Below are 57671 nucleotides of genomic sequence, written 5' to 3' on the forward strand. Positions count from 1 at the left end.
GGGGGGGGGGGGGGGGGGGGGGGGGGGGGGGGGGGGGGGGGGGGGGGGGGGGGGGGGGGGGGGGGGGGGGGGGGGGGGGGGGCGGCGGGGGGGGGGGGGGGGGGGGGGGGGGGGGGGGGGCCCGCGGGGGGGGGGGGGGGGCGGGCCCCCCGCGGCCGGCGTGCTGGTCGCCAACGTGCCGGCGGTCAATGCGCGTTCGGTCGCTGAATATGTGATGTTCGCGGCCCTTGCCCTGCTTCGGCGCTTCCGTTCGGTAGACCGCGACTTGCGCGCCAAGGGCTGGAATGCCGGCCGCGACCACGCCAGCCATGCCAGCGAGCTTGCCGGCAAGACCATCGGCATCATCGGCTTCGGCGCCATCGGTCAGGCGGTCGCCCATATCGCCGCGCACGGCTTCAGCCTCGACGTCGTGGCGACGACCCGCAGCATGCAGCCGGCACCCGACAGGATCGGCTTCCTGTCGATCGATGCGCTGATCGAACAGAGCGACATCATCGTGCTCTGCTGCCCGCTGACGCCGGAAACGCGCGGCCTGATCGGCCGCGAACGCATTGCCCGCATGAAGCCGGACGCGCTTTTGGTCAACATTTCGCGCGGACCGGTGATCGATGACGAGGCGCTGATCGAGGCCTTGCGCAAGGACCGCATCGGCGGCGCCGCACTCGACGTCTTTGCCACGCAGCCGCTGCCGGCAAACCATCCCTATTTCGGTTTCGACAATGTCATCGTCACCCCGCATATGGCGGGGATCACCGAGCAATCGATGATGCGCATGGGGGTGGGTGCTGCCGGCGAGACCTTGCTGGTGCTGGCCAACCGGCTGCCTGTCAATCTGCGCAATCCCGACGTGGTCGAGCATTACCGCAGACGGTTTCCTGCCGACTGACGTTTCTGCGAGCCGCCTCAATTTTCGCGGATTTGCCGTCGACCTTCGCCGACATGGTCAAGAGCGTCGTGAGAGTTCTTCTTCTGATTGCCGGTACAAGCGTGCCGCCAGCCGAGGCTCAGGCCGAAAGCAGCTACGTGCCTTGCGACAACGGCCTGCGCTGCGTGATGGCGCCCTGCCCTTCTACCAGCGCGCTCGACCTCGCCACCGGAAAGGTCGTCAAGGGTGTGTGGGTCGACATCGACGGCTTGCCGCAGCAGGACAAGGCGCTTGACCTTTCCGACAAGCTCTATGCCGGCAAGCTCGTTGTCACAGGAACAATCGAGAACCGGCCACACAGCTTCAACGGCAAGCAGCACGACGTGCCGACATTGTTCGCGACGGGCATCCTGCGCACCGCCAAGGACAGCGAACGCAAGCACTGCTCGTCGGGTTGACTATTACCGACCAAGCAGCCGCTCGATTTCAGCCGCGATGCGCAGCAGATGGTGGTCATGGCCATTGCGCGCCACCAGCATCAGCCCGGCCGGCAGCGTCATGCCGGGCATCGGTAGCGAGATCGCGCAGAGGTCGAACTGGTTGGCGACCTGGGTGTTGCGCAGCAGCAGACCTTCAGTGCGTTCACGCAGAGCCGTATCCTCGGCCATCGAAACGATAGTCGGCGCTGTCACCGGCGTGGTCGGCAGAGCCAGCACATCGACCGAACCCAACCGCTCGTCCATGGCTATGCACAGTGCCGCGCGACGACGCATTGCCCTGATATAAACCGGCGTCGGTATGGCCGCCGCCCGCGACAGCGGCCCGCTGACATGGGGATCGACCGGCATCGATGCGCCCGTCGCCAGCCAGTCGGCATGGATTTCAGCACCTTCCATGGCCGCGATCGAGCCGCGTTTGGTGGCCAGCCGCAGATCGGCAATGAGGTCGTCGATCGAAATGTCCGTGAGCCACGCGCCTGCCTGCTCGATCCCGGCAAGGCTGCGATCGAACGCGGCGGCAATCTCCGTTTCCGTGTCTTCGAAAAGCAGGCCGCGCGGAATGCCGACACGAAGCCCGGCAAGCGCTAACGGCAGGTGCAGTTGCGGCATCTGCTCGCCCGTCATCGCGGCGTCAGCCAGGGCACACGCAGCAACACTCAGCGCCAGCGGCCCGATCGAATCCAGCGTCGCAGAAAGGGGATAGGCACCAGTCAGCGGCACGCGCCGCGCCGTCGGCTTGAAACCGACGACGCCGTTCAGCGATGCCGGGATGCGCACCGAACCGCCGGTGTCGGAGCCGATGGAAATGTCGCTCGTCCCCTCGCCAACGGACACGGCGGCGCCCGACGACGAACCGCCTGGAATGCGGCTGGTGTCGGCGGCATTGCCCGGTGTGCCGTAGTGCATGTTGTCGCCGATAGCGGTGAAGGCGAATTCGGTCATGTTGGTCTTGCCGATGATGACGGCGCCGGCCTGGCGCAGACGGCTGACGACCGCAGCGTCGTGCCGACGGGGCGCGGTGTCCCTCAGCATCAGCGACCCGGCCGTGGTCGGCTCGCCGGCGACATCGAACAGATCCTTGATCGACACGATGGTGCCGTCGAGCGGCCCGAGCGATACGCCGGCCTTCTTGCGCGCATCGGTGGCCTCGGCCGCTGCGCGCGCCGCCTCGGCATAGAGTTTGGTGAACACCTTCTCGCCTGCCGCGCAACTGGCAAGACGTGACAGGATGATCTCGAGACGATCGCGGATTGATTGCATGTCGATGTCGGATTCCGTCAAGGTGGAGCGTCTTTAAGGCATATGGGCCGCTAGGTCAGCGGAAGGAATAGCCCGGACAGCGTGCCTTTGCACCTGCCAGCGATAGGAAGGGACTGATGCTGTACAAAGGCAGCTGCCACTGCGGCAAGGTTGCGTTCGAATTCAAGGCGCAGCTGACCGGCGCCGTGCGGTGCAATTGTTCGATCTGCTCGCGCAAGGGCGCGCTGTTGGCCGCCATCCCGCATGACAGCCTGACGGTGCTGGCGTGGGGCGACGATCTCGGCACCTACACATTCGGCAATCATGCAATGGCGCATCGCTTCTGCCGCACCTGCGGCATCCATCCCTTTGCCGAGGATGTCAGTCAGGGCAACGAACGCAGCGCCTACATCAACCTTAACTGCGTTGCGGATATTGATGCTGCCGGTCTGTCGATTTTCGACTTCGATGGCCGCTCGGTCTAAGCTTACCGGTAACCCGCGGCATCGGCAGGTTTGCCGGCGTCCTGTACCTCCGGAACATAGCGCCAGGCGTCCGGGCGTGAGCCGTCGAGATCGGTAAAACCATAAATCTGCGCTAACCCACCGCTGGACAGCGACTGGCCGTTCCAGCGCGCACGATCCGGATCCGCCGCAAGCGACGCGACCGCGCGGCCGACAAAGCGCGGCGTTTCGGAAATGACGAAATGCGGCACGTTGGAGGTGGCGTCGCGCCAATTGTCTTCGGTGACGCCAAACGCCTCCAGCATCATTTCGGAACGCAGCCAGCCGGGCGTCAGCGACACCGAGGTGGCGCCATGCGCAGCAAGATCTTTGGCGTGTGCCCATGCCATGCGGTTCACCGCGACCTTGGCGAGATCGTAGAACGGCGACAGCCGATAGTGATCGGCATTGTACTCGGCGGTGCCGTCAGTGACCTCGACCAGCAGCCCGCCCGGCCGCTCGATCATCAGCGGCAGCGCATGATGCGCGGTGATCAGATGCGTGTCGATGCCGAGCCGCAACAGGCGCAGGCCGTTTTCCAGATTGTGGTCCCAGACCGGCTTATTCCACTCGAACAGCTTTTCGCCGCCCCAGACATCGTTGACCAGAATGTCGAGCCGACCCTGTTCGGCCCGGATGCGCTCGACCAGACTGCGCACATCATCAGTCACCATATGATCGACTTGCACGGCAATGCCCTTGCCGCCATGCGAAGAAACCAGCTCCGCCGTCTCCTCGATGGTTTCGGGCCGGGCATAGTCGGATTGCTGGCTGCGTGTGGTGCGCCCCGTGACATAGACGGTGGCGCCGGCGGCACCGAGCTCAACCGCGATTCCCCGCCCTGCGCCACGCGTGGCGCCGGCGACCAAAGCGACTTTTCCCTGCAATGTCATGGTACGCTCCCAAACGAAACAATGATTAATCCAGCTGGCCTTCGCCGCTCACATCAGATATAAATGATCATTCGGTTATATCTGGATGTCAAGATGACTCGACCAAAAACGCAATCCGACGAGCAGGTGCTGGAAGCCGCGCTGCGATTGATTCACGATCAAGGCCCCGAGGCGCTCACCTTTGAGCGGCTGGCAAAGGCCTGCGGCCTCTCGGGCGCGACACTGGTGCAGCGCTTTGGAAACAAGGCGCAGCTGAAGCAGCGCACCTTGCTCTGTGCCTGGGGCGGTCTCGACGACAAGACCAGGATGCTGACGGCCACGGTTGCCAAAACCCCGGCAGGCGCCATCGAGCTTCTGGTGGGACTATCGCAGGGCTATGGCGGCATCGAAGCCTATGCCGAAGGCCTGCTCGTGCTGCGCGAGGATCTGCGCGACCCCGTGCTCAGGGCGCGGGGCGCCGCCTGGAAAGCGTTCCTGAGCGAGGCCCTTGCGGCTTGCTTCGCCGGAACGCCCGACACCCCGCGCGACATCGGCCTGCTGATGGCATCGCATTGGCAGGGCTCACTGCTGTGGTGGAGTTTTGACCCGACGATCGAGGTGGCCACCTATGTCGAGGAAAGCCTCAAGTGCTTCGTTGCAGCCATCACCAAGACAGCGGCCCGAAAACCGTGATGGGCCGCTGCGCAAGCTGGGAGTGGATGTAGTCTAAATTAGCTGGCGTGCCGCAAGCTCACGCCGCTGCCCTTGTCGAACAGCACCACCTTGTCCTGATTCCAGGCAAAGCGCACCGGCTGCTCGATCTGGACATCGGTTCTGGCCGGCACCGTGGCGCGCAGCGTCGTGTCGCCGACCCGCAGAGTCAGGATCTTTTCCACGCCATGGTTCTCGACATCGTGGACGCGTGCCTCGACCGGCGCACCGCTTTCAAGATACACATCCTCAGGTCGAATACCGAAGACGAGCGGGCGACCGTCGGTCGCACCGCCCGCCTTGGCACCCCCAGAGAAAGGCAGTTCGAAATTCAGCGGCGCCATCACCGCGCGGCCGTTGACCAGCTTGCCATCGATCAGGTTCATCGGCGGCGAGCCGACGAAGCTGGCCACATAGGTATCGCGCGGATTGTTATAGATCTCGTGCGGCGTGCCGGTCTGGATGATGCGGCCATGGTTGAGCACGCCCACCTTGTCGCCCATCGACATCGCCTCGATCTGGTCGTGGGTGACGAACAGGAAGGTGGCGCCAAGCTGGATCTGCAGGTTCTTCAGTTCCGTGCGCAGCGCCTCGCGCAGTTTGGCGTCGAGCGCCGACAGCGGTTCGTCCATCAGGAACACGCGCGGCTTGCGCACGATGGCGCGCCCGATCGAGACGCGCTGCATTTCGCCGCCTGAAAGGCGGTCAGTCTTGCGGTCGAGCAGATGCTCGATCCGCAGTGTCTTGGCCGCCCGCGCAACACGGTCCTTGATCTCGGCATCCGGCAGCCGACGTATCTTCGGCTTCAGGGGAAATTCGAGATTTTCGCGGACCGTATAGCGCGGATAGAGCGAATATTGCTGCAGCACGAGCGCCACGTCGCGCTCGGCCGCACCCCAGTCGGCGACGTCGACGCCGTCGATGAACACCTGACCCTCGGTCGGCTTTTCCAGACCCGCGATCATGCGCAGCGTCGTCGTCTTGCCGGCGCCGGTCTCGCCGAGCAGCACGAAGAACTCGCCATCGGCGATCTCGAGATCGAGCCCGGCCAGTGCGGTGTGGTTGCCGAAGCTCTTGGAAATATTCTTGAGCTGGATATGAGCCATCAGAGCCTCACCTCAAGCGACTTGCCGCTTGCCGTGTCGAAGAAATGTGCTTGCGTCGGATCGATCCTGGCGAAGACCTTTTCGCCCGGGCCGCCGACGAAGCCGCTCTTGGTGCGCGCGCGCAGCATCTTGGAGCCGACCTTGAGATCGACAATGTCGAACGAGCCGAGCGGCTCGACGATCTGTGTCTCGACCGGCAAGAAACCCTCCGCCGCTTCATGGCGCACCAGCACGCCTTCGGGCCGGATGCCGAGCGCCAGCTGGCCGCCGGCATGGCCGTTGAGCTTGGACAAAAGCGTGCGCGGAAATTCGAAGCCGGCGGCAGCGCCACCGACGGTGACCGAGGCCGCCGATGCGGTCTCGGCGATCGCCGCATCGGCGACGTTCATCACCGGGCTGCCGACGAACTGCGCCACGAACAGATTGGCCGGATGCGAATAGACCTCGTCGGGCGAACCGACCTGCTGCAGCACGCCCTCATGCATGATCACGATGCGGTCGGCGAGGCTCATCGCCTCGATCTGGTCGTGCGTGACATAGATGGTGGTCGAGCCCTGTTTGATGTGCAGCCGCTTGATCTCGGCCCGCATCTCTTCGCGCAGCTTGGCGTCGAGGGCGCCGATCGGCTCGTCCATCAGCATCGCCTTCGGCCGCCGCACCAGAGCCCGGCCGATGGCCACACGCTGCATGTCGCCGCCCGACAGCGCCGACGGCTTCTTGGCCAGCAGTTCCGTGATCTGCAGCGTCTTGGCGACCGAGCGCACCTCGCTATCGATCTCGGCCTTGCTCTTGCGCGTCGCGCGCAAGGGAAAAGCAATGTTCTCATAGACGCTCATATGCGGGTAGAGCGAGAACGACTGGAACACCATGGCGATGTCGCGGTCGGCGGCCTTGAGGTGTTGCACCGGCTTGCCGTCGATGAGGATGTCACCGCCGTCGATCGTCTCCAGCCCGGCAACCGCCCTCAATGTCGTCGTCTTGCCGCAACCCGACTGACCGAGCAGCACGATGAACTCGTTGTCGTCGATCTTGAGGTTGAGGTCCTTGATGACCTGGACCGCACCGAAGAATTTCTGGACGCCGCGAAGCTCAATCTGGGTCAATGCTCTGCTCCCGGATTGCGCACCTGGCCGGTACCGGCCTTCTCCGCCGGCGCGATCTTCGAGGTGATGTTGAAGCCGATCAAGCCGATCAGGATGATGGTCACGCCATAGCTGTGCAGCAGCAGGTTCCACGGCTGGCAAAGCGCGATGATGCCGAGGACCATCAGCACCTGAGACCCCGGTTCGAGATATTTCTGGTTGATGGCTCGAAAGATCATTTGCGGATCGCTCCGAAGGACATGCCGCGCAGCAAATGGTTGCGGAGCAGGAAGGTGAAGATTGCGACCGGCAGCAGGAACAGGAAGGTTCCGGCGGCGATCACCGTCCAGTCGGGCAGGCCGGCGCCGACCTGGCTGGGGATGAAGGGCGGCGCCGTCTGGGCGCGGCGGTTGGTCATGATCAGCGCGAAGGCATACTCGTTCCACGCCGTGATGAAGCAGAAAACCGCGGTCGCGGCGATGCCGGTGGCGGCCTCCGGCAGCACGATCTTGAAGAAGGCTTCCATGCGGGTGTAGCCGTCGACCAGCGCTGCCTCTTCATACTCCTTCGGGATCTCGTCCATGAACCCCTTCATCAGCCACACCGAAAAGGACAGGTTGAAGGCGGTATAAAGGATGATCAGCCCGATATGGGAATCGTTGAGGCCGACGGCCCGGTACATCAGGAACATCGGGATCGCGACCACCACCGGCGGCAGCATGCGCGTCGACAGGATGAAGAAGAGCAGATCCGCCTCCCCCTTCACCTTGAAGCGCGAGAAGCCGTAGGCGGTGAAGGTACCCATGCCGACAGCCAGCACCGTCGAGGTGATGGCGATGATCAGCGAGTTCATGAAGCGGCTCGGATAGCCGGACCATTGCACCTGGCCCTTGCCGTCGCGCACGATCTTTTCACCGCCGTCAAACACGACACGTTCCCACCAGGGTGCCGCCGCATACTCTTCCGGCGACGGCGGGTTGCGCATCTGCGAGCGCTTGGTGAACAGCTTGACGAACGGCGATATCTCGGGCTGGAACACCACCGTCGGCGGGATGGTCGTGGCAAGATTGCGCGGCTTGAACGCCGTCGAGGCGATCCAGTAGATCGGCGCCAGGAAGATGATCGTCACCAAAAGGACGGCGACGATGGCGACGCGATTGAAGCCTATTTCGGAAGAAGTGCGGACGGCGGCCATCTCAGCGCTCCTTCACCTTGTTGAGGTACTTGACGTAGATGTTGGTGATGGCCAGCACCATGATCAGCACGATGTAGGCGAGCGCGCAGGAGCGCCCGGTCTGCCATTCCTGGAACGCCATCTTGTACAGCCGGATAGAGATCAGCTCGGCCGTCGGCTGGCTGGTCAGGATATAGGCGAGGTCGAAGGTCTTGAACGCTTCCATGGTGCGGAAGATGACCGCGATCATCAGGATCGGCGCGACCAGCGGCAGCGTGATGCGGAAGAAGGTGTAGAACGGTCCGGCGCGGTCGATCGCCGCTGCTTCGTAGAGATGCTTCGGCACCGCCGAAAGGCCGGCCAGCGACAACAGCATGACGAAGGGCGACCACATCCAGATGTCGGTCAGCGCAACCGCATAGAGCGCCATCTTGGGATCGGCCAGCCACTCGAAATTGCCGAGGCCAAGCGCATAGTTGATGACCCCCCATGACGGATCATAGAGCAGTTTCCAGAACAGACCGACGACGGCCATCGACAGCATCATCGGCAGCAGCAGCAGCGTTGTGATGAGACCCTTGAGGGGAATATCCCGGTTGAGCAGCATGGCCACGCCGAAGCCGACGAGCAGCTGACCCGCGACCGAGATGATGACGTACTTCGCGGTGATGGCGAAGTTGGACCAGACATAGGGATCGTTGAGCAGATCGCGATAATTCTGCAGCCCGACGAAATTCGCCGGCGCGTTGGTCGACGCGCGGAAATCGGTGAAGGAATAGCCCAGCGAATAGATCAGTGGGAAAATATTGAAGATGATCAGGAACAGGATCGTCGGGATTATGAAGAGGTTGCGGATCGACATGTCGCTCAAGCCGCGTGCAGCGGCCCGCGAGGAAGTGTCCAGCGTGGTGATCATCGTGGTCGCCAAGACCCTGCTCCCGTTTCGGAAAAAAAGAACGGAGGAGGCACGGATGCCTCCTCCGCGAGAAAAGCTGCTTATTGGCCGCGGCCGTATTTCTTGAACGTCGCGTTCCAGTCGCCTGCGAGCGCGTCCAGCGTTTCCTTGGCGGTGCCTTCGCCGCCGATCATGTAGGGATAGACGCGCTGGTTGAGCTGCTGCAGCAGCTCGGCATATTCCGGCACCGCCCAGAAGTCCTTCACCTTGAACATGGTCTCGTAGAAGGCCTTGTTGTACGGCGTGGCGTTCTGGAATTCGTCCGACTTGAGCACGGCGGCGCTGCAGGTGTAGCCGCCGAGCGCCGCCCACTTCTTCTGGGTCTCGTCCTTGATGAACCATTCAAGGAACTTCGTCGCCTCTTCCTGCTTCTTGGAGTAGGAGACGATGGAGATGCCCTGACCGCCGAGTGCGGCGAACTGATCGCCGTTCGGGCCTGGAGGATTGGCGAAGAAGCCGGTGTTCTTGGCGTTCGGGTTCGACGCCTCGTTGATCAGCGAGGGGAAGAACGCGAAGTAGTTCATGCTCATCGCGGCCAGGTTTTCGGTGATCGCCTGGTTGTCCTCGACGAAGAACGACTTGGCCCAGCCCGGAGGCGTGAACGTGTAGAGTTCCTTGTAGGCGTCGAGTGCGGCGATTGCCTTGTCGGAGTTGATGAAACCGTCGACCTTGTAGGTCTTGTAGTCACCCAGTTCGCCGCCGAAGGAGAACAGCGCGTTTTCGAAGCCCATCGCCATCGCGTCATAGGAATTGTCGGTGTAGATGGCGATGCCGTATCGCTTCTGATCCGGCCGATAGAAGAACTCCGCGATGTCGCGCAGCGCCTTGAAATCCTTCGGCACGTCGAGATCGTAGCCGTATTTGGCCTTGAAGGCTTCCTTTTCCTTCGGGTCCTCGAACCAGTCCTTGCGATAGGACCAGCCGACAGCGTCGCCTTCGAGCGGGATCGCCCAGTACTTGCTGCTGCCGCCCGGATACTCGGCGTAATATTTCACCGTTGCCGGCGCCATCACTTCGCCAAGCTTGTGCTTGTTGAAGAAGTCGGTCAGGTCGACATAGTGGCCGCCGGTCGAGCCGGCGCCGAGCCATTGCGAGTCGCCGACGACCATATCATAGGCGTCGCCATGGGCGTTGAACTCGGTGAAAGCCTTGGTCTGGAAGTCGGACCAGGGCGTGGTTTCCACCGTGATCTTGACGCCGGTTTCCTTCTCGTACTCGTTGCCGAGTTCCTGCAGGTAGTTGGCCGGATCCCATTCCGCCCAAAAGATGGTGAGCTCCTTGTCCTGCGCGTAGACGGACGTTCCGCAGGCAAGTACTAAGCCGATACCAGCAAGCAGGCTGGTCATTGTCTTGCGCATAATGATTTCCTCCCTTGTGCGCATTCTACCTTGTCATGAGAGCCGGCGGTGAAGCCGGCCCTGGTAGTTCCTCCCGAGATCGCACCTTTCCGGTTCCAAGCCTCCTCGCTTTGCCGGAAAATGGATCGCAGCTCTCACTTTTGATCCGCTTTTTCTGTCCTGATCTGGTATTACCAATTTTGGATAGCCGTCAAGCTCTTTCTTGGATCACCACCGGACCTTGTATAACCGGATTTTTCATGTATCCGACTGTTTTCCCTGAATTTTCCTACTCGTTGATATAGGAGAGCCTTGTTTCGGCACTGCCATCCCGGTTAACATCAATAGTGGGCATCCAAATCTGGTCGAACCAGATTGGCGCTATTTCGCCAATGCCGCTGTCGGGGCCGCATCGATTTCAGCCGTCGATTCCGCCACCGCGGCGCGCACAAGGGCGCCCGCCGCCCATTGCGCGACCGACCGCATGCCGCGGCTATCGAGCCCCCATATATCCTTCAGCACGATCAGCACTTCGACGCCGAACATCATCGACAGCGCCTGCGCCAGGCGCTTGAACTCGCGCGGCGGCAGCCGGCCTTTGAGCGGTGCGATGGCATCCTTCAGCAGCTGGACGCGATGTCCGCGCGTGAATTGCGGCTCGCCGCCCAGCGTGCCCGCCTGCCGCTGCGCCCATTGGTCGAGCGACAGTTTCAGCGCTGCCTTGAAAGTTGCCTCGAAAGCTTCGATGCGCGGCATGGCGGTATCGAACAATTCGGCAACGCGGCGCCCGGCATCGGTGGACGTCGATTGCCAGGTCAGGATCGGCCCAAGCCCCTCGTCGACCACCGCCTGCACCAGGGCTGCCTGGCTGGGGAAATAGCGATAGGCGGTGGCGCGCGACACTTGCGCCGCCTCCGCGACTTCGCTGACCGACGGGGTGACGCCCGCCTGCATCAGCCGCGTCGCCGTCTTCAGCATCAGCCGTTTTGTGCGGGCACGTGGGCCGCGTTCGGCAGCCTCGTTGGCGTCGTCGCTCCCAGCGGCTTGTTGACGTGAGACTTCCATGTCAATACGATACGCGCGTCTCAAAAAAATGCAATGGGCTTTGCTTTCGGAAGACCAAGCAAAAGAGCGGCAGGCGGTCCAGCGCCGGGTCGGCGGTGACGGGAGAAACGCGATGAAACGCATCTACGTGGTGGGCACAGCCGACACCAAGGGCGAGGAACTTGCCTTCCTGGCCGATGCTATTGCGGTCACCGGCAGTTCGGTTGCCCGCGTCGACATCGGAACGCGCGGCGCCACCGTGCCGGTCGATATCCCGGCCAGCGAGGTCGCGGCGCATCATCCGGATGGAGCCAGTGGCGTGCTCGGCATCGATGATCGCGGCACGGCAGTGGCCGGGATGGGCGCCGCCTTCACCAGTTTCATTTGGTCGCGCGACGACATATCAGGCGTGATCGGCATTGGCGGCGGCGGCGGCACGTCGATCATCACTGCCGGCATGCGCGCGCTGCCGCTTGGGCTGCCCAAGATCATGGTCTCGACGCTCGCCTCCGGCGACACCGCGCCCTATGTCGACGTCTCCGACATCATCATGATGCCATCGGTCACCGATATGGCGGGACTGAACCGGCTGTCACGCGTCGTGCTGCACAACGCGGCGCAAGCGATCGCCGGCATGGCTGCCAAGCCGGCGCCGACTGCCACCGGCAAGCCGGCACTCGGGCTCACCATGTTCGGCGTCACCACGCCTTGCGTGACCGCCATCGCCGACCAGTTGCGCGCCAACTATGACTGCATGGTCTTCCACGCCACCGGAACCGGCGGCCGCTCGATGGAGAAGCTCGCAGACTCGGGCCTGCTCGCCGGCGTCATCGACATCACCACGACGGAAGTCTGCGACCTGTTGTTCGGCGGCGTGCTGCCGGCGACGGAAGACCGCTTCGGCGCTATCGCCCGCACCAAGCTGCCCTATGTAGGCTCGGTCGGCGCGCTGGACATGGTCAATTTCTGGGCGCCGCCGACCATTCCCGAGAAGTTTAGGGGCCGGCTGTTTTACGAGCACAATCCCAACGTCACGCTTATGCGCACCACGGTGGACGAATGCCGCGGTATAGGCGAGTGGATCGGCACCAGGCTCGCTCGCTGCGAGGGCCCTGTGCATTTCCTGATCCCCGAAAAAGGCGTCTCGGCACTCGACATCGAGGGCGGCGCCTTCTTCGACCCCGAAGCCGACGCCGTGCTGTTCGATGCCGTCGAGCGCACCATCAAGCCGAACGCCGCGCGCCGGGTCTCACGCCTGCCGTTGCACATCAACGATCCGGAATTTGCCAAAGCCGCAACCGCGGCCTTCCTCGACATCGCCAGATAGTGAGAGCCAACAAATGCCCGCAATACCGCGCAAGGACATATTGAAGAAGTTCAAGGCGATGATCGCCGACGGCGTGCCCATCGTTGGGGGCGGCGCCGGCACTGGCCTGTCGGCCAAGGCCGAGGAAGCCGGCGGCATCGACCTCATCATCATCTACAATTCCGGCCGCTATCGCATGGCCGGGCGCGGCTCGGCTGCGGGCCTGCTCGCCTATGGCAACGCCAACGAGATCGTCAAGGAAATGGCATACGAGGTACTGCCGGTGGTCAAGAAGACGCCGGTGCTGGCCGGTGTCAACGGCACCGATCCCTTCGTCATCATGCCGTTGCTGCTTGCCGAGCTGAAGACGATGGGCTTTTCCGGCGTGCAGAATTTCCCGACCATCGGCCTGTTCGATGGCAGCATGCGCCAGAGTTTTGAGGAAACCGGCATGGGCTTCGGGCTGGAGGTCGACATGATCGCCGAGGCGCACAAGCTCGATCTTCTGACCACGCCCTATGTCTTCAACCCCGACGAGGCGCGCGCCATGACAAAAGCCGGCGCCGACATCGTCGTTGCCCATATGGGGGTGACGACCGGCGGCTCGATCGGAGCCACGTCGGCCAAGTCGCTCGACGACTGCGTGGTCGAGATCGACGTCATCGCCAACGCGGCGCGCTCGGTGCGCAAGGATGTCATCCTGCTTTGCCATGGCGGGCCGATCTCGATGCCGGACGACGCGAGATACATTCTCGACCGCTGCAAGGGCCTGCATGGCTTTTATGGCGCGAGTTCGATGGAACGGCTGCCGGCTGAAGCCGCGATCGCCAGGCAGACGGCGGATTTCAAGGCCGTCACGCTGCACGACCAGAAGAAAAAGAAGGGATGAGATCATGACCGACAAGAGCAAGGTATTCGTATACCCGAAGGACGTGAGCGCCTTCGGCTTTGACTGGGGCAAGCTGTCGCTGACGGTCGCGCCTGAAGTGAATGGCGCTGAGCGCTTTTCCGGCGGCGTCGTCGACCTGCCCTCAGGCAAGGGCCACACCCGCCACAACCACCCCGGCGCGGAAGAAATCATCTTCGTCATCTCAGGCAATGGCGAACAAATGGTCGAGGACGAGAACGGCAATCCGGTCGTCGCCAAGGTCGGCCCCGGCTGCACCATCTATGTGCCGGAAAGCCGTTTCCATTCGACACTGAACACGGGCGATGGGCCGATGCAGCTCTTCGTGGTCTATTCGCCGGCCGGACCCGAACTGGTGCTGCGGGAGCTGCCGGATTTCAGGCTGATCCCGGCGGGGAAGTAATCGCGAAAAGCCCCCTTCATCCGGCCGCTTCGCGGCCACCTTCTCCCCGAGGGGAGAAGAGGCAGAAGCCAGCGCCGGCGCAAACTCCTCTCCCCTCGGGGAGAGGTCGGATAGCCCCGAATTGCCCTTCGCAATTCGGATGGCAATCCGGGTGAGGGGGTAGCGCCGAGCTAGGCTATCCCACCTCTATTCCACCCCCGCGCCCGATCCCCAAACATCACATATCCCGTATCCGTCACCGCCAACGTGTCCTCCAACTTGATGAACCCCCGCGTCGGGTGAAGCATGGTCGTCTCCACCGACAGCACCATGTTTGTCTCCAGCGGCTTGGCGGCATAGGTGCCTTCATAGGTCACTGGATGGTTGGTCATCAGGAACGGAGCCTCATGCGTGATCAGCCCCATGCCGTGGGCGAAGAAATCCGTGTAGGGCGCGACCTTGGAGGCCTTCAGCACGCCCTCGGCATGCGAAATCATATCGCCGCCGACGGTGCCTGCGCTCACCTTCGAGAACGCCGCCTGCTGCACTGTCTCGACCTCGGCCAACAGATCTTCCAGTTCGGCATCCGGTTCGCCCAGAATGCCCATGCGGCAGAGGTCGCCAATATGGCCGTGATAATTGCCGCCGGAATCGATCGACAGCACGTCGCCCTTTTTCCAAGCCTGCGGTGACGCCGCGCGGTTGTGGCTGGCGCCCAACGTCAGCAGGCAATATTCGAAATGCGCGCCGCGATTGGTTTCTTCGCGCCGCAGATGCTCGATGATCTCCGCCTTGGTCGTGCCTTCATGCGCCCACTGGATGGTCGCCAGCATGGAATCCGTGATTAGCTCGGAGGCAATACGCAGCTTTTCCAGCTCGGCGTCCGTCTTGATGGCGCGCATGCTCTCCAGCATGCCGGTCGCGTCGATCAGCCTGGCATCCGGCAACGCCTTGCGGATCAGCGCATAGGCGTCCGACGGCAGGAAGGCCGGCTCGATGCCGAGGCGGGCGCCGGCCTTGCCGATCTTGCTGATGTGCTCGACCGCAAGATTGGCAGCATCGAGCGTGCCCCAGCAGGCGGCATGCAGCGTCGGCGTCCAGAACGGGTTGTTCTGGTGCTCGGCGCCTTCCATGCGGTTGCCGATATAGGCGGCATGATCGGGCCCGCCCTTTTCATAGAGGACGATAGGCAGGTAACGGCTATGGCCGATCGCATCCATGGCGGCAAAGAAGATGAACCTATAGCCGCCAAGCAGATACTGCGTGTTGTGCTTGGAGGTCGCGAGCAGAACATCGATGCCGGCCTCTTCCATCAGCCGGTCGACCCTCGCCTGATCGAACGGGATATTGCTGACGGCGCTCTTGCCCGGGGCGATGCTCATCTTTCTCTCCCTGATATCAGTGGGATCGCCGGCCGTACTGCGTCCAATCCCTTGACTTCGATCAAATCTGCACCATTTCGTCCACTCTGGTCCACCAGAAACAGGTTAGATTGGTTCGGCAGGCTGTCACCAAGTCGTCATTGCTGCACATTTAGGCAATCTGGTCCTGCCAGAATATCAGAATGAAAGGGCCACCTCTAAACTGGTCCAGCGGACGAAAATTTCAAAGCCAAGCAAGGATGCGCCAATTCCGTCTCTGGCGAAACCCTTGGCAAGGGCCATAATCGCCGCGAGGATGCGGGTGCCGCCAGCGTCGAGGGGTGCGCCCATCTGGTCGCGGAGAGGACGGAGTTTGATCATGTCGGATATTTCCAGACGCACGCTGCTTGGCGGCTCAGTTTTACTGCTGGCCTCCACCGCCATGCCCACATTCAGCTGGGCGCAGACGCCGAAGAAGGGCGGCCGCCTCGTGCTTGCCGCCGATTCCGAGCCGCGCAACCTCAATCCCGCCATCGTCGCCTCCAACGGCGTCTTCTTCATCTCCAGCAAGATCGTCGAAACGCTGGCCGAAGCCTCGTTCGAAGGCAAGGACGGACTGGAACCGCGCCTTGCGCTCTCCTGGGAAGGTGCCGCCGACGGGCTGTCGGTGACCTTCAAACTGCGCGACGGCGTCAAGTGGCATGACGGCAAGCCGTTCACCTCGGCCGACGTCGCCTTCTCGGCGCTGCAGATCTGGAAGCCGCTGCAAAATCTCGGCCGCACCGTGTTCAAGGATCTGGCCAGCGTCGACACGCCTGACGATCTGACCGCCTTCTTCAAATTCGCCAAGCCAACGCCGTTCCAGCTGATCCGCAACGCGCTGCCGGCGCTGTCAAGCGTGGTGCCGAAGCACATCTACGAGGTCGGCAAGATCGAGGACAACCCGGCCAACAATGCACCCATCGGCACCGGACCGTTCAAGTTCGGCGAATACAAGGCCGGCCAGTATTACAAGCTGACCAGGAATGCGGATTACTGGGCCAAGGACGAGCCGTATCTCGACGAGATCATCTACCAGGTGCTGCCCGACCGCACGTCGGCTGCAGCGGCGCTCGAGGCCGAAGAGATCCAGCTCGCCGCCTTCTCCGCCGTGCCGCTCGCCGATCTCGACCGCATCTCCAAGGTGCCGGGCCTGAAGGTCATCTCCAAGGGCTATGAGGGGCTGACCTATCAGCTCGTCGTCGAGATCAACCATCGCCGCAAGGAACTGGCCGACGTGAAGGTCCGCCAGGCGATCGCGCATGCCATCGACAAGGACTTCGTCGTCAAGACGGTGTTCCTCGGCTATGCCGCCACCGCCACCGGCCCGGTGCCGAAGAACGATCCGCAATTCTACACTGCCGACGTGCCGATCTATCCATTCGACGTCGCCAAGGCCAACGCCTTGCTCGACGACGCGGGGTACAAGCGCGCCGATGACGGCAAGCGTTTTGCGCTGAAACTCCTGCCGGCACCCTATTTCAACGAGACGAAGCAGTTCGGCGACTATCTGCGCCAGGCGCTGGCGGCAATCGGCATCGACGCCGTGATCGTCAACAACGACTCGGCCGCGCACATCAAGGCCGTCTACACCGACCACGCCTTCGACCTCGCCGTCGGCCCGCCGGTGTTCCGCGGCGACCCGGCGATCTCGACCACCATCCTGGTGCAGAGCGGCATTCCCGACGGCGTGCCGTTCTCCAACCAGGGCGGCTACAAGAACGCCGCGCTCGACGCGCTGATCGCCAAGGCTTCGGAGACGCTGGATACGTCAGCGCGCACCGACCTCTACAAGGAATTCCAGAAACAGGTCGCGGCGGACCTGCCGCTGATCAACGTCGCCGAATGGAGCTTCATCAGCGTCGCGCGCGATACCGTGGGCAACATCGCCAACAACCCGCGATGGGCGGTGTCGAACTGGGCGGACACCTATCTGGAATCGTGACACATTTGCGCGGATGAAAGTTCGCAAAGAAATTGGTGTGAAGGCATGGCGTAGGGCCGCGTTTCGTCACACCCCCCTCTGTCCTGCCGGACATCTCCCCCGCAAGGGGGGAGATCAGCAGCTTCGCTGTCGCGTACATTCGGCATCGAAGATTGGCGAAGGCAGAGGCGACATCCAATCTCCCCCCTTGCGGGGGAGATGTCCGGCAGGACAGAGGGGGGTGCCTAGACACCGCACCTCTCCCGACTGGCGCAGCGCTATGCCTTTCCCATGACCCGCGCCCTCACCCTCATCCGCCGTCGCCTCGTCGGCAGCATCTTCGTGCTGCTGATCGTCATCATCGGCACATTCCTCCTCCTGGAAGCTGCCCCCGGTGACGCGGTCGACGCCTACATCGTCTCGACCGGCGGCGACGCCGGCATGATCGAATTGCTGCGCCATCGCTGGGGCCTCGACCAGTCCGAGCTGACACGGCTCGCGAACTATCTCTGGGCGCTGCTGCATTTCGACCTCGGCCAGTCCGTTACCTTCTCGCGGCCAATTCGCGATGTTATCCTGGAACGCCTGCCGACGACACTGCTCCTGATGGTGACCGCCACTGCGCTCTCCTTCGGTTTGGGCTCGGCGCTCGGCATCTACGCCGGCGCCAGACCCGGCAGCTTTCGCGACCGCTTCCTGTCGATCGGCTCGCTGGCGCTTTATGCCGTGCCGGGTTTCTGGCTTGGCCTGGTGCTGATCGTCGTCTTTGCCGTCGACCTGCGCTGGCTGCCGATCGGCGGCATCGAGAGCCTGGCCTCGGACAAGACCGGTTTTGACCGCGCCACCGACATCGCCGTCCACCTCGTCCTGCCGGTTTCCGCGCTCGGCTTCATCTATCTCGCGCTCTATCTGCGCATGATGCGCGCCGGCATGGCCGAGGCGTGGCGGCAGGATTTTGTGCTCGCCACCCGCGCCCGGGGGCTGTCACGCCGCCGCATCGTGCTCGCCCATGTCGCCCGCAACGCGCTCTTGCCGCTGGTCACCATGCTCGGCCTGCAATCGGCGCAGATGCTTGGCGGCAGCGTCGTCATCGAGAGCGTCTTTGCCGTGCCCGGCCTCGGCCGGCTGGCGCAGGAAGCGGTCGCCTCGCGCGACACGCCGCTGCTGCTCGGCATCATCCTCACCAGCGCCGTCCTCGTCATTGCCATCAACCTTGCAGTCGACATCGCCTACGCCTTCCTCGACCCGCGCGTCGGCGCCAGTGAGGCCAGCGCGTGAGCGCGCTGCCGCGGTTCCTGCGCCGGCCGGAAGCGGTCGCCGGCGCGATCATCCTGGCGCTTCTGTTCGCCATGGCGCTGTTTGCGTCGCTGCTCTTCCCCGGCGACCCGCAGGCCATTGCCGGACCAGCACTGCTGCCGCCGTTCCAGGACTGGTCGCTGCCGCTCGGCACCGACCGGCTCGGCCGTGACGTGCTGGCCGAACTGTTCCACGGCGCCCGCACCTCGCTGGCGGTCGGCCTGGCGGCGGCGGCGGCGGCACTCTTCGTCGGCGCGGTCGTCGGCACGCTGGCCGGCTTTGCCGGCGGCCTTGTCGACGAGGTGCTGATGCGCATCACCGATGCCTTCCAGACCGTGCCGAGTTTCCTGCTGGCGCTGGCCTTCGTCAGCGTCGTCGGTCCGTCGCTCGGCATCGTCGTCGCGGCAATAGCGCTCGGCGCCTGGACCGGGCCGGCGCGTGTGGCGCGCGCCGAAGTGCTGTCGATCCGCGAACGCGATTACGTCGCCGGCGCTCGCGTCATCGGCATGCATCCGCTTGAGATCGCTTTTCGCGAGGTGTTGCCCAACGCGTTGCCGCCGGTGCTGGCCTTGTCCTCGGTGATCGTGGCGGCCGCGATCCTCACCGAGGCAGCGCTGTCCTTCCTCGGCCTCGGCGACCCCAATCGCGTCACCTGGGGCGGCATGATCGCCGAGGGCCGCACTGTGCTGCGCACCGCACCCTTTCTGTCGATCGTTCCGGGCATTGCCCTGGTACTGACCGTGCTCGGTATCTATCTCGCCGGCGAATGCGTGGTGGAGACGACGGCGGTGCGGAGGAGCCTGTCGTGACCGCACTGGCTGAGATACGCGATCTGTCGGTGCGCTATCGGCGAGATGGCAGCGAGGTGACGGCGCTGAAGGGGGGCAGCCTGGATGTTATTGCCGGCGAGCGGCTGGCGATCATTGGCGAAAGCGGTTCGGGCAAGAGCACGCTGGCGCTGGCGGTGGCTGGACTGCTGCCGGCGAGCGCCAAGATTGAAGGGCATGTCAAGTGGCAATTTCAGGCGCCGCGATCCTTCCCACCCCCCTCTGTCCTGCCGGACATCTCCCCCGCAAGGGGGGAGATCAGCAGCTTTGCCGACGGCTTCCCTTCTGCAACGTTCGTGGTTGGCGAAGGCGAAGATGAGAGAGCAATCTCCCCCCTTGCGGGGGAGATGTCCGGCAGGACAGAGGGGGGTGTGACGGAACGCCGACCTCTCAAATTAACCGAGCCCAGCACGCTCCCCCTTCCCGGCCGCGACATTGGTTTCGTCTTCCAGGACCCCTCCGCCAGCCTCGACCCCGTCATGAACGTCGGCAAACAGATCGCCGAAGTCGCCCGCGCCCATCTCGGACTCGACTGGCCGCAAGCATACGCCAAGGCAAAGACCCTGCTCGAACGCGTCCGCCTGCCCGACCCACAAACCGCCATGCGTGCTTTCCCGCACCAGCTCTCCGGCGGCCAGAAGCAGCGCGTTGCTGTTGCCGCGGCCATTGCAGCCGGTCCGAAACTGCTGATCGCCGATGAGGCGACCAGCGCGCTGGACACCATTGTGCAAGCCGAAATCGTCAGCCTCATTCGGCAACTGGTGGCGGAGGACGGCATGACGCTGCTGTTCATCAGCCACGACATCGCGCTGGCCGCCGAACTCGCAGAGCGTATCGCTGTATTCCGGAACGCCGAACTGATCGAACTCGGCCCGACGGAGCAAATCATAAACGCCCCGCGCCATGCCTATACGCGAACGCTGCTCGACGCCCATCTCGGCCTCGACGCCGATCCGCTGCTACGACGGGCGCCGGCATGAACTTGCTCACCGTCTCCGGTCTTACCAAGCGATACCGTCGTGGCGGCAAGGCCATCGCGGCCGTCGACGGTGTCTCCTTCGCCATCGAACCCGGCGAGACGCTGGCGCTGGCCGGGCCCTCCGGCAGCGGCAAGTCGACGATCGCGCGGCTGGTGCTTAGGTTGATCGAGCCCGACGCCGGCACCGTCCAGTTCGAAGGCGATGACTTTCTGCTCTTGAAGGGTGCGGCCCTGCGCACCAAGCGCGCGCGCCTGGAAATGGTGTTCCAGGATCCGCTCGCCGCGTTCAACCCGCGCGCCACGGTGGCTCGCGTGCTTGACGATCCCTTGCGCATCCATGCCATCGCTTCCCGCGCCGAGAGGCCGGCCCGCATTGCTGCCTTGCTGGATCGCGTCGGGCTGGCAGCCGATCTCGCCCCGCGCGCCATTCACGAAATCTCCGGCGGCCAGCGCCAGCGCGTCGCCATCGCCCGCGCCATCGCAACCAAACCGTCGCTGATCGTGCTCGACGAGGCGGTGTCGGCGCTCGACGTTTCGGTCCGCGGACAGATCCTTGCGTTGCTGCTCGACCTGCAAGCCAGGGAACGGATCGCCTATCTCTTCATTTCGCATGATCTCGGCGTCGTACGGGCCATCGCCCACCGCGTCGTTCTTCTCGACGCCGGGCGGATCGCCGAGAGCGGCGACGCCCGCAACGTTATCGACGCGCCGCAGTCGGCAATCGGCAAGGCGCTGGTTGCGGCGGCGCCAAGATTGGACAGAAGCAGCAGGCAAGTACCATGACCGAACCAGAAGCCAGAGCCGAAAAACTCTCGCGCGAACTCGATTCCGCCTTCCGTAACCGCGCCGATCTCTACCGTCTGTTTCTCGACGAGCTGACCGGCGAACTCGGCGCGGAAAAGGCCGAGGCGATCATGATCCGCACCATCGAGCAGCGCGGCAAGGAGGTGGCGGCGGCCGCCTTCGTCCGTTTCGGACCTAACGACGCGCCGGCCATCGGCGAGGCATTTTTGGCCGTCAGCCCGGATGGCGGCCTGATGTATCCGACCGATGTCGAGCGCGGGCCGGACCACATCGCCTTCAAGGTGAAGCGTTGTCCGCTGAAGGACGCCTGGGTCGAGGCCGGTGTCGGTGATGAAAAACTCGCCACGCTCTGCCGCATCGCCGGCGCTTTCGACCGTGGTCTGTTCGAGGCAACGGGCGTGCGCTTCGACAATGTCACCTGGACGCCGGGCCACGGCTCCGGCTGCTGCCACATCGCGCTGACCAACCGGGATGCCGCCGAATAAGCAGTTGCTGATCAGCCGGCGGCAAACACATGCAGCTCCGTGCCCGCCTGTTCGGCAGCAGTGCGCAGGTCGGCCTTCGGTTCGCTGTCGGTGACGATATCGGCAATGTCATCGAGCCCGCAGATGCGTTCGAGACTGCTGCGGCCAAACTTGTCGTGGGTCACCACCAGCACCGTCGACAATGAACGCGATATCATCGCGCGTTTAACGGCTGCGGCGCCCGAGATCATGTCGCTCGGACCATCGGCGCTTATCCCCGATGCCCCGATAATGGCGACGTCGGCATTGTAGCGGCGCAGGAACTCGACGGTGTCTTCGCCCAACACGCTGCCTTCCCGGCTATCATAGGTCCCGGGGCAGAGCAGCACCCGAAAGGTCGGATTGGCGCCGGCCACAGAGGCCACTCCGGTGGAATTGGTGATGATGGTCAGGTCGCGCTTCAGCTGCGAAAGGTTGCGCGCCACCTCATAGGTGGTCGAACCGCCATCGATCATCACGATCTGGCCCTTCTCGACAAGGCTTGCCGCGCCGCGGCCGATGCGGGCGCGCTCCTCGACCAGGGTCAGGCCGCGCTCCGAAATCACCGGCTCTGATGTCACCAGCGAGATCGTCGCACCGCCATAGGTGCGGTTGATCAGTCCGGCATCGCCGAGTTCGATGAGATCGCGGCGGATGGTCTCGCCGGCGACGCCGATGCGCCGTGCGAGCTTGGAGATGCGTATCGACGCCGACCGGCGCACTTCCGAAAGGATAAGCGCGTGCCGCTCCTTCTTCGTCAGTCGGCCTTGGTCCATGACTATTCCATTCCCTTTGCAGCAATCAGCGCGTCGCCAAGCTCGGCAAATCCTTGCGCGCCGCGCCCGCGTGTGACGAAGGCGGGAGACGCCGGAAGCTCGCCGGCGAAGTCCAGCACATTAGCGACGCCGACGCTGTTGGGGAAGAAGCCGAACATTGGTGCATCGTTTGGACTATCGCCGACGAAGACAATGCTGTCCTTGTCGTGGTCGATATCTACGCCGAAACAGTCCCGCAAGAATAGCCGGCTTGTCGACAGTTTGTCGTATTTGCCGAACCAGCCATTGACGTGGATGGACGAGATTTTCGCCGTCGCGCCATAGCGCTGGAAGATGCCGACGATCTTCAGAACCTCGGTTTTGGGCAGCGGCGCCACGTCCTCGCAAAAATCGATCGCCAGATCGGCCTCGCGATAGGCCTGGTCGGCCGCGACCGCCGCACCCGGAACTTCGCTCAGAACGGTTTGCTCGATCTCCTTGAGGCGTGCGGCATCGGCCTGCCGTTCGGCAGCGCTCTTGGCGTAGTGGCGAACAATCCGCTTTTTGGCGTCGTCGTAGCGGAAATAGAAGGCGCCGTTCTCGCCGATCACGCCGTCCACCGGCCATTGCCGGGCGATCAGGTCGCACCAGCCGGCAGGGCGGCCGGTAACCGGCGCGACAATGAAGCCGGCCTGCTTCAGCCGCTCGAGCGCCGCATAGGCTTTTGCCGGCAACCGCCCCTTGTCGGTCAAGGTGTCGTCTATGTCGGTCAGCACGACAGCGATGTTGCGCCGGTCCGGCGCGGTGAAGTCGGTGAGCGGACGCAGCACCCGCTCAGGCTCCCGCCGCAACCGTTTCGAGCGAGGCAGCAGCGACGTCGAGCATGGTGAACCTGTCGCGGATCAGCCGCGCATTGGCGACCGCCTCGTCGTAGAAGCCAGCCGGTATGGCGACCTCTTGCGGCGTGGTCGGGGCGCCGGCGGCACGCAGTGCTGCCGCGATCTCGCGCGCCGGGCGTGCCACCCGCAGCAGCCTTTCGCGATGCGAGCGCCACTGCCTGGCCAGCATGGTGTTGACAGCGTCCGCCCGTTCGCGGTCCAGCAGCTTGGGCTTGAATGCCGCCCAGCAGGAACGTCCGAGCGTTTCGCCGAAGATTTCGATGAAGCGGTCTGGCGTATCGGCGGAGGGCGCGAGCTGCAGCTCCCGCAGCGCCAGCACGCGTTCCTGTAGCCGCGCCATCGTCAACGTCGTCACCGCTATGTGCTCGCCGTGATGCGCCTCGGGCAATCCCTGGCCCCGCATGTCGATATAGTGGGCGATGAGATGTTCGCCCTGACTGGCCGGATAGGAGCCGCCGCACAAAGTCATGCCAAGGCCCGACATGACCAGCGTGCGCACCAGCACTTCCGTCGCCTCAAGGTCGCCGGTCCCGAGTTCGCCGGCTTTGGCGATAAGCGCCTCCTCGTCCTCGGCCAGAAGCATGAACGGCGCCTCCCGGTAGGGCGTGCCGAGCAACAGGTGCGCCATCAGCCAATCGGTCTGCGCGGTCGGCCGCGCCATCGAATCGCCGAAGCCGGCAGCGATCAGCCGGTGCGGCGCTCGCGCCATGACATCGAGATCGAGGAAGACACCGACCGGCAGGCTCGCCGTCAGCGATTTCTTCAGGCCGTCCTCTGTGATTGCCGCAGACACCGAGGTGTAGCCGTTCATCGACGGCGCGGTGCCGAACACCGCATAGGGCTTTTGGGTCAGATGGGCGGCATATTTGGTGATGTCATTGATCGAGCCCGATCCGACCGCGACCAGACCGCTGGCGTCTTTCGTGCGGGCGATCACCGATCGCACGGTGTCCATGTCGGGATGCGGATGGCGCGGCAGGATGATCTTGTCGACATCGCTGGAGCCGCGCAGTGCGATCGACACTCTCTCGCCGAGCGCCAGCCTTGTGTCGGGATCCATGACAACGGCGAGCCTGCGGCCGAGCGGCAGCGGCTTGACCAGCGCATCGGCTTCATCGCCGAGACCGCGCCCTATGACGATGGTCTTCAGCGGCACCGACAGCATTCCCTGGCTATCCGGGTCAGGCAGCGTGCCGGCAATAAGGCGATCGAGCATTTGTCTGGACATAGGATGCAGTCCGGTCAGTCAGCATGAAGCGGGGTCAGGGCATCGAACAAGGTGCGATACCGGCGGTAACTTCTGTCGTAGGCGGCCTTGGCGGAAGGATCAGGGTCGATCGTCTCGATGTGGCCGGCCAGCCTTTCAGCCGCCTGCTGCACTGAGGAGGTAAGGCCGATGGCTGCGGCGGCAAGGATTGCCGCACCGATCGGCGAGGCATCGGCCGCACCCGCGATCTCGACCGGCCTGCCGCTGACATCGGCACGGATTTGCGCCCATACCCGGCTGCGCGCGCCACCGCCTGAGAGCCGGATGCGATCCGTCGCGATATCGAGATCGTCCAGCCGGTCGACCACGTCGCGCATGGCAAAGGCACAGCCCTCCAGCACGGCACGGGCACAAGCGGCTTTGCCGTGGAAGGATGTCAGGCCGTAGAAAGCGGCACGCGCTTCGGCGATCCAGCGCGGCGCCATGGCACCGGACAACGCGGGCAAGAACAGCAAATCGTCGCTGCCGGCAACCACCGTCGCCGCCAGTTCCGACATCGCCGCCGGCGAATCGAGGCCGAAGGTTGTTAGAAACCACGTCACCGCGCCGCCCGAGAGCCATCCGGGATTGGAGATGAAATAGCCGTCGCCGAGAAAGCCATGGGTCTCGACCAGGCCGCCGGGGTCGAGGCGAAGCGTGTCCGATACCGCGCCGACCACTTCGGCCGTGCCGAGATTGCAGGCGACGACACCGGGCACGACAACCCCGGCGCCTAGGGCGGCCGAAAAATCATCGCCGGTGCCGACCGCCAGCGGCGTGCCCACAGGAAGGCCGGTGAGCTCGGCGCCGGCGTGGGTCAAGGCGCCGGCGATCTCAGATGCATCGTCGATGCCAGGCAATTTATCTGCATCGATGTCGAAGGCCGCCAGCAGATCGCCGGCATAATTGTGCTCCTTCAGCCCATAGAGCATGGTCGTCGAGGCCAGCGCGTGATCGATGACGGCACGACCGCACAACGCTGCGACCACGAATGATACCGGTTGATGCCAGAGCGCCACTCGGCGCGCTTCGGGCAGGTTGCGCGCGGCCCAGCGGATTTTCGCCGCCATATGGGTGGCGTCCAGAACGAGACCGGTGCGCTCACGGATGAAGTCCGGGTCGATGCCGGCGATCTCTCCTGCCGCCCGCCGGTCCATCCAGATGATGCACGGAGCCAGCGCCTCACCATTGCGATCGACCGCGACGCAGCCGTCGAGCTGGCCGGCAATGGCAATACCCTTGATGTCGGACGGCGCAAGCCCAGCCTTGTCGAGCGCGCCGGCAATGGCCGGCTTGAGCGCCGCCAGCCACAGCGCCGGGTTCTGTTCGGCCCAGCCGGGCGCCGGGAAGGCCGGCTGGTACAACACAGCGGCCTCGCCACGCAGCCGCAATTCGTCATCGACAACGATCGCCTTTAGGCTTTGTGTGCCGAGATCGATGCCGATGACTGGCATTAGACACGCTCGCAATCCGCGAGGACATCCCGCAGTTGCGAGAGGATAGAACCTTTCGTCGGCGAATAGGAGCCATCGAAAACCGCTGTGCCAATGGTAAAAGCGTTGGCGCCGGCCAGCTTGATTGCCTTGATGCGATCGGCTGATGCCACAGCGCCGGCGACGATCAGATGCCGCGACGGACCAAGCCCGCGCCGGGCTGCGCGCACCAGTTCGGCCGGGTCGGCCTCGGTGGCGCGATAGGCGAGGATGTCGCATCCCGCACAACCCTTCTCGGCGAAGGCGCGGCAGTCGGCCTCGACATCCTCGGCCGAACCGCCGAGCTTGGTCGGATGGCCGACCGGCCGCCCGGGAAAAGGGTAGTATTCGGTGCCGCTCCCCTCCAGCAACGCCATGATCTCGTCGACCTGGGTACCACCGAGCAGGCGCTGGATGCCGAGATCCCTGGCGATGCGCGCGGAATTAAGGCAGGCCTCAGCCGTCGTCGAGACAACTTCCATGTAAGTGGTGGCGCCTGTCCGGCCAATGGCGACAGCGAGCTTGCGCAGCACATCCGGCGCGACGCCAATATCCTTGAAGCCGACATGCTTCAGGCCGACCGGCTCAATCAAATCGACCAGGTCGAGACAGTCCTCGACCGTGCGATCGTTGCGCGTCAGCATGAAGATGAAGTCCATCCGAAAGGTCCCTCGCCTGGTCGGGAAAGCCGGTTTGCTGCCGGTCTGTTAACACCTCCTAACCATTTGTTGCAAGGTGCCACATTTTGATTTGCAGTACCACACATTTTATGACAAAACGGGCGCCGGCCCGCCAGGCACGACTTCTAGGGAGAGGGAAGAATGCTCAAGCCGCTGAGACGTACCGCGTCCAGACTGCTCGTCGCAGTCGTATTTGTGTGGCCCCTGACGTGGCAAGTGACACAAGCGGCCGCGTGGGATCTGAAAGAGGCGTCGAAACCCTATAGCGGCCAGACCATCCGCATGGTCGGCGAGGCGCTGCCGCCGCTCGAAGCGCTGAAGAAGATGGCGCCGGAGTTTGAAAAACAGACCGGCATCCATGTCGAAGTCGAGATGTACGAGCACTCGGAAGCCGTCAACAAGGTGCAGCTCGATCTCAACTCGCACCGCGGCCGCTACGACGTCATCATCCAGCCGCATCGCGAACTCGGCAAGTTCGCCACCAACAACCATCTGGTCGAAATCGCCAAGATGATGGCCGACCCGGCTTTGCGCGATCCGAGCTTCGAGCCGGAGAAGCAGCTCTACCAGACCGCCTGGCACGAAATCTCCTGGTATGACGGCAAGGAGTACGGCTTCCCCTTCACAGTGCTCAACATGTTCATGTGGTATCGCTCGGACCTGCTCGCCGATCCCAAGGAGCAGGCAGGCTTCAAGGCCAAGTATGGCTACGACCTCGCTCCCGCCAAGGACTGGAAGCAATACCGCGATATCGCCGAATGGTTCTATCGCCCCGACCAGGGTTTTTACGGCACCGCCCTGCAGGGCAAGCGCCATGAGGCACTGTGGTATGAGTGGCTCAATTTCCTTTATTCCTTCGGCGGCGACGTGCTCGACGTGAAGAGCGGCTCGGCCTGCGGCCCGGTCATCGTCAACAGCCCCAAGGCCGTCGCCTCGCTCGAATATTACAAGAGCCTGCTGCAATTCTCGCCGCCGGACAGCCTCAACTATTTCTGGGATGATGTCATGGCGCTGATGCAGCAAGCCAAGGTCGCCGAGCTGATCATGTGGAACGACGCAACCTATGCCGTGTCGGTCGACACCACGGCCTCCACCGTCGTCGGCAAGGTTGGCTTCGATCTCGTGCCGCAAGGCGACGGCGGGAAGATCGGCCAGGTCGAGGGCTGGACCTATCTGATCCCGGTCTATTCGAAGAACCCACAGGCCGCCTTCCTCTTCGTCCAGTGGATGATGGGCTATGACCGCCAGCTCGAACAGCATCTCAATGGCGGCGCTTCAGGTCGGCCGGATGTCTATGCCTCGGCGGAGGTGCAGAAGCTGCCCTATGCCAAGGCTTCGATGGAGGCCAACGAGCATGCGGTGCCGAAGGCGACGCTGCCGCAATCGGCCGAGATGACCGATATACTAGTGCGCGAACTGTCATCCTACCTCGCCGGCGAAAAGGAGGCGCAGGCCGCCCTTGACACCGCCGCCACTGACATCTCGACACTGCTCGGTTCTTGCGCACCCATGACCTATCCGGCACGATAGGCCTTGAGATGTCGCGCAGAGGCTACCCGCACAAGCGGGTAGCCGTTCTTGTCCGCAGGAAACGCCCGTGACGAACCGCACTCCATCGCCGCGCGGAATGCCGCTTCTCGACCGTGGGGTGGGGCCGCTCTTGATGCTGCCGGCGACCCTGCTCGTCGTCGTCTTCCTGGTCGGCCCGTTCTCCTACATGGTCTACACCGCGCTGACCGACCTCAGCTTCGCCGACGCCAGCCATGCCGGCGCCTTCGTCGGTTTCGACAATTTCCGCAAGCTGATGCGCAACGACCCATTCTTCTGGGCATCGTTCCTGTTGACGCTGAAATTCGTCGTCATCGCCGTCGGCCTTGAGTTCCTGCTCGGCTTTGCGCTGGCCTTCCTGATCTTCCGCTTCGTCGCCAGCCAGCGGCTTCTCACCACACTGCTGCTCATCCCGATGATGATCGCGCCGGTCGCCGTCGGGCTGATCTGGCGGCTGCTGTTGCAGGGCGATTTCGGCATGCTCACCTTCTACATGCGCAAGGTCGGTCTGCTGGCGCAGAATTCGGCGGTGCTTTCGGCACCCGACCTGGTGTTTCCGACCATCGTCGCCATCGATGTCTGGCAGTGGACGCCTTTCGTCACCCTGATCATGCTCGCCGGCATGATGAGCCTGCCGCGCGCGCCGTTCGAGGCGGCAATGATGGATGGCGCCAAACCGTTCCAGATTTTCCGAGACGTCATGCTGCCGCTGCTGCGGCCGGTCATCGCGCTCGTGCTGCTGCTGCGCGGCATCGACGCCTTCAAGGAGTTCGACAAGGTTTTCCTGATGACCGGCGGCGGTCCGGGAACGCTGACAGAGCTGGTCTCGATCTACGCCTACCGCGTCAATTTCCGTAACTGGGACCTCGGCTACGGCGCCGCGGTCGCCTTCATGATCTATCTCGTCGTGCTGATCCTGTGCTCGGTCTTCTACAAGGCCGTCTACTGGTCGAGCCGCAAGCAGGCGGCGGCGTATTGAGGGCGCGGCGATGATCGATCAATCCACCAACCGCGCCTGGAAAAGCTTTGCCTGGGCGGTGTTGCTCGTCGCCGTCGTGGTGGCGCTGACGCCTTATGTCTGGATGGTGCTGGCGTCGTTCAAGAACCGCGTCGATCTTCTGTCTTCTGTGCCGAAATGGATTTTTTCGCCGACGCTTGCCAACTATCCCGCCGTCTTCATCGACAAGGGATACTGGCCGCTGGCGATCAATTCGGTGCTGATCTCGGTGTCGTCGACCATACTCTGCATCGTCATCGGCGCGCCAGCGGCCTATGGCTTTGCCCGCTCGGATTTTCCCGGCAAGGAAGACCTGTTCTTCTTCTTCCTGACCACGCGCATGGCGCCGCCGATCTCAATCGCCGTGCCGCTGTTCCTGTTCTTCACCTCGCTGGGCCTGATCGACACCATCTACGCCGTTGTGATCGCCCACACCTCCTTCAACCTGTCGCTCGTCGTCTGGATGATGCGCGGCTTCTTCGCCGAAATCCCCAGGGAGATCGACGAGGCCGCGATGATGGACGGCCGCTCGCGGCTCGGCGCATTCTTCTTCGTCGTCGCGCCGCTGGCCGCACCCGGCATCGGCGCCACAGCGGTGCTCTGCTTCATCCTGTCGTGGAACGAGTTCCTCTATGCCTTCATCCTCGTCGCTTTCGACGGGCGGCCGCTGACCGTCGGCATACCGGGGCTGGTGACGCCGCATGGCACGCTCTGGGGACAGGTCGCGGCAGTCGCGATCGTGGCAACGCTGCCGATCGTGCTTTTCACGTTCCTTGTCCAGAAACAGCTCGTCCGCGGCCTCACCTTCGGCGCGGTCAAGGGTTGAAGGGATCTTGTATGGCAATTGTTTTCGACGGCGTCACCAAGGCCTTCCCGGACGGGACGGTGGCGCTGCAGGCGCTCGATCTTGCTTTCGAGCCCGGCGAATTCCTGGTTCTGCTCGGCCCGTCCGGTTCCGGCAAGACGACAGCCTGCCGGCTGCTCGCCGGGCTGGAGCGGCCGACCGCCGGGCGCATCATGGTCGAGGGCCTCGATGTCACCGACCTGCCGCCGCGCCTGCGCGGCATGGGCATGGTGTTCCAGAACTATGCGCTCTACAGCCATAAGAGCGTCTACGAGAACATCGCCTATCCCTTGCGCATCCGAAAGATGCCGGCCGCCGAGCTTGACCGCTGCGTCCGCGCCATTGCCGAGCTGCTCGAAATCACCCGTTACCTCGACCGCCGCCCTTCGCAATTGTCGGGCGGCCAAGCGCAGCGCGTGGCTGTGGCCCGCGCACTCGTCTGGCAGCCGAGCCTCTGTCTGATGGACGAGCCGCTGTCCAATCTCGACGCCTTGTTGCGGCTCCACATGCGCACCGAGCTGAAGCGTCTGCATCGCGAGCTGAAAAAGACCTTCGTCTTCGTCACCCACGACCAGGAAGAGGCGATGACGCTGGCGACCAGGGTCGCGGTGTTGCGCGAAGGCGCACTGATCCAGTACGACGACCCGCGCGAGATCTATCGGCGGCCTGCCAATCGCTTCATCGCCGAATTCATCGGCCGTCCAGCGATGAACACGTTCGATGGCGATGTCCGCGCCGGCGTCTTCCACGCCAGCGGTTTCACTTGCCCGCTTCCGGGAAAGCCTGATGGTCCCATCGTGCTCGGCATTCGCCCGGAGCAGATCCAGCTTGTCGACGCGACTGCCGGCGACGCCATCCTGTTTGCCGTCGACGTCGTCGAACCGGTCGAGCCGGACGTGCTGATCTTCGCCAATAGCGAGGCCAACGCGCTGATCGTCAGGACTGTGAATGACGATCGCGCTTTCGATCCCGGCCAGCCGCTTTATCTACGCTTTCCGCCGGCAGCGCTGCACACATTCGATGCTGTGTCGGGAGCGCGGCTGCCGTGAGCACGCTGCTCGCTTTGGTGCCGCTGGCCGCCGCAGCCTTGGTCTGGTGGCTGTTCTACAGCTTCAACCGGTCGCGGCGCTGGTTCTCGATGGGCGAACTCATCTTCTGGGACGCCATTGCACTGGTAATCCTGCAGCTTGTCTGGCTGATCTGGTTCTGAATGCGCATTCCAGCAACGCAGATCAGTAGCCCAGCGCACAACCGTCCTTGCGCGGATCGGAGGCACCGGTGAGCGTGCCCGTTTCCCAATCGATCAGCACCAACTGGCCGCCGCCATGCGGCTCCTCGGCGATCGAAACCTGATGGCCGCGCTGACGCAGGCCGGCGATCGCCTCAGCCGGAATCCCGCGCTCGGCCAGCACGGCATTGTCCTTGTAGAACACCCGTGGCGCATCCAGTGCCTGCTGCGGGTCCATCCCGAAATCGATCATGTTGGTCAACAGATGGACATGGCCGAACGGCTGGTAGCCGCCGCCCATCACCCCGAACGGCATCACCACCTTACCCCCTCGCGTCGCCATGCCGGGCATGATGGTGTGCATCGGTCGCTTTCGCGGCGCGATACGATTTGGATGGCCTTCCGTGAGGCCAAAACTGCTGCCGCGATTCTGCAGCACGACGCCTGTCTTGGGACCGACGACGCCGCTGCCGAAGGAACCGAAGGTCGAGTTGATGAAGCTGACTGCATTGCGGTCGCGGTCGACCACGGAGATATAGACCGTGTCGCTGCGCGGAAGCTCAAGCCGCGGCAGATGCGTCATGGCGAGCGCCGGATCGATGGCGGCGCGCAGCCGCTCCGCATAGGCTGCCGACAGCAGTTGTTCGACGGGGACCTGGACGAAATCCTGGTCGCCGATGAAAGTATCGCGGTCCTGGTAGGCAAGCCGGCCGGCTTCGATCTCGAGATGCAGCCGCTGGGCACTGTTCGGCTCCAACGAACCAAGGCTGAAGCCCGAAAGCACATTCAGCATGATCAGCGCCGTCATGCCCTGATTGTTCGGTGGCATCTGATGGATATCGTAGCCGCGATAGGACGTATTCACCGACGTGACGTAGTCGCCTTGGGTCTCGGCGAAATCCTCCAATGCATGCAGCCCGCCCAGCGCGCGAAGACGTTCCACCAGATCGTCCGCGACTTCACCTTCATAAAACCCTGCACGGCCTCGGTTGGCGATGATGCGCAAGGTGTCCGCCAAGTGCGGCTGCCGATGCACATCGCCGGCTTGCGGCGCCCTTCCCTCGGGCAGGAATATGCGCGCGGCATGTTCATCGGCTGAGAGCAGGGCGACCTCGTCGGCCCAGTCGAAGGCGACGCGATCATGAACGACATAGCCTTGTTCGGCATAGCGAATGGCTGGCGCCAGCGCGGCGTCGATGCCCTTTTTTCCGTGGTCCTCGAGTAGCCGGCACCATGCATCGATGGCGCCTGGTATGGTGACGGCATGCGGTCCGGCCGCAGGCAGTTCGCTATGCCCCCGCTCCAGATACCATTCGGCGGTTGCCGCAGCGGGCGAACGCCCCGAGCCGTTGAAAGCGAGAACATCGCCCTCGCCTTTGGGACTGTAGAGCACAAAACAGTCGCCGCCGATGCCGGTCGATTGCGGCTCGACGACGCCTTGCACCGCCGCAGCGCAGACAGCGGCATCCATGGCATTGCCGCCGGAGCGCAGCATGTCGATGGCGGCCAGCGTCGCCAGCGGATGCGATGTCGCCGCCATCGCTTCGGTGGCGCGAACCGGCGAGCGGCCGGGGAACTGAAAATCACGCATGCAATCGCCTCCAATGATTCGCGCCCGCCGGCAGCAGCCTCAATGCTTGATGCGGTCGCGCATGGCGTACCACAACATCCCCAGCACATAGAGCGGACCCCGTAGCGCCGTACCGCCCGGGAACGGCATCGGCGTCAGCGTCGAGAACAGGTCCAGCCGCGAGGCGTCGCCCGTCATCGCTTCGGCCAAGAGCTTGCCCGACAGCGTTGACAGGATGACGCCCTTGCCGGAATAGCCATGCGCGAAATAGACCTCGCCATAGTGCCCGACATGCGGCAGCCGCGACGTGGTCACCGACACCAGGCCGCCCCAGGCATGATCGATGCGGCAGCCCTTCAGTTGCGGGAAGGTGGCCTCCATATGCGGCCGCACGAAGCCGGCGATGTCGGCCGGCGGCGATGGCGTGTAGCGCTCGCCGCCGCCGAACAGCAGCCGACCGTCCGCCGACATGCGGTAGTAGTTTACGACGAAGCGCGTGTCGGACACCGCGACATTGGCCGGGATGACATTGTGTTTGCCCTCCAGCGGTTCGGTGGCGACGATATAGTTGCCTACCGGCATGATGCGGCTGTTGACGCGCGGCTCCAGCCCATGCAGCAGCGCGTCGCCGGCCAGCACGACATGTTTGGCCCTTACCGACCCCTGCGCCGTCGAGACCCGGATCGAAGGCTCGCGCTCCAGCTTTACCGCGACGGAATTTTCATGGATGACGACACCGGCCGCCACGGCGGCACGGGCAAGGCCGAGCGTGTAGTTCAGCGGATGCATATGGCCGCCGAGCGGCTCATACATCGCGCCATGATAGGGCGTGTCCACCTTGCCGCGTGCCTGCGCCGCCGACAGGATCTCGACGTCGCGGAACTTCATCACGCTCTCGAGGCATTTGGCCTCGTCTTCGAGATCCCTGAGGTCGGAGCCATTAACGGCACCGACGAGATGGCCGGTCAGCCGCAGATCGCAGTCGATGGTGTGGCGCTCGATGATGTCGAGCACCAGGCCCCGCGCCTCGAAGGCGAGGTCGAACAGCGCCTTCGCCCGCTCGGGGCCGTAGAGCTTGACCAGCCCCTTGGCGCCTTTGCGCAGGCCGGGGATCATCTGGCCGCCATTGCGGCCCGACGCGCCCCAGCCGATCTTGCCGCCTTCGAGCAGCACCACCTTCAGGCCGCGCTCGGCGGCATGAAGGGCGGCCGACAGGCCGGTGCAGCCGCCACCGACCACCACCAGATCGGCGCCGACATCTCCCACCAGCGCCGGATGGTCCGGCGCCGGATTGGTGGTGGCGACATAATAGGAATTGCCGATATCGAGGCTCGAATTGAAACCCGTTGAGCCGGAGGCCATGATCACACCTTCAGCAGCAAATGGTCGCGTTCCCAGCTCGTCACCACGCTCTGGAACAGGTCGAGTTCGACGCTCTTGACGCGCAGATAGGTCTGGAAAAAATCCTCGCCGAGCAATGCCCGCACCGGCTCGCAAGCAATGAAACGATCAAGCGCCTCCTCCATCGTTTTCGGCAGCGTGCTTTTGATCCTGTAGGCATTGCCCGAGGCCTCAGCCGAGCGCGCCAGCTTCTGCTCGACGCCGAGATAGCCGGCAAGCAGCGAACCGGCGATCGCCAGATAGGGATTGCAATCCGCTCCCGGCAAGCGGTTCTCTACCCGCCGGGCGGCGCGGCCACCTGCCGGCACGCGCAGGCCGCAGGAGCGGTTGTCATGCGACCATTCGATGTTGGCCGGTGCGCTGTGGTTCGGCCGGATGCGGCGGAACGAGTTCACGTTGGGTGCGAACAGCGGCATGATCTCGGGCACATATCTCTGCAGGCCGCCGATGAAATGGCCGAACATTTCGGTGTCTGCATCATCTCTGTCGGCAAACAGCGCGGCGCCTGTCGTTTCATCGACGACAGACATGTGCAGATGCATCGAGCTGCCGGCCTGCGCGGCGATCGGCTTGGCCATGAAGGTGGCGTGCATGCCGCTCTGCTGCGCTGCCTGGCGCGTCAGCCGCTTGAACAGCAGCACCTGGTCGGCGAGTGGCACCGCGTCGCCGTGCAGCAGATTGATCTCCAGCTGCCCGGTGCCCGATTCATGGATCAGCGTGTCGAGCGGCAGGCCGGCGGCTGCGGCATAATCATAGACGCGCCTTATCACCGGCTCGAATTCTTCCAGCGCCACCATGTCATAGGGATGCTGCGAGCCCTCGGCGCGGCCATTGGCGCCAACCGGTGCCGTCAGCGGCTGGTCGGGATTCGGATTGGGCGCGGTCAGATAGAATTCGATTTCCGGCGCCACCACCGCGCGCCAACCGCGCTTCCGGTAGAGATCGAGCACGGCGCGCAGCACATGTCGTGGCGAGGCCATCCAGGGCTTGCCTTGCATGTGGAAGGCGTCGGCGAAGACATAGGCTTTGCCGACGCCACCGCCCGGCGCCAGGCACAGCGTCGACATATCAGGCACCATGCGCATATCCGGGTCTTGATAGGCAAAGCCTTCGTCGATGGAACCGGAGTAGCGGCCATCGATGCTGACCAGGAAAGCGCTGCTCGGCAGGTAGAGTGCGCGGTCTTCCAGCGCCTTGAGGAATTTCACCGTCGGCAGCGCCTTGCCGCGCAGCACGCCATTCATGTCGGGCACCAGGCACTCGACCTCCGTGATGCCGTGCTGGGCGAGCCAGGCCTTGGGATCGTTGCCGGTGAAGAGAGCGGTGTTGGTATTTTTGTCCTGCATTTTGGTTCACGTACCTATGAGAGAGAGTATGGCTTGCGCGGCCACATCCGTTCCAGGGGTCAGCGCCATCTTGGCAGCATTGTCCCTGAGGCGGGCGCGCATCGCATCGTCGGCCAGCAGGCCGAGAATGGCTCTCTCCAATCCCCCTTCCGTCCAGGCGTCGCGGCCGATATGGTCGCCGACACCTGTCTCTCCCGCGCGTTGCGCATTGTCGTGACCGTCCCAGCAATAGGGCATGATCAGCGACGGCACGCCGAAGCGCAGCGCCTCGCAAAAGCTGTTGTTGCCGCCATGGTGGATGAACAGGTCCGACTTCGCCACCACCGAAGGCTGCGGAAACCAGGCGTCGAGATAGACATTGTCCGGCACCGCGCGATAGGCGTCGCGCAGGCCGCCGGCATTGACGATGAAGCGCGCCGGCAGCCTGTCGAAGACGGCGAGCATGCGCTCGATCAGCCCGACATCCATCGCGCCGAGGCTGCCGAAGCTGACATAGACCAGCGGGCCGCCATTGCGCGGAAACACCGGCACCTCGAATGGCCCTTCCGAACGCACGCAGCCTTCGAGATAGACAAAGCGTTTGGGGTCGAGCGGCTCGGCCCGCTCACGCCGTACGATCGCTGGCGTCAGCAGCAGATTGAGGTCGGGTGATGTCTCGAGGAACAGGCCCTTGGGCAACGGCGCCAGGCCGGCATCCGCACGAAAACGGTTGAAGCGCTCATGCGCGGGTGCGGAGGCCGCGAGATAGCGCGCTTCGAACGCCGCACGTTGCGGGTCGTCGGCACCCATCCCCGAGAGATAGGGCGGCACCTCGGCATCCGGCAGTTCCGTCTCGGCACAGGAGACGACGCGCACCCACGGGCAGCCGGCGGCGGCGATCGCCGGGAACATGATGACGTTGTCGAGCACCACCGCGTCCGGCTTCAGCCGCGCCAGCAATTGGCGCAGCGGCGCCTCGGCGTTGACGGCGGTGTCGACGATCGCTTGCCAGGTCGGCGCGACATAGGTCTCGAGCTGGTCGATCGGGCTCAGCCGGAAATGCGGCAGGTGCCGGCGCACGAAGGCCTGCCAATAGCTCTGGCGGTCGCTGTCGCTCAGCGGCTCATCCGTCGGCAGATGGTATTCCTGGAAGCCATAGTCGGTAAAGACGCCGGAGAAGCCGGCATGGCAGATGAAGACGGGGCGAGCGCCCCGTGCGCGCAATGCCTGTGCGATACCGACGCAATTCAACGCGGCGCCGAAACTGGCTTCGGGAAACAGCGCGATGGTCGGGCTGGCTTTACGCGTCAATTATTCCTCTTCAATCCGGCCGGCTGATCATGCTGAACAGTGCGGGAGCTCCGCGGCTGGCTGCTTGCGGTCGCTGGCTGCGGGAGAGCCGCAGGTGGATGCGAAGCAGATCGGCAGCCACCTCATACTGCCGGCTTTCAAGATAGTCGAGTATGCCCGAGTGTTCGCGCAACGATTGCCGCAGCCGAAACACGTTGACGCCGGAATAGATGCCCGGCAGCCGGCGCAGGCGGAGATGATCGGCCAATGCATCCGACACAAAACGGTTGGCGCAGCCCTCGGCGATCATGCCATGAAAATCCATGTCCAGCCGCTGGAACTCGCGCGTGTCGAATGTCTCGTCCGGCAGCGCTGCAAGCGCTTCCATGCCTTGCCGCAACATTGCTGCCCGCGCCCCGTCCAGCCGAAAGCCTGGCGTCAGGATGGCCGCCGGCTCCAGCACCAGGCGGAACTCGTAGCTTTCGCCTTGCGCCTCCGGATCGTCCGGCGCGCGGCGAAACAACCAGGATTGCCCAGGCGCACGATCCAGAAGATTCTCGTCGGTCAGTTTGTTAAGTGCTTTTAGTACCGTCTTGCGATCAGCGTCGTAGCGTCGCATCAGCCCCGCGATGGTCACCGTCTGGTCCAACCGTCGCGCCGAGCGGTCGCGCAGGATGGCTTCGGCGAGCTCGTCTTCCTCCGCACTGGGTAGTTCGGCGGCAATGGCGGGCTGGGCGGCGAGGTCGACCGTCAGATGATAACCGCTGTCGGCCTCCCAGCGCACCACGCCCCGTTCCGCGAGCAGGCCGAGTGCGGCGCGTACGGGCGTGCGCGAGACATTGCACAGCGAGGCGATCTGCTGTTCGGGCAGGCGGGCGCCAGGCTCGAAGCCACGCTGCCGCGCCACATCCAGGATGCGCTGCGCCAGATCGAGATGGTTGGTGCGAGGTCGTCTGGCTACGGCTTGCATGACTTTTCTCGAATGCGAATGTGGCGCATTGGTCTGGCTGATCGCCGGAACAGGGACAATCGGCCAAATTCCTCCGTCGGTTGACAGATTATGGATTGACGTACTTTTTTCTGCAATAGTACTGTCGGCACAATCGGCGAGAAAAGACCGAGGGAACAGGATCGAGGCAGGCGCGCGCGTCGCCGGCCTTGGTCCGGCAAATGATTTCGACGATCAAACCGAATGGGAGACTGCCATGACCGCTACCAGCCTGCGGCGCCGTGCGCTCAATACATCCTCAATCGCTCTCGGTCTCGCCCTGACGCTCTCGGGGCCGGCCGCCGCAGCCGACCTCGTTATTTCGAACTGGGATGGGTACATGGCACCCGACGCCATGGCCGCTTTCAAGACCGCCACCGGCGTTGCCGGCGAAGTGGTGGTGCACGCCACCAATGAAGAGATCATGGGCAAGCTGATTGCCGCCGGCGGCAAGGGCTATGACGTGGTCTTCGTCTCCTCGCCCTTCGCCGAAGTATTAAACAAGCTTGGCCTGACCGAGCCGATCGACCATGCCAAGATCCCCAACCTCGCCAACCTCTATCCCGAAGCGACCAAGCTGCCGCACGATGCCGGCAACGCTTTCTCCGTGCCTTACACCTGGGGCACGACGGGCCTCTGCTACCGCTCTGACCTTGTCAAGACGGCGCCCACGAGCTGGAGCGACCTGCTCGCCCCTTCCGACGAGATGAAGGGCAAGACCACCATGCTGGCGACCGATCGCTGGCTGCTGGCCGCCGGGCAGCTCGACAAGGGCTATTCGGTCAACGAGACCGACCCGGCCAAGATGGCCGAGGTCAAGGACCTCTTGATCTCCGCCAAGAAGACCCTGCTCGCCTATGACGACACCACCTTCTATTCCAAGCTGGTTTCCGGCGAGGCGCTGATGGTGCAGGCCTGGGACGGCTGGTGCAATTACGGCATCGCCGACAAGCCGGAGATCAAATACGTCATCCCTAAAGAAGGTTCGGACCTGTGGGTCGACACGATGGTGGTGATGAAGGCGTCCGAGCACAAGGACGACGCCTTCAAGTTCATCAACTTCATGCTCGACGCCAAGAACCACGCCTGGGCGGCGCAGAACATCGACTACAAGGTGCCGAACAAGCCGGCGATGGAAAGCCTGCCGGCCGACTTCCTGGCCAAATTCCCCAACATGGCGATGCCGGTGGCCGATCTCGTCAAGTTCGAGCAGTTGCGTGACGTCGGCGAAGCCCAGCGCGACTATTCCAAGATCGTCAGCGAGATCAAGGCCGCGCAGTAAGCGGCGCAGACTTCACGGCCGGCAGCACTTCTGCCGCCGGCCCTGAGCGGTACCCGAGAAATTGTCCCAGACCCGACTTCGTTCCTCTCTGCTGATGGCCCCGGCGCTGGTCTGGCTGACCGCGCTGATGGTTATCCCATGCGCCCTGGTGCTGGCGCTCGCCTTCTTCCGGCGCGGCGTCTATGGCGGCATCGACTACACTTTGACGCTGGAAAATTTCGGGTTGGTCTTCGACCCGCTCTATGCCGGCATCTTACTCAAATCGGCGCGTATCGCCGGCACCGCGACCCTGATCGCGGTGGTGATCGGCTATGCCGCCGCCTATGCGATCGCGGCCGCCCCGCGCCGGTGGCAGCCGGTGTTCCTGTTTTTCGCCGTGCTGCCGTTCTGGTCCAACTACCTGATCCGCACCTATGCCTGGATCGTGCTGCTCAACCGCGAAGGCCTGATCACCCAGCTCTTGCGCTGGTTCGGCTACACCGGCGAACCGCCCTCGATGCTCTATACCGAAGGCTCGGTCATCGCAGGCCTCGTCTACAACTATCTGCCCTTCGTCATCCTCGCCTGCTACGCGCCGCTGTCACGCCTCAACCCGGAACTGGCCGAGGCCTCACGCGATCTCGGCGCCTCCGCTGCCACCACCTTTCGACGTGTCATCCTGCCGCTGACCGTGCCCGGCATCGCTGCGGGTGCTGTCTTCGTCTTTGTGCTGTCGATCGGCAATTTCGTCACCCCGGCGCTGCTTGGCGGCGGCCGCTTCCAGATGATCGGCAACCTCGTCTACGACCAGTTCCTGACCGCCAATGACTGGCCGTTTGGCGCGGCATTGGCGATGGCGCTGATCGCCATCATGCTTCTGGTGCTGATGGCGCAGGCGCTCGCCGCCGACCGCGCCGCGGGGCGTGCGGCTGAGGCAAGGGGTGACGCCTATGGCTGAGCGCCGCGCAATTCTTGCCTTCTCCCCGTTCACCGGGAGAAGGTGCCCCGAAGGGGCGGATGAGGGGCGGCGTCAACCTTTGCGACTCTCAACGCTGCCCCCCGTCTGCCTGCCGGTAGCTTCTACCCGCGAACAGGGAGAAGGACTCTGGTCGTTCGCTTGCCCTCCAATTGTCGGAGGCCGGCGATGACCCATTCCTTCACCCGTACGCTCGGCATGCGGACGATCCTCACCCTCGTCTTCGCCTTCCTCTACATCCCGATCGCCGTGCTGGTGGCGCTGTCCTTCAACGAAGGCGGATTGCCGACGGCATGGTCGGGCTTTTCGCTGAAATGGTATGCCTCGCTGGCCGGCAATTCCGCAATCCTTTCCGCTGCGCTCAACACGCTGATCGTGGCGTTGGTCTCCACGGCCATCGCCACGCTGCTCGGCACGCTGCTGGCCATCGGCATCGAGATGCGCCGGCAATACGGCAGGGGTCTCGAGGCGCTGATCTTCGCACCGATGATCATCCCCGACATCGTCCTGGCGATCGCTCTGCTGTCGTTCTTCTCCATGCTAAACCTGACCATGGGCCTGCACACCATCATCCTCGCCCATGTCGTCTTCAACCTCGCCTTCGTCTGCTCGGTGGTGCGCGCAAGGCTAAAGAGTTTCGACTGGTCGATCGTCGAGGCCTCCGCCGACCTCGGCGCCTCGGCTCTGACCACCTTCCGGCGTGTGACATTGCCGGTCATCGCGCCGGCAGTGGTCGCCGGCGCTCTGCTTGCCTTCACGCTCTCGGTCGACGAGTTCATCATCGCCTTCTTCACCGCCGGTGCCGGCCGCGCCTCGACGACGCTGCCGATGCAGATCTACGCCATGATCCGCTTCGGCATCACGCCGGAGATCAACGCGCTGGCGACGATCGTCATGGCGGTATCCATCACCGCGCTGACCCTGTCGCAGCGGCTCAACCGTGGGATCATCGGCCAATGAGCGAACCGCGCACGCTGCTGGCCATTGATAACGTTTCGAAGAAGTTCGGCCGGGTCACCGCCGTCGACGGCATCTCGCTCGACATCCGCGAAAACGAGTTCTTCGCGCTGCTTGGACCCTCCGGCTGCGGCAAGACCACGCTGCTGCGCATGCTGGCCGGCTTCGAGACGCCAACCGACGGCCGCATACTGCTCGATGGCAAGGACATCGCCCGGACCCCGCCCAACAATCGGCCGGTCAATCTGATGTTCCAGTCCTACGCGCTGTTCCCGCATATGAGCGTGCGCGCCAATGTCTCCTACGGGCTGGAGATGGAGCGCTTGCCGAAAGCTGAAATCCGTTCCCGCGTCGAGGCCATTCTGGCCACCACCGAGCTTGTCCCCTTCGCCGACCGTAAGCCTGAGCAATTGTCGGGTGGCCAGAAGCAGCGCGTCGCGCTCGCCCGCGCGCTGGTCAAACGGCCTCGGTTGCTGCTGCTCGACGAACCGCTGGGCGCGCTGGACAAGAAACTGCGCGGCGCCATGCAGATGGAGCTGAAGCGCCTGCAGCACGAAGTCGGCATCACCTTCGTCATCGTCACCCACGACCAGGAAGAATCACTCGTCATGGCCGACCGCATGGCGGTGCTCAAGGACGGCCAGTTGCTGCAATGCGACACGCCGCACGCGATCTACGAGCATCCCACCGACCGTTTCGTCGCCGACTTCATCGGCGTGATGAATTTCGTACCGGGCAAGGTGTCTGCGGATGGCGTGATCGCCGCGAACGGCGCGCGCATCACCGGCAAGGTTCCCGCCAAGCTCACACCCGGCGCTTCCGCTGTCGCTTCGGTGCGACCCGAGCGCATCCGGCTGTTCCCGTCAGCCGAGACCGCTAACCGCACCGCCGGCACGGTTGAGGCGCTGGCCTATCACGGGCTGGACCTGCAGTTGCATATCCGCACGCCTCTGTCGCCAAAACCATTTCTGGTGCGCGTCACCGCCGATGCCGCCGACCGCCGGCCGGTCTCGTCGGGCGATCAGGTCGAACTCGGCTGGGACGCCGCCGATGTCAGAATTTTTCAGGAATAGGAGAGCTTGATGGCGCAGAAGACGATCGCGTTTTTTCCCGAAGCGGCCTACGGCCCGGCGCTCAATTCGGTCGGCATCGCGCAAGCGGTCGAGGCGCGCGGCCATAAGGCAGTGTTCCTGTCCGACCCCGGCTTTGTCGATGTCTACAAGGGTTACGGCTTCGAAGCGCATCCGGTGAACCTGTCGGAGCCGATGCCGCCCGAGCAGATGGCGAAATTCTGGGAAGACTTCATCAACGGCCACATCCCGAACTTCCGCAAATCGCCCTACGATCAGGTCGACAATTACGTGAAGGATTGCTGGACCGCGATCGTCGACAGCGCCAAATGGGCGCAGAAGGATTTGCCGCGAGTCCTGGCCGCCATCAAGCCTGATGTCATTTGCGTCGACAATGTCATCCTGTTTCCGGCCATCAAACAGTTCGGCAAGCCTTGGGTGCGCGTCATCTCCTGCTCGGAAAACGAGATCGAGGATGAGGACATCCCGCCGCATCTCTCCGGTTGCGGCGAGAACGACCATGTGGGCCACCAGCGCTATCGCGATCATTTCAATGCGGTGATCAAGCCCATCCACGACGACTTCAACGCCTTCCTCACCGCAAACAATGAAGCGCCATACCCGGTCGGTCAGTTCTTCGAGACCTCGCCCTATCTCAATCTGCTGCTCTATCCCGAAGCGGCAAAGTTCAAACGCCGCCATCCGCTTGATACGACGAAATTCCAGTATCTCGAAGGCTGCGTGCGGCAGGAAAAGCCATACGCCGTGCCGACCTTCGCCGAGAACAATGACGGGCCGCTGCTCTATGTCTCCTTCGGCAGCCTCGGCGCCGGCGATGTCGATTTGTTGAAGCGCATAATCGCAACACTGGGCAAGACCTGTTACCGCGCGCTGGTCAATGTCGGCGGCTACAAGGACCTGTACACGGATGTGCCGGACAACGTCGTCGTCGAGAGCTGGTTTCCGCAGCCTTCAGTCATCCCGCAGGTCGATGCCGTAATCCACCATGGCGGCAACAACTCGTTCACAGAGTGCCTCTATTTCGGCAAGCCGGCCATCATCATGCCCTATGTCTGGGACGGCCACGACAACGCCACCCGCGTCCAGGAAACCGGCCACGGCTTCGGCATGCCGCGCTATGACTGGAGCGACGCCCAGCTGATCAGCAGGATCGAAGCCTGCCTGACTGACCCCAAGATGAAGATCAGGCTGGCGAAGACCTCGGCGCAGATGCAGGCCCAGAACGGGCCTGAGAAGGCAGCCGGGCTGCTGGAGGCGCTGCTGTGACCTCCTCCGCCCCGCATCTCTACCAAGCCTCCACCCGCACCGACCTCGTCGACTGGGGCGCCCAGTCCGACGCGCTGGACGGCGCGTCGCACTCGACCGGCAGGCTTGTCCACAAAGGACCCAACAACCAGCCGGAATCCGGCATCTGGGTCTGCACGCCCGGCCGCTGGCGGCTCTCGATTCCGCGCGACGAATTGTGCCATTTCGTCGCCGGCCGCGCGACGTACCGGTCGGATGCCGGGGAGGTGGTAGAAGTCGCAGCCGGGACCGTGGTCATGTTCCCTGCCGGCTGGACAGGCGAATGCACCGTGCATGAGACCATGCGCAACGTCTACATGCTGGCTTGAACAGCAACGGAGCTTCCCAATATGCCGACACCGCACTGGCCAAAGGCCTCGACCGTGAAACTGGAGGACTGGGGCGGGGGCAGCAACACGCTTGCCGGCTCGCCGCGCGCCTCGGGCAGGATCCTCTCGCAGAACCCGGACGGCTCAAGCGAATGCGGCCTGTGGTCGTGCACGCCAGGCAGCCGCAAGGTTACCTTTGCCGCCGACGAGTTCTGCCATTTCCTGTCGGGCCGCGGGACCTATGTCCGCGAGAATGGCGAAGAGATCCCGGTCGAGGCCGGCATGCTGGTGTTCTTCCCCGCCGGCTGGGCCGGCACCTCCACCATCACGCAAACACTGACCAAGGCCTTCATGTGCCGCTGAGCACTTTTTTAAAGGAAATCGCCATGACCACGCCCATCATGCAATCCCCGCTTGCCATCACCGACCTCGTCGACTGGGGCGTCATCCCGACCATGATCGAGGGCGTGTCCCACACCTCGGGCAAGCTGCTCTACAAGGGGCCGGAGGGCCGTTCGGAATGCGGCCTGTGGGTCTGCACCCCCGGCAAATGGCACTGCCATGTCACCCGCGACGAGTTCTGCCACTTCCTCGAGGGCCGCTGCACCTATGTGCACGAATCGGGCGAGGTCATCCAGATCGAGCCGGACACGGCGGCGTTCTTTCCTCAGAATTGGAAAGGCGTCTGCACCGTCCATGAGACCATCAAGAAGGTCTACATGATCCGCTGAGCGGACCTGAAAGGACGACCATGCAATTCTCCGCTGAACGGCCGGCTTTCTTCGTCAATCCGGACTACCGGCCGATGACCGGCACGGCAAAACCGGTGATCGATCCGGCGACGCTGGAGACCGTCGGCTCGATCTCCGCCGCAACGGACGGTGAGGTCGATGCGGTGCTGTGTGCCGCAACCACGGCACAAGCCGCCTGGAAGCAGCTCGATGCCAAGAGCCGGGCAAAGCATCTGCATGCGGTCGCCAACGCCATCGAGGCGGCGGACTTCACGCGCTGCGCCGAGCTGATGGTGCGCGAGATGGGCAAGCCCTATCCCGAAGCGATCGGCGAGATCGCCAATTGCGCGCCGATCTTCCGCTACTATGCCGAGATGGCGCGCGACGACGCCGGCAAGATCGCCGGTACGACGCAGGCCGGGTCGTTCCAGTATGCGCGGTACGAGCCGTATGGCGTCTCCGTGCACATCATGCCTTACAACTTCCCGATCCTGCTGATGTGCTGGACCGTCGCGGCCTCGCTTGCCGCCGGCAACGGCTGCGTCATCAAGCCGGCCGAAGCGACGACGCTGTCGACGCTGGACTACATGACGATGTTCCGTTCACTGCCGGAAGGGCTGGTCGCCTGCCTGCCTGGCACGGCCGCCACCGCGCAGGCGCTGATCGCCTCCGAACGCAGCCACGCTGTCGCCTTCACCGGCTCGGTCGCCGCCGGCAAAGCCGTGGCAGTCGCCTGCGCCGAGCGCATGAAGCCTTGCGTCATCGAAGCCGGCGGCAGCGATCCGCTGATCATCAGCGAGCACGCGCCGCTCGACGTGGCGGCTGCCGGCAGCGTCACCGCCGCCTTCCACCTGACCGGCCAGGTCTGCACCTCGGCCGAACGCTTCTTTGTCGTCGACTCGGTTCACGATCGCTTCGTCGAGCTGTTCGCCGAGAAGACGCGGGCGCTGCGCATCGGCAATGGCATGGACAAGACCGAGATCGGCCCGCTGGTCAGCGAAGCCGCCCGGGCGAAAGTGATGCGGCTGGTCGATGATGCTATCAGCAACGGCGCTATAGCCGTTGCCGGCGGGCGCATTCCGCCGGCGCACAACACTGGCTGGTTCTACGAGCCAACGATCCTGACCGGCGTCACCCCCGATATGGCGATCGTGCGCGAAGAGTGTTTCGGACCGGTCGCCGCGATCTGCCGCGTCAAGGATTTCGACGAGGCGATCCGGCTTGCCAATGACAGCCCGTTCGGCCTCGGCGCCTCGGTGTTCACCACCGACCTCGCCGAGGCGCATGAGGCGGCCGAGCGGCTCGAGGCCGGCATGGTCTGGGTCAACAACCCGCTGATCGACAATGACGCCTTGCCCTTCGGCGGCTGGAAGGCATCAGGCCTTGGCCGCGAGCTGGGACGCCAGGGACTCGACGCCTTCCGACGCTCCAAGATGGTCATCATCGACCACAGACCGGCGATCCAGGACTGGTGGTATCCTTACCCCGACAGCTGGTTCCGCGAGACAGGCGGCCGCAAGCACGTGTGAGTCCGGCCAGTCCAAAACGTAAGCTGATGCTTACGCATCTGCCGAGATAGGCCGGCTATTTCAACGCTTGAAGCTTGTCGATCGCGGCAGTGAATCCGGCAAGCGAGACCGGAATGGTCACCGGCTTGCGCGTCACCGACTCCATGCCGATGTTCAGGTTGGTTCCCGATTTCATCGCCTTGACGAGGTCCGCCGACAAAGGGGTCGCGGCATAGGCGCCGTTCTGGTCGCTGGTCTGGATGGCAATGGTCGTCTTCTGCCCCTGGTCGATCTGGTACGAGGCGCCGGAAGGCAGGAACAGCCCGTGCGGCAAGGCCAGCAGCATGGCGAGGTTGCCATTGCCGTTGTCGCGGCGAACCGTAACGGTAAGAACGCGCTGCCCGTCTTGGCCTCGGTAAGGTTTTGGGAGACCTGGCATTGAAGCTCGATGCCGGCCGATCCGCTGGCGCAGTTTAGCGCCCACGGATTGCCTTCTGCAGGCTTGGTCTCGGCAGATGTGGTTGACTTCGGCTCTTCGGCAAGCGCCGACCCTGCCGTCACGACCAGCCATAGCGCGCCGACCCAGGCGGCCCGGCCACAAACGGTTCTCAGCAATGAAGCCACCCGATCCTCGTCGTGTCAGGGTTTCGCCGAGCGCGTTGATACAACAGCCGAGCCTGGCGGGGAAGCCAATACGGTACATGAGCTCGGGCTAAATTACTGTTGCTGAATTGTCACAATAAACAACTTTGAAATCTTGTACGTGTAAAGCAAACAATCATGCTCGCTATACACTGGGATTCGGATAGTATTAGCGACGGAGCGTGTACTCGTCGGGGTTCGCAAGGGATGGAGACGACCGAGAAAACTCGGCAGATCAATGACATGGCGACGCACGGAAGAAGCTTCCGGGCGAATAGCAAGTATCGCCGGTCAGGTTTCTCCAGGCATCTCTGGAAGACGACTGCGTTGTCCACTCTGGCACTTGCCCTTTCCGGCATAGCCGCCCATGCCGGCGACACCGGACTGTGGCAGCCGCAGGTCCGCGCCATCATCGGCGCCAACAACAATGGCGGCAACACGGCGATCGAGGGTTTCCTGCCGCTGAAGCAGAACCTCGAATCCGTTCTCTTTCTCGATGTGCGCTCGAAATACGATTTCGACGACGGCTTCGGCCAGGACGTCGGCCTCGGCGTTCGCCGCATCGTCAATCCGGATCTGATGATCGGCGGCTACGCCTATCTCAACATCCAGCACCACGACAGTCACCAGTTCGTCGCCTCGACGCTCGGCCTCGAGGCCATCACCTCAAAATACGATGCGCACGTAAACGTCTATCTGCCGATCAGCGGCGACCGCAGCACGGCCGGGCAAGAGTCGAGCCTGTCGCTGGTCGGTCATCAGCTGATCGAGCAGATATCGGCCATCGCCCACCGCGATTACGCGGCCTGGGGCATCGAGGGCGAGGTCGGCGTTCAGGTGCCGCTCAACCTGCCCGAGAACCATTCACTGCGTTTCGATGTCGGCGCCTACCATTTCGGCGATCCCGACGGCGACGACGGCAGCATCACCGGCGCCAAGGCCGGCCTGGAATATTCCATCGGCGACGTCATCGGCAAAGGCACGTCGCTGACCTTCACCGGCGAGGTGCGCAACGACAACCGCGATGACACCCAGTTCGCCGGCAGCATCCGGCTGACGGTGCCGCTCAACGCTTTCGACAAGGGCTCGTCTTGGGCCGATGACGGCGCCGAGCCGGTCTATCCGGTCAGCCCCGGCCTGCGCAAACGCGTCAACGAGCGCGTGCGTGGCGACATCGGCGTTCGCATCGAGAGCCAGGACAAAGTTACCGGCACGTCGACGCGGGTGGCGATCAATGCCGCCACCAACACGGCATTCGGCCAGTTCTTCTTCGCCGATGGTGACAACAACGCGCTGGGCCTCGGCACGAGCGGCGACCCGACCACGCTCGACAATGCGGTCGCGGGCGCCGGCGCGAACGGCGTCGTCGTCGCGCTCGGCGGCAAGGGCAACATTACGACAGCCGGTGTGACGCTCGCCAACGGCCAGACCGTCATCGGCGGTGGCGGGGGCGTCCAGGCGCGGCTCGTCGACGGCAGCATCGGCACCTACAATTTCGGCGGCTCCAACGGCACCCTCCAGGGCACCAACCCCGCCAACAACGTCCTGACGCTCGCCAATGGCAACACGCTGAGCGGCATCATCATCACAGGCGGCAAGGACGGCATCTTCGGCAACAACATCACCGGCGCCACGTTGACCAACGTCACGGTCACCGGCACCGGCGGCCACGGCGCCGACTTCACCGGTACGTCGACCGGCGTCAATGGCTCGAACTTCACCGCGACCGGCAACAGCCTCGACGGACTGCACATCGAAGGCGACGGCACCTATAACTTCACCGGCACGACGCTGCTGCAGGGCAATGGCGACGACGGCCTGGATATAACCGGCCACGGCACCTACACTTTCGCCACCCTCAACGCGCTCGACAACAACGATGCCGGCATTACCGTGAAGGGCACCGGGGTCGCCGGCTCGATCACCATCACCGGCGGCCAGGTGTCGGGCAACAAGGCGCTCGGCGACGACGGCGTCGGTGTCTTCATCGATCCGATCACCGCCCATATCGTGCTGGATTCGATCACCCAGACCGGCGGCACATCGGGCGTCGTGCTCGAGAATCTTTCGGGCAGCTTCACCGTCAACGGCGCGACGACGATCTCGAACACGACCGGACCGGCCATCGCGATCACGGATTCGCCGGCCGCGATCCGCTTCGGCGACATCGACATCACCGATCCCGGCACCGACGGCATGGTGTTTACCGGCGTCAATGCGTCCGTCATCGCCGGCAACATCATCATCTCGGGGCTCGGCTCCGGCATCGGCCTCGACTTCTCCGGCAGCCAGACCAATTTCACGGCGCAGTCGCTGAACATAAACGGCACCGGCGGCACGACGTCCATCGGCATCGACCTTGTCCAGACCAACGGCGGCACGATCATCATCACCAATGGCGGCACCATCGCCAATGTCGGCACCGGCGTGCGGCTCGGCATTGCCGGCTCGCCGGCCGACACCGCCAACGCCCAATTCACCTTCGGTGGCGGCTCGATCGGCGGCAACCTCGCCTCGCTCGACGCACGCGGCCTCAATTCCGGTTCGGGCCAATACGCATTCGGCACGACGACGTTCAACGGGCCGCAACTGTTCGACCAGACGCAGCTGATCTTTGTCGCCGCAGGCGGCACAGGCGACGGTACCTCGCTTTCGGACCTGGCTTCGATCACCGACGCCGACAACAATACCGACGGCACCGCGATTTTCGTGCTGGTCAATCGCGGTGTCATCGACGACACCGACGGCTTTACGCTCGAAGCGGGGCAGACCCTGGCCTCTTTCGGCAACGGCCGCACCTTCTCGCTCGGCGGCCTGCCGATCAATGTGACCGGCGACAACGTCGATCACGGCAGCACCATCTCGGATGCGGCCGGTGCCGCAACGCTGACCGCTTCGGGCAGCGGCGACGTCGTCACGCTGGCCAACAATACCTCGCTCCAGGACTTCAACATCTCCGGCGGTACTGCCAACGGCATCCATGGCAGCGGCGTTACCGGCGTCGTGCTGACCGGCATGACCGTGTCGGGGGCCGCCCTCAATGGCGTGCTGTTCGATGGCGCCAATGACGTTTCCGGCAGCAATCTGAGCTCGACCGGTAATGGCGGCGCTGGGCTGTCGATCCAGGGCGACGGCACCTACAATTTCACCGGCACGACGACGGTGTCGGATAATGCCGGCGACGGCTTGCTGATCAACAGCAATGCCATCACCAGCTTCCAGACGCTCAACGCGACCAGCAATGGCGGCAGCGGCGTCCAGGCCACGTCAACTGGCACCGGCTCGCTTTCGATCGACGGCGGTACCGTCAACAACAACACCACATCCGCCTTTACGGCGTCGAATATCGGGCTCGGTGTCACGCTCTCCAACATCGGCCACGTCGGCGGCACAATCGGCGTCAGCCTTTCGGGCGTCAGCGGCAGCGTCAGCGTTACCGGCCCGACGACGATCGGCAGCACCACCGGCGACGGCATCTCGATCAGCGGCAGCACGGCAACGGTTGGCTTCAGCGGCGACGTTTTCATCGGCCAGGTGCTCGGCAATGGCATTGCGCTAAGCGGCAATACCGGGGCAGTCAGCTTCGGCTATGCGGAAATCAGCCAGGCCGGCCTCAACGGCATCGATATTGGGGGCAATACCGGGTCAGTCACATTCTCTGGCCCCACCATCGTTGTCATCGGTTCTGCCGATGGCAGCGCGGGCATCAACTTCAGCGGCACAAACAACGACGTCAGTTTCGGTACGACGACGGTGTTGCTCGGCGAAGGGCTGAACCAGACGGGCATTGACTTCAGCGGCTCGTCAACGACAGCCGATTTCGGGCTGACCAGCATTACCGGCACCGGCGACCTGACCTCGCGCGGCATCGACCTGTCGTCGACGACCGGCAACAAGACGATCACCTTCCTGCAGGGCTCCAAGATCGACAATGTCGGCGTCGGTGTCGAATTGTCGTCAGGCGGCACCACGGCCACGTCGGCCAACGCCAACTTCACCTTCGGCGACGGCAATTCCGCCGATGGGCTGGAATCCTTCATCACCGCCGCAACCGGCGGCTACACTGTCAATACGATCGGGCTGGATCCGGCGCTCGGCAACTACGACTTCGACGATGTCGTCTTCACCGGCGATGCCCAACTGGCGGTAACTGTCGGCGGGGTCGTCATGATCTCGCAGACAGGCGGCACTATTCACGCGGGCACGAACGGGCTGAGCGCCGATGTCACCACCGTGACGGCCGCCCAGGCCGATGCCATGGTTGGCACGCAGACCTTCGCCTTTGTCGGCATCGTCGACCTCAGCGCGACGCCGTTCACGCTCGATTCGGGACAGTCGATCACCGGTTTCGGCAACGGCAATTCCATCCTCACCTCCGGTACGTTCCAGCCGGTCAATGTGCAGGGCAATCTCGGCGCCACCGGCGGCAATGTCACCGGCGATGAGGGCGTGGTCAAGAGCACGGGCGACACCCTTCATCTGCTCGGCAGCAATCAGGTGCGCAACACCGCCTTCGACTACAGCGGCGGCAGCGGCTCGGTGTTCGTCATCGACCAGAGCGTGGGTGGCTTCAACAATTCCGGCGGCACCGTTGTCGAAGGCGTCACCGTCAGCAATGTCGCTGCCGGCCAGACGGCGTTCAACGTCGACGGCCTCACCGGCAACCTGTCGATTATCAACAACAATATCAACGTTGCCGGCACGCTGCTCGATGTCGACGGCGGCAACGGCAATATTACGGTCACCCGCGGCAACTTGCCCAACAGCGCGACGCCCGGCACGCTGACCGGTGGCGGCATCGCAATCGCCAACCGCACCGGCGGCTTGGTCAACTTCACGGACAAGGCGACGATCGGCGGCAGCGGCGTATCGCTGACCAACAACACCGGCGCCACAATCACCTTCGCCGATGTCGACATCACCACGGACGCCGCAACGGCGTTCACTGCAACCGGAGGCGGCTCGGTCAACGTCACGACCGGAACGATCAATGCCACCAATGCGGGAGCGGTGGCGCTCGACGGCATTGCGGCCAACATCAATTTCGCCTCGACAAGCGCCAGCTTCAATTCCGGCAGCGGTGTCGACCTGCAGCATCTGACCGGTACGGTCGCGCTCGGCACCGGCACGCTGACCAACACCGGTTCGGGTACAGCCTTCAATGTCGGCTCGGCGGCCGATCAGAGCGGCGGCAATGCAATCATCTCCTATGCCGGCACCATCGCCAGCAACGGCACCGGTGCCGCCGTCTCGATCCAGGAACTGACCGGCGGCTCGGTGACGGTGTCGGGCAATCTGACCGACGGCAACGCAGCCGATGGCGGCCAGATCTTCATCGGTGGCATCGCCAACGGCACGGCGGCGACCGTCACCTTCTCGGGAAGCAGCAAGAAGATAAGCTCTGGCGCGACGACAGCTGTACAGATCGGCTACACAGGCCCCCTCTCCGCCATCGTCCCGTATGACAATACGGACGGCACGATCAACTTCACCAATGGCGGCCTGGATATAACGACAACGACCAGAGAAGGCTTCGGCGCCGCCTTCGGCGGCACCGTCAGCGTGTCCGGCACCGGCAACAAGATCGCCTCCGGCGGCAATGGTCTGTTCATTGTCTTCGCCGACGTCGGCGTCGCCGGCGTCACCTTCGACAGCGTCTCGGCCGTATCGACATCGGACGCTGCCGGCGTCTTGCTGACAGGGTCCAATCTGGCGGGCGACGTCAACATTGGCGGCCTGAAAGATACCGGCTACATGGGCGCCTCGCTGAACGCCCTGCTCGGCACCGGTGCGGTGAATTTCACCGGCACGACCGATCTCGACGTCAGCTACCGAGGGTTTGATATCGGCGGCCCGCAAGTGGGCACCATAAACATCGCCAACGTCGCCGGCTCCACCCTGACCATCGACGGTGGGGAAGCCGGCATTGTCACGAACGGCCTGCAGGCAGGAATCATCAACGTTGGCGGCAATGGCGGCGTCGCCAGCATCGGCGCGACGACAAGCACCACCGGTGCGGCTATCGCCGTCAGCGGCGGTAACGACCTCATTCACGCCACGCTGAACTACAACGGCTCGATCAAGGTCGACACCGGCATGGTCGTGCAGGCCGTGGCCGACTGGAGCGAGCTCAACATGAGCGGTTCGGTCGTTTCGACTACGGCAGCAACTGGCATTGGTACGGCGGCCTTCGTCTTCACCGGCAACGCCAACGGCGTCTACAATATTTCAACCACGATCGATCATACCGGCACGGGCATCGGCGTGCGGTTTGACGGATCGTCTAACGGGACGGCCACCTTCTCCGGTGCGTCGAAGATCTTCAACACCAGCAGCGGCACCAACGACGCGATCGTCAAGTTGCCCAGCATCAGCCCGACCCAGGGCATGGGCACGCTCAACTTCACCAATGGCGGCCTGGTCATCACCACCTCGAGCGGCGCCGGCTTCACCGCCAGCACTTTCGGCGCCGGCACGGTCAGCGTCAGCGGCACGGGCAACTCGATAACCACGACGACAGGCACCGCGCTCAACCTCGACAACGCGACGGTCGGCGCCGGCGGCATAAATTTCAGCTCCATCTCGGTCAATGGAGCGGCGACCGGCGTTTCGCTCAACAATGTCAGCGGCGGCACGCTCAATCTCGGCACGGTGAACCTGCAAGGCATCACCTCGACCGGCGTCGACATTTCCGGCACGCTCGGCTCGACGGTAAACTTCGCCAGCCTGACCATCGCCATGCCCGGCGACAATTCGACCGGCATCACCTTCGCCGATGCAGTCGTCAACAGCATCTTCACGACTGGCGGTTTCACGCTCACCAGTGCTTCCTCGACCGGCACCACCGCCGTCAACCTGTCCAACACCACCGGCACCGGCACCATCCAGCTCGGCGATCCGAACACGGCCGGCGCATCCTCCACCATCGGCGGCGCCGGCGCCGGACCCGGCATCGGCTTCCAGTTCACCCCGACGACGGCGATCAACTTGATCTATGGCGACGGCGAAAGCGCGGTCGACAAGCTGTCGACGGTCAAGGCAATCGACATCCTCAATTCCACCGGCGTTTTCCCGGTCGGCGGCACCTATAATTTCCAGGATGTCGACGGCGCCAATGGCGGTTTCATCGGCGACCTCTCCGAGGCCCAGGGACCGACCACCTATTATGTCGACCAGGACGGCGACGGCGACGGCACCGCCGCCAATCCGGGCTCGATTGCCGGCGCGGAAGCGTCGGGCGCCTCGGTTGTCATCCTTGTCGACACGTCGCAGAACGGCACCAGCAACCTCATCGACATGATGCAGGCTCAGCAGAATGGCGGCGGCAACAACACGCTCAACCTTGCCGACGGCCAGATCCTGATCGGCCTCAAGGCCGGCGATTCCATCGATACCGCGCCGCTGGGCGCCGTCGGCGGCGGCCTCGGCGGCAATTTCAGCTTCAGCGGCATCAATGCCTCGACCGTCATCACGGCAGGGTCCAATGTCGACAGCGTGCTGGCGACGCTGACGACCGCGAGCGGCAACACTATCGATTTCTCCGGCAAGGCCGGCATCGAAAACGTCATCGTGCAGAACACCGGTGCGGGCCTTGGCATCTCCGGCACCAACATCACCGATCTTATCCTGCGCCGCGCCACGATCGCCGGCGGCACCGGTGGCGCCCTGTCGCTTACCGACGGCGCCGCTGCCAGCCAGATCGCACTGTCGAACCTGATCCTGTCGGCAACCGGCGGCGACATTGCCAAGGTTGACGGCACGGTCGGCGCCGGGCTGATGAAGGTCAGCGCCTTCTCCGACATCACGCTTCTGGGCAACAATGGCGAAACCGGCGGCTTTGAGGTGAGCGGTGTCACCTTCGATGCCGTTCCAGCGACCGTCGGCATCGACCAGGTCGACGGCGGCGCCTTCGTCGCCGGCACAAGCAGCAATGGCGTCGGCGGTTATGGCCTGACGCTGTCCGGTGTATCCGGCGATATCCAGTTCGACAGCATCACCGCCTACGGTGGCGTCAACGGCATCGCCCTCAATGGCGTTGACGCCACCGTCACGGTCAGCGGCGCCACCACCATCACCGGCACCACAGGCTTCGGTATCAGTGCGATCAACACCAATCCCGGCACTTTCAACTTCAACACGGTGACGGTGAACAACGTCGCGACGACCGGCGGCGGCATCAACTGGGTCAGCGGCAACCTCAACATCGCCGGCCTCGCCAACATCGACACGAGCAGCGGCGTCGGCTTCTCGCAAAGCGCCGGCACGGTGAACTTCCTCAACGGCCTGACCATCGATACCACCAGCGGCACCGGCATTGTCGGGACCGGTGGCGTTATGGGCATCACCGCTTCCGCTGCAGCCCAGACGGTAAATTCGACCAGCGGTCAGTCGATCAGCCTCACCAACGTCGCCGCCACCATTGCGCTTGACTCGACCTCGTCGGGCGGCGGCACCAACAATGTTGGCCTGGCCAATGTCACCGGAACAGTCAGCCTCGGATCCGGCGCATTGAGCGGCGCTTCGGGCGTCGCATTCCTGGTCAATGGCGGCGCTGCGACCGTCAGCTATGGCGGCTCCGTCACCAAGACCACCGCCGGCAAGATCGTCGACATCTCCGGCGTCACCGGCGGTTCGGTCACACTGTCCGGCGCGCTCAGCGCCACCGGCGGTTTCGACAATGGTATCTATGTCCACGGCAACTCCGGCGGGACCATCACTCTCAGCGGTGGCACGAAGACGCTGACCACTGGCGCCAATACGGCGGTCGACTTGACGACCAACACCGGCGCGACGATCAACTTCGATACGGGTGGCCTGGTGATTACCACCACCTCCGGCACGGGCTTCAACGCCAGCGGCGGTGGCACGGTCAGCGTCGGCGCGCTCCTCAGCGACAACAGCGTCACCACGACGGCCGGCGGCACCGCGTTGAACCTCAATGGCGTTACGATTGGCGCTGCGGGCATGAATTTCGACAGTGTTTCGGCCACTGCCGCCGCAACCGGCATCTCGCTGACCAATATCGCCTCGTCGGGCGGCGGGGCCATCATTCTCGGCACGGTCAACCTGCAAGGCATGACCACGCGTGGTGTCGATGTTTCCGGCACGCTTGGCGCGGCGCTGTCCTTCAACGATCTCGACATCGGCCTGAACAGCACGACAGGCATCGCCTTCGACCTCAATGGTGCGGCGATCAACGCGGCGATCACCGCCAATAATTTCGACGTGACCAACGCGGCCGCCGCCGGCAGCACCATCGCCGTCGACCTGCGTGGCGCCACTGGCGGCCAGACGGTACGCCTCGGCGATGCCGTTGTCGGCGGCGCCAGTTCCAGCATTGCCGGCGTCAACACCGGCGTGTTCCTCAACAGCGCCACCAACCTCGCTTTCACCTATGGCGACGGCGAATCGGCGACCGACCAGCTCTCGACCATCGGCGCCAATGTAGGCATCGATGCCTCCAGTGCGCCGGTTGCTGGCACCTACAATTTCCAGGATGTGAACTTCCAGTCGGCTCCCGGCCTGGGCTTCGGAGTCGGCAAGGTCTATTTCGTCGGCGCGTCCGCGACCGGTGACGGCAGCGGTCGCGACCAGAACAATCTCGCGACGCTGGCCACCGCCGAAGCAGCAGCCGTGGCGACGGACATCCTGGTTCTCGTCAACGATGGCGGCACCATCACCGCGGCAGGTAGCAATGGCAACGACACGCTGGCGCTCGCCACCGGCGAGCAGGTGCGCGGCTTCGGCAACGGCAACATCAACCTGGCGCTGACGGTGCCCTCCACCATCCAGCTCGCCAGCAACAACATCTCGATCATCGACCAGACGCCCAACGGCGCCGCGACGCTGACGACGAGCGCCGGCAACAATGTCATCACGCTCGGCGCCAGCGGCAACATCATCGACGGCTTCATCCTGAATGGCAGCCCGGCGGGTGCCGCGCGTGGCGTCAAGGACAATGGCGCGGGTGCTGCGAATACCGTCATCAGCAACGTGACCATCAGCAATTTCGCCACGCAGGGTATCGAGATTACCCCGTCGAACAGCACGACGATCAACAACGTTACTTTCTCCGGCAACGCCAGCGATGTGTGGCTGAACGCGTCCAACACCACCATCACCAACGTCACCAGCACCGGCGCCACCGGCATTGCTTTCAAACTCGACAACACCGCCGGCACGACGACGCTGACCAACGTCAACATCACCACCGCAGCGACCGGCACCGGCATCGCCTTCGGCGGCGCGTCGGGCGCTGGCGGCACGATTGCCGGTACCAATGTCGATATATCGGGCGGCAGCGGCCTTTCGGTGACCGGCGGCAACGCGGTGATCAGCTTCGACGGCGCCAGCTCCATCATCAGCACGTCGGGCGCGGCGGCCACGATCTCGACCCGCGCTGGCGGCAGCTTCACCTTCGCCGGCTCGGTGATCGCCAACGGCGCAGCGAGCGGCATCAGCATTTCCGGCGCGACGGCGGCCAATACGGTGAGCTTCACCGGTACGGTCGATCTCGGCACCACGACGCCGATGACCGGCACCGCAGTCGCAATCAACAACGGCGCCACGGCCTCGACCGTCAGCTTCGCAAACCTCGACATCGTCACAAACGGCACCACCGGATTCAGCGCCATCAATGGCGGCACGGTCAATGTGACGACCGGCACGGTGAGCTCCACTTCCGCGCAGGCGGTCAACCTCAACGGCATCGCCACCACCGGCATCAATTTCACCTCGACCAATTCGACCGGCGGCACCAACAACGTGTCGCTGACCAATGTCACCGGCGCCGGCACTGTCAGCCTCGGCTCCGGTGCGCTCGGCGGCGCGACCGGCGCGGCCTTCCTGGTCACCGGCGGCTCGGCCAATGTCAGCTATGCCGGCTCGGTCACCAAGACCACGGCCGGAAACGTCGTCAGCATCTCCACCCGCA

50 protein-coding genes (1 of these 50 running past the window's edge) are annotated in these 57671 nt (G+C 63.8%); 28 read left to right on the forward strand and 22 right to left on the reverse strand.

What is annotated here, in order from left to right; all coding sequences use genetic code 11:
• Both NKI88_RS23775 and NKI88_RS23780 read left to right on the forward strand, forming a co-directional pair.
• The coding region (locus tag NKI88_RS23775) for a 2-hydroxyacid dehydrogenase (protein ID WP_352657637.1) at positions 1-886 on the forward strand (886 nt) is incomplete at its 5' end.
• Between the two features lie 68 nt (positions 887-954).
• A complete protein-coding gene (locus tag NKI88_RS23780; protein WP_245263082.1) occupies positions 955-1323 on the forward strand; it encodes a PQQ-binding-like beta-propeller repeat protein in 369 nt (122 codons plus the stop codon).
• Between the two features lie 3 nt (positions 1324-1326).
• Here the strand turns inward: NKI88_RS23780 and NKI88_RS23785 are convergent, their stop codons facing one another.
• A complete protein-coding gene (locus tag NKI88_RS23785) occupies positions 1327-2625 on the reverse strand; it encodes an amidase (protein ID WP_352657709.1) in 1299 nt (432 codons plus the stop codon).
• 116 nt (positions 2626-2741) lie between these two features.
• Here NKI88_RS23785 and NKI88_RS23790 point away from each other — a divergent pair, with 116 nt between their 5' ends.
• Entirely contained in the window at positions 2742-3089 is a 348-nt protein-coding gene (locus NKI88_RS23790; RefSeq protein ID WP_352510254.1) for a GFA family protein, read from the forward strand.
• A 2-nt stretch (positions 3090-3091) separates the two neighbouring features.
• Here the strand turns inward: NKI88_RS23790 and NKI88_RS23795 are convergent, their stop codons facing one another.
• Positions 3092-4000, reverse strand: a complete 909-nt coding sequence (locus NKI88_RS23795) for an SDR family oxidoreductase (RefSeq protein WP_352657640.1) — start codon at positions 3998-4000, stop codon at positions 3092-3094.
• A gap of 93 nt (positions 4001-4093) precedes the next feature.
• On the opposite strand from NKI88_RS23795, the gene NKI88_RS23800 reads away from it, so the two are divergent.
• Complete coding sequence (locus NKI88_RS23800) at positions 4094-4672, forward strand: TetR/AcrR family transcriptional regulator (RefSeq protein WP_352624931.1); 579 nt, start codon at positions 4094-4096, stop codon at positions 4670-4672.
• 38 nt (positions 4673-4710) lie between these two features.
• Here NKI88_RS23800 and NKI88_RS23805 read toward each other — a convergent pair whose 3' ends face one another.
• From NKI88_RS23805 to NKI88_RS23835, 7 genes are all read right to left on the reverse strand, one after another.
• Positions 4711-5796, reverse strand: a complete 1086-nt coding sequence (locus tag NKI88_RS23805; protein WP_023683001.1) for an ABC transporter ATP-binding protein — start codon at positions 5794-5796, stop codon at positions 4711-4713.
• Positions 5796-6899, reverse strand: a complete 1104-nt coding sequence (locus NKI88_RS23810; protein WP_023683000.1) for an ABC transporter ATP-binding protein — start codon at positions 6897-6899, stop codon at positions 5796-5798. Before NKI88_RS23810 ends, NKI88_RS23805 begins: the two co-directional genes overlap by 1 nt.
• Positions 6896-7117, reverse strand: coding sequence for a hypothetical protein (locus tag NKI88_RS23815; protein WP_352657643.1), 222 nt, complete (start codon positions 7115-7117; stop codon positions 6896-6898). Before NKI88_RS23815 ends, NKI88_RS23810 begins: the two co-directional genes overlap by 4 nt.
• The gene (locus NKI88_RS23820; RefSeq protein ID WP_023682998.1) at positions 7114-8073 is read right to left on the reverse strand and encodes a carbohydrate ABC transporter permease; all 960 of its coding nucleotides are present in this window, start codon (positions 8071-8073) and stop codon (positions 7114-7116) included. The genes NKI88_RS23815 and NKI88_RS23820 overlap by 4 nt, the downstream gene beginning before the upstream one ends.
• Position 8074: 1 nt before the next feature.
• Positions 8075-8980, reverse strand: coding sequence for a carbohydrate ABC transporter permease (locus NKI88_RS23825; RefSeq protein WP_352657645.1), 906 nt, complete (start codon positions 8978-8980; stop codon positions 8075-8077).
• A gap of 68 nt (positions 8981-9048) precedes the next feature.
• Positions 9049-10365: an ABC transporter substrate-binding protein gene (locus tag NKI88_RS23830; protein WP_023682996.1), complete on the reverse strand. Its 1317-nt coding sequence runs from the start codon at positions 10363-10365 to the stop codon at positions 9049-9051.
• A gap of 360 nt (positions 10366-10725) precedes the next feature.
• Positions 10726-11409: a TetR/AcrR family transcriptional regulator gene (locus tag NKI88_RS23835; RefSeq protein WP_352510251.1), complete on the reverse strand. Its 684-nt coding sequence runs from the start codon at positions 11407-11409 to the stop codon at positions 10726-10728.
• A gap of 112 nt (positions 11410-11521) precedes the next feature.
• Between NKI88_RS23835 and NKI88_RS23840 the strand changes: the two genes are divergently transcribed.
• The 3 genes from NKI88_RS23840 to NKI88_RS23850 are packed head-to-tail and all read left to right on the forward strand — an operon-like array spanning position 11522 to position 14004.
• Entirely contained in the window at positions 11522-12715 is a 1194-nt protein-coding gene (locus NKI88_RS23840) for a Tm-1-like ATP-binding domain-containing protein (RefSeq protein WP_352650834.1), read from the forward strand.
• Between the two features lie 13 nt (positions 12716-12728).
• Positions 12729-13583 (forward strand): phosphoenolpyruvate hydrolase family protein, encoded by an 855-nt coding sequence (locus tag NKI88_RS23845; protein WP_023747007.1) that lies wholly within the window; start codon positions 12729-12731, stop codon positions 13581-13583.
• A gap of 4 nt (positions 13584-13587) precedes the next feature.
• The gene (locus NKI88_RS23850) at positions 13588-14004 is read left to right on the forward strand and encodes a cupin domain-containing protein (RefSeq protein WP_023753232.1); all 417 of its coding nucleotides are present in this window, start codon (positions 13588-13590) and stop codon (positions 14002-14004) included.
• 170 nt (positions 14005-14174) lie between these two features.
• On the opposite strand, the gene NKI88_RS23855 is transcribed toward NKI88_RS23850, so the two are convergent.
• Both NKI88_RS23855 and NKI88_RS23860 read right to left on the reverse strand, forming a co-directional pair.
• Entirely contained in the window at positions 14175-15365 is a 1191-nt protein-coding gene (locus tag NKI88_RS23855; protein ID WP_352657649.1) for a M24 family metallopeptidase, read from the reverse strand.
• A 177-nt stretch (positions 15366-15542) separates the two neighbouring features.
• On the reverse strand, positions 15543-15725 hold the full coding sequence (locus NKI88_RS23860; protein WP_352657651.1) for a hypothetical protein: 183 nt from the start codon (positions 15723-15725) through the stop codon (positions 15543-15545).
• Between NKI88_RS23860 and NKI88_RS23865 the strand changes: the two genes are divergently transcribed.
• The 6 genes from NKI88_RS23865 to NKI88_RS23890 all read left to right on the forward strand — a co-directional run bounded on the left by NKI88_RS23865 (position 15724) and on the right by NKI88_RS23890 (position 21698).
• The gene (locus NKI88_RS23865; protein WP_352657653.1) at positions 15724-17328 is read left to right on the forward strand and encodes an ABC transporter substrate-binding protein; all 1605 of its coding nucleotides are present in this window, start codon (positions 15724-15726) and stop codon (positions 17326-17328) included. The two genes, NKI88_RS23860 and NKI88_RS23865, sit on opposite strands and share 2 nt — an antisense overlap.
• A gap of 270 nt (positions 17329-17598) precedes the next feature.
• Positions 17599-18585: an ABC transporter permease gene (locus tag NKI88_RS23870; protein ID WP_352657655.1), complete on the forward strand. Its 987-nt coding sequence runs from the start codon at positions 17599-17601 to the stop codon at positions 18583-18585.
• The gene (locus tag NKI88_RS23875) at positions 18582-19412 is read left to right on the forward strand and encodes an ABC transporter permease (protein WP_023743090.1); all 831 of its coding nucleotides are present in this window, start codon (positions 18582-18584) and stop codon (positions 19410-19412) included. The genes NKI88_RS23870 and NKI88_RS23875 overlap by 4 nt, the downstream gene beginning before the upstream one ends.
• Positions 19409-20410: an ABC transporter ATP-binding protein gene (locus NKI88_RS23880; RefSeq protein ID WP_352657658.1), complete on the forward strand. Its 1002-nt coding sequence runs from the start codon at positions 19409-19411 to the stop codon at positions 20408-20410. The genes NKI88_RS23875 and NKI88_RS23880 overlap by 4 nt, the downstream gene beginning before the upstream one ends.
• Positions 20407-21192, forward strand: a complete 786-nt coding sequence (locus NKI88_RS23885) for an ATP-binding cassette domain-containing protein (protein ID WP_023701465.1) — start codon at positions 20407-20409, stop codon at positions 21190-21192. Before NKI88_RS23880 ends, NKI88_RS23885 begins: the two co-directional genes overlap by 4 nt.
• Entirely contained in the window at positions 21189-21698 is a 510-nt protein-coding gene (locus NKI88_RS23890; protein WP_023701464.1) for an L-2-amino-thiazoline-4-carboxylic acid hydrolase, read from the forward strand. Before NKI88_RS23885 ends, NKI88_RS23890 begins: the two co-directional genes overlap by 4 nt.
• An 11-nt stretch (positions 21699-21709) precedes the next feature.
• Here NKI88_RS23890 and NKI88_RS23895 read toward each other — a convergent pair whose 3' ends face one another.
• Genes NKI88_RS23895 through NKI88_RS23915 form a run of 5 tightly spaced genes read right to left on the reverse strand, consistent with a single transcriptional unit; the run spans position 21710 to position 26747 of the window.
• A complete protein-coding gene (locus NKI88_RS23895) occupies positions 21710-22492 on the reverse strand; it encodes a DeoR/GlpR family DNA-binding transcription regulator (protein WP_352657662.1) in 783 nt (260 codons plus the stop codon).
• A 2-nt stretch (positions 22493-22494) separates the two neighbouring features.
• Positions 22495-23298 carry an HAD-IIB family hydrolase gene (locus NKI88_RS23900; protein ID WP_352657712.1) on the reverse strand — a complete coding sequence of 268 codons (804 nt, stop codon included), beginning with the start codon at positions 23296-23298 and terminating at the stop codon, positions 22495-22497.
• 7 nt (positions 23299-23305) lie between these two features.
• On the reverse strand, positions 23306-24598 hold the full coding sequence (locus NKI88_RS23905; RefSeq protein WP_084567111.1) for an iron-containing alcohol dehydrogenase: 1293 nt from the start codon (positions 24596-24598) through the stop codon (positions 23306-23308).
• A gap of 14 nt (positions 24599-24612) precedes the next feature.
• A complete protein-coding gene (locus NKI88_RS23910) occupies positions 24613-26070 on the reverse strand; it encodes a xylulokinase (protein ID WP_352657665.1) in 1458 nt (485 codons plus the stop codon).
• Positions 26070-26747, reverse strand: a complete 678-nt coding sequence (locus tag NKI88_RS23915; protein WP_023672934.1) for a beta/alpha barrel domain-containing protein — start codon at positions 26745-26747, stop codon at positions 26070-26072. The genes NKI88_RS23910 and NKI88_RS23915 overlap by 1 nt, the downstream gene beginning before the upstream one ends.
• A 237-nt stretch (positions 26748-26984) precedes the next feature.
• Between NKI88_RS23915 and NKI88_RS23920 the strand changes: the two genes are divergently transcribed.
• The 5 genes from NKI88_RS23920 to NKI88_RS23940 all read left to right on the forward strand — a co-directional run bounded on the left by NKI88_RS23920 (position 26985) and on the right by NKI88_RS23940 (position 31367).
• Positions 26985-28298: an ABC transporter substrate-binding protein gene (locus NKI88_RS23920; RefSeq protein ID WP_352657668.1), complete on the forward strand. Its 1314-nt coding sequence runs from the start codon at positions 26985-26987 to the stop codon at positions 28296-28298.
• Positions 28299-28365: 67 nt separating this feature from the next.
• A complete protein-coding gene (locus NKI88_RS23925; RefSeq protein WP_352657671.1) occupies positions 28366-29295 on the forward strand; it encodes a carbohydrate ABC transporter permease in 930 nt (309 codons plus the stop codon).
• A gap of 10 nt (positions 29296-29305) precedes the next feature.
• The gene (locus NKI88_RS23930; RefSeq protein WP_023686650.1) at positions 29306-30139 is read left to right on the forward strand and encodes a carbohydrate ABC transporter permease; all 834 of its coding nucleotides are present in this window, start codon (positions 29306-29308) and stop codon (positions 30137-30139) included.
• An 11-nt stretch (positions 30140-30150) separates the two neighbouring features.
• On the forward strand, positions 30151-31206 hold the full coding sequence (locus NKI88_RS23935) for an ABC transporter ATP-binding protein (protein ID WP_352657674.1): 1056 nt from the start codon (positions 30151-30153) through the stop codon (positions 31204-31206).
• On the forward strand, positions 31203-31367 hold the full coding sequence (locus NKI88_RS23940) for a hypothetical protein (RefSeq protein WP_023714150.1): 165 nt from the start codon (positions 31203-31205) through the stop codon (positions 31365-31367). The genes NKI88_RS23935 and NKI88_RS23940 overlap by 4 nt, the downstream gene beginning before the upstream one ends.
• A 22-nt stretch (positions 31368-31389) precedes the next feature.
• On the opposite strand, the gene ggt is transcribed toward NKI88_RS23940, so the two are convergent.
• From ggt to NKI88_RS23965, 5 genes are read right to left on the reverse strand one after another with little or no spacing between them, the layout of a single operon-like run.
• The gene (gene ggt / locus NKI88_RS23945) at positions 31390-32976 is read right to left on the reverse strand and encodes a gamma-glutamyltransferase (RefSeq protein ID WP_352657677.1); all 1587 of its coding nucleotides are present in this window, start codon (positions 32974-32976) and stop codon (positions 31390-31392) included.
• A 39-nt stretch (positions 32977-33015) separates the two neighbouring features.
• Positions 33016-34317, reverse strand: a complete 1302-nt coding sequence (locus NKI88_RS23950; protein ID WP_352657680.1) for an NAD(P)/FAD-dependent oxidoreductase — start codon at positions 34315-34317, stop codon at positions 33016-33018.
• Between the two features lie 2 nt (positions 34318-34319).
• Positions 34320-35702, reverse strand: coding sequence for a glutamine synthetase family protein (locus NKI88_RS23955; protein ID WP_352657683.1), 1383 nt, complete (start codon positions 35700-35702; stop codon positions 34320-34322).
• Positions 35703-35708: 6 nt separating this feature from the next.
• Positions 35709-36992, reverse strand: coding sequence for a glycosyltransferase (locus tag NKI88_RS23960; protein WP_023698837.1), 1284 nt, complete (start codon positions 36990-36992; stop codon positions 35709-35711).
• A gap of 10 nt (positions 36993-37002) precedes the next feature.
• On the reverse strand, positions 37003-37941 hold the full coding sequence (locus NKI88_RS23965) for a GntR family transcriptional regulator (RefSeq protein WP_023698838.1): 939 nt from the start codon (positions 37939-37941) through the stop codon (positions 37003-37005).
• 235 nt (positions 37942-38176) lie between these two features.
• Between NKI88_RS23965 and NKI88_RS23970 the strand changes: the two genes are divergently transcribed.
• The 9 genes from NKI88_RS23970 (at position 38177) to NKI88_RS24010 (ending at position 46117) form a co-directional block, all read left to right on the forward strand.
• On the forward strand, positions 38177-39241 hold the full coding sequence (locus NKI88_RS23970; protein WP_023698839.1) for a polyamine ABC transporter substrate-binding protein: 1065 nt from the start codon (positions 38177-38179) through the stop codon (positions 39239-39241).
• 94 nt (positions 39242-39335) lie between these two features.
• Complete coding sequence (locus NKI88_RS23975; RefSeq protein WP_023712268.1) at positions 39336-40178, forward strand: ABC transporter permease; 843 nt, start codon at positions 39336-39338, stop codon at positions 40176-40178.
• 186 nt (positions 40179-40364) lie between these two features.
• On the forward strand, positions 40365-41156 hold the full coding sequence (locus tag NKI88_RS23980) for an ABC transporter permease (protein ID WP_023707562.1): 792 nt from the start codon (positions 40365-40367) through the stop codon (positions 41154-41156).
• Positions 41153-42226 (forward strand): ABC transporter ATP-binding protein, encoded by a 1074-nt coding sequence (locus NKI88_RS23985; protein WP_352657688.1) that lies wholly within the window; start codon positions 41153-41155, stop codon positions 42224-42226. Before NKI88_RS23980 ends, NKI88_RS23985 begins: the two co-directional genes overlap by 4 nt.
• A 9-nt stretch (positions 42227-42235) precedes the next feature.
• Positions 42236-43510 carry a glycosyltransferase gene (locus NKI88_RS23990; RefSeq protein WP_023712265.1) on the forward strand — a complete coding sequence of 425 codons (1275 nt, stop codon included), beginning with the start codon at positions 42236-42238 and terminating at the stop codon, positions 43508-43510.
• Positions 43507-43857, forward strand: coding sequence for a cupin domain-containing protein (locus tag NKI88_RS23995; RefSeq protein WP_023672949.1), 351 nt, complete (start codon positions 43507-43509; stop codon positions 43855-43857). The genes NKI88_RS23990 and NKI88_RS23995 overlap by 4 nt, the downstream gene beginning before the upstream one ends.
• Before the next feature lie 21 nt (positions 43858-43878).
• Positions 43879-44220, forward strand: coding sequence for a cupin domain-containing protein (locus tag NKI88_RS24000; RefSeq protein ID WP_023672950.1), 342 nt, complete (start codon positions 43879-43881; stop codon positions 44218-44220).
• Positions 44221-44243: 23 nt separating this feature from the next.
• Positions 44244-44588: a cupin domain-containing protein gene (locus NKI88_RS24005; RefSeq protein WP_023672951.1), complete on the forward strand. Its 345-nt coding sequence runs from the start codon at positions 44244-44246 to the stop codon at positions 44586-44588.
• 20 nt (positions 44589-44608) lie between these two features.
• Entirely contained in the window at positions 44609-46117 is a 1509-nt protein-coding gene (locus NKI88_RS24010) for an aldehyde dehydrogenase family protein (protein ID WP_352657693.1), read from the forward strand.
• A 55-nt stretch (positions 46118-46172) separates the two neighbouring features.
• Here NKI88_RS24010 and NKI88_RS24015 read toward each other — a convergent pair whose 3' ends face one another.
• Entirely contained in the window at positions 46173-46535 is a 363-nt protein-coding gene (locus tag NKI88_RS24015; RefSeq protein ID WP_352657696.1) for an invasion associated locus B family protein, read from the reverse strand.
• Positions 46536-47065: 530 nt separating this feature from the next.
• Between NKI88_RS24015 and NKI88_RS24020 the strand changes: the two genes are divergently transcribed.
• On the forward strand, positions 47066-57671 hold the 5' portion of the coding sequence (locus tag NKI88_RS24020) for an inverse autotransporter beta domain-containing protein (RefSeq protein WP_352657699.1). 2243 nt of this gene lie beyond the right edge of the window; the window shows 10606 of its 12849 coding nt (coding positions 1-10606); it begins with the start codon at positions 47066-47068; its stop codon lies beyond the right edge, outside the window.

This window comes from Mesorhizobium sp. M0317, from assembly GCF_040321555.1.
Classification (GTDB): Bacteria; Pseudomonadota; Alphaproteobacteria; order Rhizobiales; family Rhizobiaceae; genus Mesorhizobium.

Excerpts from the sequence above, each read along its gene's own strand:
- NKI88_RS23910 (WP_352657665.1), bottom strand. The coding sequence starts at position 26,070 with ATGCCAGTCATCGGCATCGATCTCGGCACACAAAGCCTAAAGGCGATC.
- NKI88_RS23970 (WP_023698839.1), top strand. The coding sequence starts at position 38,177 with ATGACCGCTACCAGCCTGCGGCGCCGTGCGCTCAATACATCCTCAATC.
- NKI88_RS23905 (WP_084567111.1), bottom strand. The coding sequence starts at position 24,598 with ATGTCCAGACAAATGCTCGATCGCCTTATTGCCGGCACGCTGCCTGAC.
- NKI88_RS23820 (WP_023682998.1), bottom strand. The coding sequence starts at position 8,073 with ATGGCCGCCGTCCGCACTTCTTCCGAAATAGGCTTCAATCGCGTCGCC.
- NKI88_RS23985 (WP_352657688.1), top strand. The coding sequence starts at position 41,153 with ATGAGCGAACCGCGCACGCTGCTGGCCATTGATAACGTTTCGAAGAAG.
- NKI88_RS23815 (WP_352657643.1), bottom strand. The coding sequence starts at position 7,117 with ATGATCTTTCGAGCCATCAACCAGAAATATCTCGAACCGGGGTCTCAG.
- NKI88_RS23915 (WP_023672934.1), bottom strand. The coding sequence starts at position 26,747 with ATGGACTTCATCTTCATGCTGACGCGCAACGATCGCACGGTCGAGGAC.
- NKI88_RS23930 (WP_023686650.1), top strand. The coding sequence starts at position 29,306 with ATGATCGATCAATCCACCAACCGCGCCTGGAAAAGCTTTGCCTGGGCG.
- NKI88_RS23845 (WP_023747007.1), top strand. The coding sequence starts at position 12,729 with ATGCCCGCAATACCGCGCAAGGACATATTGAAGAAGTTCAAGGCGATG.
- NKI88_RS23800 (WP_352624931.1), top strand. The coding sequence starts at position 4,094 with ATGACTCGACCAAAAACGCAATCCGACGAGCAGGTGCTGGAAGCCGCG.
- NKI88_RS23865 (WP_352657653.1), top strand. The coding sequence starts at position 15,724 with ATGTCGGATATTTCCAGACGCACGCTGCTTGGCGGCTCAGTTTTACTG.
- NKI88_RS23955 (WP_352657683.1), bottom strand. The coding sequence starts at position 35,702 with ATGCAGGACAAAAATACCAACACCGCTCTCTTCACCGGCAACGATCCC.
- NKI88_RS23785 (WP_352657709.1), bottom strand. The coding sequence starts at position 2,625 with ATGCAATCAATCCGCGATCGTCTCGAGATCATCCTGTCACGTCTTGCC.
- NKI88_RS23990 (WP_023712265.1), top strand. The coding sequence starts at position 42,236 with ATGGCGCAGAAGACGATCGCGTTTTTTCCCGAAGCGGCCTACGGCCCG.
- NKI88_RS24010 (WP_352657693.1), top strand. The coding sequence starts at position 44,609 with ATGCAATTCTCCGCTGAACGGCCGGCTTTCTTCGTCAATCCGGACTAC.
- NKI88_RS24000 (WP_023672950.1), top strand. The coding sequence starts at position 43,879 with ATGCCGACACCGCACTGGCCAAAGGCCTCGACCGTGAAACTGGAGGAC.
- NKI88_RS23885 (WP_023701465.1), top strand. The coding sequence starts at position 20,407 with ATGAACTTGCTCACCGTCTCCGGTCTTACCAAGCGATACCGTCGTGGC.
- NKI88_RS23975 (WP_023712268.1), top strand. The coding sequence starts at position 39,336 with ATGGCCCCGGCGCTGGTCTGGCTGACCGCGCTGATGGTTATCCCATGC.
- NKI88_RS23855 (WP_352657649.1), bottom strand. The coding sequence starts at position 15,365 with ATGAGCATCGCCCCGGGCAAGAGCGCCGTCAGCAATATCCCGTTCGAT.
- NKI88_RS23950 (WP_352657680.1), bottom strand. The coding sequence starts at position 34,317 with ATGGCCTCCGGCTCAACGGGTTTCAATTCGAGCCTCGATATCGGCAAT.
- NKI88_RS23895 (WP_352657662.1), bottom strand. The coding sequence starts at position 22,492 with ATGGACCAAGGCCGACTGACGAAGAAGGAGCGGCACGCGCTTATCCTT.
- NKI88_RS24015 (WP_352657696.1), bottom strand. The coding sequence starts at position 46,535 with ATGCCAGGTCTCCCAAAACCTTACCGAGGCCAAGACGGGCAGCGCGTT.
- NKI88_RS23805 (WP_023683001.1), bottom strand. The coding sequence starts at position 5,796 with ATGGCTCATATCCAGCTCAAGAATATTTCCAAGAGCTTCGGCAACCAC.
- NKI88_RS23850 (WP_023753232.1), top strand. The coding sequence starts at position 13,588 with ATGACCGACAAGAGCAAGGTATTCGTATACCCGAAGGACGTGAGCGCC.
- NKI88_RS23840 (WP_352650834.1), top strand. The coding sequence starts at position 11,522 with ATGAAACGCATCTACGTGGTGGGCACAGCCGACACCAAGGGCGAGGAA.
- NKI88_RS23835 (WP_352510251.1), bottom strand. The coding sequence starts at position 11,409 with ATGGAAGTCTCACGTCAACAAGCCGCTGGGAGCGACGACGCCAACGAG.
- NKI88_RS23980 (WP_023707562.1), top strand. The coding sequence starts at position 40,365 with ATGACCCATTCCTTCACCCGTACGCTCGGCATGCGGACGATCCTCACC.
- NKI88_RS23965 (WP_023698838.1), bottom strand. The coding sequence starts at position 37,941 with ATGCAAGCCGTAGCCAGACGACCTCGCACCAACCATCTCGATCTGGCG.
- NKI88_RS23860 (WP_352657651.1), bottom strand. The coding sequence starts at position 15,725 with ATGATCAAACTCCGTCCTCTCCGCGACCAGATGGGCGCACCCCTCGAC.
- NKI88_RS24005 (WP_023672951.1), top strand. The coding sequence starts at position 44,244 with ATGACCACGCCCATCATGCAATCCCCGCTTGCCATCACCGACCTCGTC.
- NKI88_RS23890 (WP_023701464.1), top strand. The coding sequence starts at position 21,189 with ATGACCGAACCAGAAGCCAGAGCCGAAAAACTCTCGCGCGAACTCGAT.
- NKI88_RS23795 (WP_352657640.1), bottom strand. The coding sequence starts at position 4,000 with ATGACATTGCAGGGAAAAGTCGCTTTGGTCGCCGGCGCCACGCGTGGC.
- ggt (WP_352657677.1), bottom strand. The coding sequence starts at position 32,976 with ATGCGTGATTTTCAGTTCCCCGGCCGCTCGCCGGTTCGCGCCACCGAA.
- NKI88_RS23830 (WP_023682996.1), bottom strand. The coding sequence starts at position 10,365 with ATGCGCAAGACAATGACCAGCCTGCTTGCTGGTATCGGCTTAGTACTT.
- NKI88_RS23870 (WP_352657655.1), top strand. The coding sequence starts at position 17,599 with ATGACCCGCGCCCTCACCCTCATCCGCCGTCGCCTCGTCGGCAGCATC.
- NKI88_RS23935 (WP_352657674.1), top strand. The coding sequence starts at position 30,151 with ATGGCAATTGTTTTCGACGGCGTCACCAAGGCCTTCCCGGACGGGACG.
- NKI88_RS23790 (WP_352510254.1), top strand. The coding sequence starts at position 2,742 with ATGCTGTACAAAGGCAGCTGCCACTGCGGCAAGGTTGCGTTCGAATTC.